The 57,671-nt window shown below is 41.0% G+C and carries 54 protein-coding genes and 1 riboswitch (2 of these 55 cut by a window edge); of the genes, 15 read left to right on the top strand and 39 right to left on the bottom strand.

Features of this window, described 5'->3' with window-relative positions:
- The 9 genes from CDH51_RS01855 to pdeM form a co-directional block, all read right to left on the bottom strand.
- A protein-coding gene (locus CDH51_RS01855; RefSeq protein WP_100626988.1) for a TonB-dependent receptor crosses the window boundary here: on the bottom strand, positions 1–2,962 show its 5' portion. The gene continues 5 nt to the left of window position 1, outside the view; only the first 2,962 of its 2,967 coding nucleotides appear in the window; it begins with the start codon at positions 2,960–2,962; its stop codon lies off the left edge, out of view.
- Between the two features lie 293 nt (positions 2,963–3,255).
- The gene (gene gldC / locus CDH51_RS01850) at positions 3,256–3,597 is read right to left on the bottom strand and encodes a gliding motility protein GldC (protein WP_026945653.1); all 342 of its coding nucleotides are present in this window, start codon (positions 3,595–3,597) and stop codon (positions 3,256–3,258) included.
- 316 nt (positions 3,598–3,913) lie between these two features.
- Positions 3,914–4,570, bottom strand: a complete 657-nt coding sequence (locus tag CDH51_RS01845; RefSeq protein ID WP_100626987.1) for a CoA transferase subunit B — start codon at positions 4,568–4,570, stop codon at positions 3,914–3,916.
- A gap of 26 nt (positions 4,571–4,596) precedes the next feature.
- Positions 4,597–5,292, bottom strand: a complete 696-nt coding sequence (locus CDH51_RS01840; protein ID WP_100626986.1) for a CoA transferase subunit A — start codon at positions 5,290–5,292, stop codon at positions 4,597–4,599.
- Between the two features lie 10 nt (positions 5,293–5,302).
- A complete protein-coding gene (locus CDH51_RS01835) occupies positions 5,303–6,226 on the bottom strand; it encodes a bifunctional riboflavin kinase/FAD synthetase (protein WP_100626985.1) in 924 nt (307 codons plus the stop codon).
- Positions 6,213–6,899, bottom strand: a complete 687-nt coding sequence (gene truB / locus CDH51_RS01830; protein WP_100627781.1) for a tRNA pseudouridine(55) synthase TruB — start codon at positions 6,897–6,899, stop codon at positions 6,213–6,215. The genes CDH51_RS01835 and truB overlap by 14 nt, the downstream gene beginning before the upstream one ends.
- 10 nt (positions 6,900–6,909) lie before the next feature.
- Complete coding sequence (locus CDH51_RS01825; RefSeq protein WP_100626984.1) at positions 6,910–7,128, bottom strand: DUF3098 domain-containing protein; 219 nt, start codon at positions 7,126–7,128, stop codon at positions 6,910–6,912.
- A 1-nt stretch (position 7,129) separates the two neighbouring features.
- Complete coding sequence (locus CDH51_RS01820; protein ID WP_100626983.1) at positions 7,130–8,020, bottom strand: cell division protein FtsX; 891 nt, start codon at positions 8,018–8,020, stop codon at positions 7,130–7,132.
- Between the two features lie 54 nt (positions 8,021–8,074).
- Positions 8,075–8,719: a ligase-associated DNA damage response endonuclease PdeM gene (gene pdeM, locus CDH51_RS01815; protein ID WP_100626982.1), complete on the bottom strand. Its 645-nt coding sequence runs from the start codon at positions 8,717–8,719 to the stop codon at positions 8,075–8,077.
- A 107-nt stretch (positions 8,720–8,826) separates the two neighbouring features.
- Here pdeM and CDH51_RS01810 point away from each other — a divergent pair, with 107 nt between their 5' ends.
- On the top strand, positions 8,827–9,267 hold the full coding sequence (locus tag CDH51_RS01810) for a DUF2147 domain-containing protein (protein ID WP_100627780.1): 441 nt from the start codon (positions 8,827–8,829) through the stop codon (positions 9,265–9,267).
- Between the two features lies 1 nt (position 9,268).
- On the opposite strand, the gene CDH51_RS01805 is transcribed toward CDH51_RS01810, so the two are convergent.
- From CDH51_RS01805 to CDH51_RS20005, 13 genes are all read right to left on the bottom strand, one after another.
- Positions 9,269–10,321, bottom strand: coding sequence for a homoserine O-acetyltransferase family protein (locus CDH51_RS01805; protein ID WP_394335561.1), 1,053 nt, complete (start codon positions 10,319–10,321; stop codon positions 9,269–9,271).
- 1 nt (position 10,322) lies between these two features.
- Positions 10,323–11,627, bottom strand: a complete 1,305-nt coding sequence (locus tag CDH51_RS01800; protein ID WP_100626981.1) for an O-acetylhomoserine aminocarboxypropyltransferase/cysteine synthase family protein — start codon at positions 11,625–11,627, stop codon at positions 10,323–10,325.
- A 133-nt stretch (positions 11,628–11,760) separates the two neighbouring features.
- Positions 11,761–11,871, bottom strand: a riboswitch (SAM riboswitch).
- A 141-nt stretch (positions 11,872–12,012) separates the two neighbouring features.
- Positions 12,013–13,548 (bottom strand): SulP family inorganic anion transporter, encoded by a 1,536-nt coding sequence (locus tag CDH51_RS01795; RefSeq protein WP_100626980.1) that lies wholly within the window; start codon positions 13,546–13,548, stop codon positions 12,013–12,015.
- Between the two features lie 43 nt (positions 13,549–13,591).
- A complete protein-coding gene (argH, locus tag CDH51_RS01790; protein ID WP_100626979.1) occupies positions 13,592–14,932 on the bottom strand; it encodes an argininosuccinate lyase in 1,341 nt (446 codons plus the stop codon).
- Between the two features lie 8 nt (positions 14,933–14,940).
- A complete protein-coding gene (locus CDH51_RS01785; RefSeq protein ID WP_100626978.1) occupies positions 14,941–16,014 on the bottom strand; it encodes a M20 family metallo-hydrolase in 1,074 nt (357 codons plus the stop codon).
- A gap of 5 nt (positions 16,015–16,019) precedes the next feature.
- Positions 16,020–16,820 (bottom strand): acetylglutamate kinase, encoded by an 801-nt coding sequence (argB, locus tag CDH51_RS01780; protein WP_100626977.1) that lies wholly within the window; start codon positions 16,818–16,820, stop codon positions 16,020–16,022.
- An 18-nt stretch (positions 16,821–16,838) separates the two neighbouring features.
- Positions 16,839–17,783, bottom strand: a complete 945-nt coding sequence (locus CDH51_RS01775) for a Rossmann-fold NAD(P)-binding domain-containing protein (RefSeq protein WP_100626976.1) — start codon at positions 17,781–17,783, stop codon at positions 16,839–16,841.
- 13 nt (positions 17,784–17,796) lie between these two features.
- Positions 17,797–18,930, bottom strand: a complete 1,134-nt coding sequence (locus tag CDH51_RS01770) for an aspartate aminotransferase family protein (protein WP_100626975.1) — start codon at positions 18,928–18,930, stop codon at positions 17,797–17,799.
- 58 nt (positions 18,931–18,988) lie between these two features.
- A complete protein-coding gene (gene argC / locus CDH51_RS01765; RefSeq protein WP_100626974.1) occupies positions 18,989–19,951 on the bottom strand; it encodes an N-acetyl-gamma-glutamyl-phosphate reductase in 963 nt (320 codons plus the stop codon).
- Positions 19,944–21,140 carry an argininosuccinate synthase gene (locus CDH51_RS01760; RefSeq protein ID WP_100626973.1) on the bottom strand — a complete coding sequence of 399 codons (1,197 nt, stop codon included), beginning with the start codon at positions 21,138–21,140 and terminating at the stop codon, positions 19,944–19,946. The genes argC and CDH51_RS01760 overlap by 8 nt, the downstream gene beginning before the upstream one ends.
- 12 nt (positions 21,141–21,152) lie before the next feature.
- Positions 21,153–21,836, bottom strand: coding sequence for a GNAT family N-acetyltransferase (locus CDH51_RS01755; protein WP_100626972.1), 684 nt, complete (start codon positions 21,834–21,836; stop codon positions 21,153–21,155).
- A 373-nt stretch (positions 21,837–22,209) separates the two neighbouring features.
- Complete coding sequence (locus CDH51_RS01745) at positions 22,210–23,466, bottom strand: aminotransferase class V-fold PLP-dependent enzyme (RefSeq protein ID WP_100626970.1); 1,257 nt, start codon at positions 23,464–23,466, stop codon at positions 22,210–22,212.
- Positions 23,467–23,470: 4 nt separating this feature from the next.
- Positions 23,471–23,626 (bottom strand): hypothetical protein, encoded by a 156-nt coding sequence (locus tag CDH51_RS20005; protein ID WP_155850820.1) that lies wholly within the window; start codon positions 23,624–23,626, stop codon positions 23,471–23,473.
- Between the two features lie 58 nt (positions 23,627–23,684).
- Between CDH51_RS20005 and CDH51_RS01740 the strand changes: the two genes are divergently transcribed.
- Positions 23,685–24,392 (top strand): DsbA family oxidoreductase, encoded by a 708-nt coding sequence (locus tag CDH51_RS01740; RefSeq protein WP_100626969.1) that lies wholly within the window; start codon positions 23,685–23,687, stop codon positions 24,390–24,392.
- Between the two features lie 71 nt (positions 24,393–24,463).
- On the opposite strand, the gene CDH51_RS01735 is transcribed toward CDH51_RS01740, so the two are convergent.
- Entirely contained in the window at positions 24,464–25,378 is a 915-nt protein-coding gene (locus tag CDH51_RS01735) for an SMP-30/gluconolactonase/LRE family protein (RefSeq protein ID WP_100626968.1), read from the bottom strand.
- Between the two features lie 4 nt (positions 25,379–25,382).
- Positions 25,383–26,279 carry a TolB-like translocation protein gene (locus CDH51_RS01730; protein WP_100626967.1) on the bottom strand — a complete coding sequence of 299 codons (897 nt, stop codon included), beginning with the start codon at positions 26,277–26,279 and terminating at the stop codon, positions 25,383–25,385.
- A gap of 48 nt (positions 26,280–26,327) precedes the next feature.
- On the opposite strand from CDH51_RS01730, the gene CDH51_RS01725 reads away from it, so the two are divergent.
- The 3 genes from CDH51_RS01725 to CDH51_RS01715 all read left to right on the top strand — a co-directional run bounded on the left by CDH51_RS01725 (position 26,328) and on the right by CDH51_RS01715 (position 28,203).
- A complete protein-coding gene (locus CDH51_RS01725; protein ID WP_100626966.1) occupies positions 26,328–27,410 on the top strand; it encodes an oxygenase MpaB family protein in 1,083 nt (360 codons plus the stop codon).
- Positions 27,411–27,518: 108 nt separating this feature from the next.
- A complete protein-coding gene (locus tag CDH51_RS01720) occupies positions 27,519–27,824 on the top strand; it encodes a DUF2752 domain-containing protein (protein ID WP_024282441.1) in 306 nt (101 codons plus the stop codon).
- Entirely contained in the window at positions 27,817–28,203 is a 387-nt protein-coding gene (locus tag CDH51_RS01715; RefSeq protein ID WP_100626965.1) for a TM2 domain-containing protein, read from the top strand. Before CDH51_RS01720 ends, CDH51_RS01715 begins: the two co-directional genes overlap by 8 nt.
- A 52-nt stretch (positions 28,204–28,255) precedes the next feature.
- On the opposite strand, the gene CDH51_RS01710 is transcribed toward CDH51_RS01715, so the two are convergent.
- Together CDH51_RS01710 and CDH51_RS20000 are read right to left on the bottom strand one after the other, a co-directional pair.
- Positions 28,256–28,750 (bottom strand): hypothetical protein, encoded by a 495-nt coding sequence (locus CDH51_RS01710; protein WP_100626964.1) that lies wholly within the window; start codon positions 28,748–28,750, stop codon positions 28,256–28,258.
- Between the two features lie 54 nt (positions 28,751–28,804).
- Positions 28,805–28,963, bottom strand: coding sequence for a hypothetical protein (locus tag CDH51_RS20000; RefSeq protein ID WP_157807020.1), 159 nt, complete (start codon positions 28,961–28,963; stop codon positions 28,805–28,807).
- Between the two features lie 44 nt (positions 28,964–29,007).
- Between CDH51_RS20000 and CDH51_RS01705 the strand changes: the two genes are divergently transcribed.
- Positions 29,008–29,532: a HEAT repeat domain-containing protein gene (locus CDH51_RS01705; RefSeq protein WP_100626963.1), complete on the top strand. Its 525-nt coding sequence runs from the start codon at positions 29,008–29,010 to the stop codon at positions 29,530–29,532.
- A 36-nt stretch (positions 29,533–29,568) separates the two neighbouring features.
- Positions 29,569–30,192 carry a hypothetical protein gene (locus CDH51_RS01700; protein ID WP_100626962.1) on the top strand — a complete coding sequence of 208 codons (624 nt, stop codon included), beginning with the start codon at positions 29,569–29,571 and terminating at the stop codon, positions 30,190–30,192.
- Here CDH51_RS01700 and hrpB read toward each other — a convergent pair.
- Positions 30,189–32,678 carry an ATP-dependent helicase HrpB gene (gene hrpB / locus CDH51_RS01695; RefSeq protein ID WP_100626961.1) on the bottom strand — a complete coding sequence of 830 codons (2,490 nt, stop codon included), beginning with the start codon at positions 32,676–32,678 and terminating at the stop codon, positions 30,189–30,191. The two genes, CDH51_RS01700 and hrpB, sit on opposite strands and share 4 nt — an antisense overlap.
- Before the next feature lie 122 nt (positions 32,679–32,800).
- Here hrpB and CDH51_RS01690 point away from each other — a divergent pair, with 122 nt between their 5' ends.
- Together CDH51_RS01690 and CDH51_RS01685 are read left to right on the top strand one after the other, a co-directional pair.
- On the top strand, positions 32,801–33,277 hold the full coding sequence (locus tag CDH51_RS01690; RefSeq protein WP_100626960.1) for a nucleotidyltransferase substrate binding protein: 477 nt from the start codon (positions 32,801–32,803) through the stop codon (positions 33,275–33,277).
- A 1-nt stretch (position 33,278) separates the two neighbouring features.
- The gene (locus CDH51_RS01685) at positions 33,279–33,599 is read left to right on the top strand and encodes a nucleotidyltransferase domain-containing protein (RefSeq protein WP_100626959.1); all 321 of its coding nucleotides are present in this window, start codon (positions 33,279–33,281) and stop codon (positions 33,597–33,599) included.
- A gap of 31 nt (positions 33,600–33,630) precedes the next feature.
- Here CDH51_RS01685 and CDH51_RS01680 read toward each other — a convergent pair whose 3' ends face one another.
- From CDH51_RS01680 to CDH51_RS01670, 3 genes are all read right to left on the bottom strand, one after another.
- Complete coding sequence (locus tag CDH51_RS01680; RefSeq protein WP_100626958.1) at positions 33,631–34,140, bottom strand: DUF2911 domain-containing protein; 510 nt, start codon at positions 34,138–34,140, stop codon at positions 33,631–33,633.
- Positions 34,141–34,255: 115 nt separating this feature from the next.
- Entirely contained in the window at positions 34,256–35,404 is a 1,149-nt protein-coding gene (locus tag CDH51_RS01675) for a Gfo/Idh/MocA family protein (RefSeq protein WP_100626957.1), read from the bottom strand.
- 141 nt (positions 35,405–35,545) lie between these two features.
- Positions 35,546–36,667 carry an MBL fold metallo-hydrolase gene (locus CDH51_RS01670; RefSeq protein WP_232724724.1) on the bottom strand — a complete coding sequence of 374 codons (1,122 nt, stop codon included), beginning with the start codon at positions 36,665–36,667 and terminating at the stop codon, positions 35,546–35,548.
- Between the two features lie 195 nt (positions 36,668–36,862).
- On the opposite strand from CDH51_RS01670, the gene CDH51_RS01665 reads away from it, so the two are divergent.
- Together CDH51_RS01665 and CDH51_RS01660 are read left to right on the top strand one after the other, a co-directional pair.
- The gene (locus CDH51_RS01665; RefSeq protein ID WP_024282453.1) at positions 36,863–37,321 is read left to right on the top strand and encodes a (2Fe-2S)-binding protein; all 459 of its coding nucleotides are present in this window, start codon (positions 36,863–36,865) and stop codon (positions 37,319–37,321) included.
- Between the two features lie 2 nt (positions 37,322–37,323).
- Positions 37,324–39,486, top strand: coding sequence for a xanthine dehydrogenase family protein molybdopterin-binding subunit (locus CDH51_RS01660; RefSeq protein WP_100626956.1), 2,163 nt, complete (start codon positions 37,324–37,326; stop codon positions 39,484–39,486).
- A gap of 121 nt (positions 39,487–39,607) precedes the next feature.
- Here CDH51_RS01660 and CDH51_RS01655 read toward each other — a convergent pair whose 3' ends face one another.
- Positions 39,608–41,644 carry a glutamine--tRNA ligase/YqeY domain fusion protein gene (locus CDH51_RS01655; protein WP_100627777.1) on the bottom strand — a complete coding sequence of 679 codons (2,037 nt, stop codon included), beginning with the start codon at positions 41,642–41,644 and terminating at the stop codon, positions 39,608–39,610.
- 172 nt (positions 41,645–41,816) lie between these two features.
- Between CDH51_RS01655 and CDH51_RS01650 the strand changes: the two genes are divergently transcribed.
- The 3 genes from CDH51_RS01650 to CDH51_RS01640 are packed head-to-tail and all read left to right on the top strand — an operon-like array spanning position 41,817 to position 44,857.
- Positions 41,817–43,007: a Gfo/Idh/MocA family protein gene (locus tag CDH51_RS01650; RefSeq protein ID WP_100626955.1), complete on the top strand. Its 1,191-nt coding sequence runs from the start codon at positions 41,817–41,819 to the stop codon at positions 43,005–43,007.
- A 55-nt stretch (positions 43,008–43,062) separates the two neighbouring features.
- The gene (locus CDH51_RS01645; protein ID WP_100626954.1) at positions 43,063–44,217 is read left to right on the top strand and encodes a cysteine desulfurase family protein; all 1,155 of its coding nucleotides are present in this window, start codon (positions 43,063–43,065) and stop codon (positions 44,215–44,217) included.
- A 31-nt stretch (positions 44,218–44,248) separates the two neighbouring features.
- Positions 44,249–44,857, top strand: a complete 609-nt coding sequence (locus CDH51_RS01640) for a Uma2 family endonuclease (RefSeq protein ID WP_100626953.1) — start codon at positions 44,249–44,251, stop codon at positions 44,855–44,857.
- 26 nt (positions 44,858–44,883) lie between these two features.
- Here CDH51_RS01640 and CDH51_RS01635 read toward each other — a convergent pair whose 3' ends face one another.
- Genes CDH51_RS01635 through CDH51_RS01625 form a run of 3 tightly spaced genes read right to left on the bottom strand, consistent with a single transcriptional unit; the run spans position 44,884 to position 47,830 of the window.
- Positions 44,884–45,474 carry a nucleotidyltransferase family protein gene (locus CDH51_RS01635; protein WP_100626952.1) on the bottom strand — a complete coding sequence of 197 codons (591 nt, stop codon included), beginning with the start codon at positions 45,472–45,474 and terminating at the stop codon, positions 44,884–44,886.
- Positions 45,474–46,589, bottom strand: a complete 1,116-nt coding sequence (locus CDH51_RS01630; RefSeq protein ID WP_100626951.1) for an XdhC family protein — start codon at positions 46,587–46,589, stop codon at positions 45,474–45,476. The genes CDH51_RS01635 and CDH51_RS01630 overlap by 1 nt, the downstream gene beginning before the upstream one ends.
- A gap of 14 nt (positions 46,590–46,603) precedes the next feature.
- Positions 46,604–47,830 carry a sterol desaturase family protein gene (locus CDH51_RS01625; RefSeq protein ID WP_232724723.1) on the bottom strand — a complete coding sequence of 409 codons (1,227 nt, stop codon included), beginning with the start codon at positions 47,828–47,830 and terminating at the stop codon, positions 46,604–46,606.
- 172 nt (positions 47,831–48,002) lie between these two features.
- Between CDH51_RS01625 and CDH51_RS01620 the strand changes: the two genes are divergently transcribed.
- A complete protein-coding gene (locus CDH51_RS01620) occupies positions 48,003–48,476 on the top strand; it encodes a hypothetical protein (protein WP_100626949.1) in 474 nt (157 codons plus the stop codon).
- A 121-nt stretch (positions 48,477–48,597) separates the two neighbouring features.
- On the opposite strand, the gene CDH51_RS01615 is transcribed toward CDH51_RS01620, so the two are convergent.
- The 5 genes in view from CDH51_RS01615 to CDH51_RS01595 are tightly spaced (at most 59 nt apart) and all read right to left on the bottom strand, a layout consistent with a single transcriptional unit that may run on beyond the window.
- Complete coding sequence (locus CDH51_RS01615; protein ID WP_100626948.1) at positions 48,598–49,482, bottom strand: glycoside hydrolase family 17 protein; 885 nt, start codon at positions 49,480–49,482, stop codon at positions 48,598–48,600.
- Positions 49,483–49,487: 5 nt separating this feature from the next.
- On the bottom strand, positions 49,488–51,833 hold the full coding sequence (locus CDH51_RS01610) for an MFS transporter (protein WP_232724722.1): 2,346 nt from the start codon (positions 51,831–51,833) through the stop codon (positions 49,488–49,490).
- A gap of 59 nt (positions 51,834–51,892) precedes the next feature.
- Positions 51,893–53,158 (bottom strand): glycosyl hydrolase family 17 protein, encoded by a 1,266-nt coding sequence (locus CDH51_RS01605; protein ID WP_100626947.1) that lies wholly within the window; start codon positions 53,156–53,158, stop codon positions 51,893–51,895.
- A 36-nt stretch (positions 53,159–53,194) separates the two neighbouring features.
- On the bottom strand, positions 53,195–54,934 hold the full coding sequence (locus tag CDH51_RS01600; protein WP_100626946.1) for a glycoside hydrolase family 3 protein: 1,740 nt from the start codon (positions 54,932–54,934) through the stop codon (positions 53,195–53,197).
- A 21-nt stretch (positions 54,935–54,955) separates the two neighbouring features.
- Positions 54,956–57,671, bottom strand: the 3' portion of a protein-coding gene (locus CDH51_RS01595; protein WP_100626945.1) for a hypothetical protein. The gene runs 737 nt beyond the window's last position; the window shows 2,716 of its 3,453 coding nt (coding positions 738–3,453); the start codon falls outside the window, past its right edge — the gene reads right to left on this strand; its stop codon occupies positions 54,956–54,958.

Genomic DNA, 57,671 nt, shown 5'->3' with positions numbered 1-57,671 from the left:
TCAAGAACTCATCGAAGGTCAAGCTTACGAAGTACATGGTTCCAACTGTTGGGTTACCCCAAGCTTGGCGATAGCCATTGCTGAATAGGTTGGATCCACCCACTTTCAAGATTGACTTCAAGCTTTTCAACTTATAGCTGATCTGTGCATCGAAAGTACCAAACGCAGGCATCACTGAAAGCTGCTGAGAAGAAACTGCAGGTCCTACGAAAGAAGACTGCCATACAAATTCTCCTTGCCATCTGTAAGCCAAAGCAAAGCCTAGATTATCGATCACTTCTCTATTTGCAAAGTTTAATACATATCGATATTCAGGAGTATTGAATGAAGGCTGGAAACCAGTCTCCGCAAGTTCTTCAAGATTTGAAAGGGTATTGTAAGACACGTTACCTCCTAGGCTATAGCCTTTAGGAAGTTTATAATCAAGTCCCAATGCCCATCCCCAAGAATTGATGGTCTCGGATCTATTTACTGGTATAGAATAAACGTTTCTGGTATTGGCACTTAATAAATTAATCCCTAAATCTGACGCCGGATTCCCGGGTTCAGGATTTGCATCCTGAACCAAGACTTGGCCTCCAATGAAGTTTTCGAAGCGATTGAAGTATGCATAAGTATCAACTAGCAATCTATTACCGAATAGGCCTTTGTAACCAACTTCAAATGATTTCACTCTTTCAGGCTGGAATTGGGTCAAATTAAACTCCTGTAAGAGATCTTGGTTAGTATCAGCAGCAATTCCAATTGCAATTTGTGTAGCAAGTGAACGAACGAGGTCTGGAGTCGGTGTAACTCCTTGGGCGACAAGTTGTTGGATTGCTAACTGGGTTGCTTGGTCAATAACAGGTTGACTACTTGCTGTCTGTTGAACAGCACCTCCAAATTGAGTCACTGTAGCTAGAGAGTAAACTGGGTTAGTATTGAAGTTATAGCGGTCTCTGAATAAAGGAAGACCACCCAATAGTCTCGCTTGTGGAGTCAAAAGATCAATGTACTGATCCTGAGTAGTTGGAATTCGGAAACCAGTCTGATAAGATGCTCTGAAATTGTGATTTCCTACAGAATAAACTCCTGAAACTCTTGGAGACCACTGACCATTGAAATTCTCATTCTTATCATATCGAAGGGATGCAGTCAATTTGAATCGATCGTCAAATAGGCTCTTAGACCCTTGGATGTATCCACCAAATTCACGGATGTTAAACTCATTACCATTTTCGTCAGTTGCGAAAAGCGTTCCTTCAGAGTTAAGCTGATACACTCTATAGTTGGCACCTACCACAAACTCAGCGAATTTGATGTCTTCAGAAAGGTTGTAAGACCCTTCCACATGGTAAAGGTTAGTCTTGTCTACGAATCGAGCACCGACTCCAGAAGCATTTCCAGGAATAGGACGAGATGTCACATCAGCCAAAGCTTGTCTAAACTCAGTAGAACCAGGCATAAATCTACCCTGATCAGCAAACGCTCTTGCTGCTCCATGAGCCTGCTCTGGAGAAAGCCCACCTTGAATCGCCTGTGCATAGGCTCCTACATATTGAGGGAACCATAATGTAGATGGCTTCCAAGCCTCGTTGATACCTTGAGCAGCAATACCTACTGCATAAGAATCACCGGAACGCTCTTGAGTGGTATAAGCACGCAAGTACCAGTTAGATCCACGAAGCTCTGCTTTGTACTGGCCCAAGTTGAAATTAGCAATTGAATAACGGTCCGCGCCGGTGTATACCGTAGTACCGAAACCATAATTACCTTGCAAAATTGCTTCAACTCTATCATTGATTCTCCAGTGTAAAGCAGCATTCAATTTAAGTGAAGTGGTTCCATAATCAGCAACCTCACGCTCTAGATAGCCAGTTCGAGAAACAGCAACATCAGTCGGTATGATTCCCAAAGCTGCTTCAGGTAATGCACCAGCAGCTACCATTCCTTGGGCTACTGAGAACATATTGACATTGGTTTCGTCACCGTAAGCGTTTACCCCATTATAACCTGGGTTATTTGCACGAGTACCATTTTCGATACCGAATCCATTCAATAAAGATTGATCTCTGAAGTCATTTGCCTGCCAGTCATCAGCTTTAAGGTATTGTACGTTTACTTTGAAAGCCACCTTATCGTTGAATGCTTTTGCATATCTCGCTGAGAAATCATAAAAACCAGTAGTAGGATTGGAACGATTTCCTTCATCCATAATACCGGTACGAACACTCGCAGAAAGCCCCTGATACTGGAATGGATTTTTTGAATTCATCAATAAAATACCGTTGATAGCATTCGGTCCGTAAAGGGCTGAAGATGCACCTGGAAGTAGTTCGACACTTTCCAAATCCAATTCTGAAATACCTACAATGTTACCAACAGCGAAATTCAAGCCTGGAGCCTGATTGTCCATTCCGTCGATCATTTGTACGGTTCTGACGTTACCATTGGCGTTGAAGCCACGGGTATTGAATGATTTAAAGGTAAGAGACTGGGTACTCATCTCTACGCCTTTAAGATTATTCAATGCATCATAGAAACTAGCTTGTGGTGCTTCTCTAATTGCGATGATATCCATTTTTTCTACTGAAACAGGAGACTTCATCACGCTTTCCTCAACCCTAGAGGCCGAGATTACTACTTCCTGTCCAAGTACTGTGGATTCAGCAAGTTCAATTTCTAAATTACTGATACCTCCCGTAATTTCTACTTCTTGGCTACTGTAGCCAACCATAGAAAATATGAGGGTAAATGGAGGTTCTTGGTTCACATTTAGCGTAAAATTACCATCCAAGTCAGAGATCGTACCGATCACTTTTCCTTTGACGATAATGTTTACCCCTACAAGGGTTTCTTTTGTATCTGCATCAACGACCGTTCCTGAGATGGTCGTCTGGGCAAAAACTGACCCTACCCCTAGGGAAACCAATAAGAAACATGTCAGCATGCTTCTACCGAGATTTTTGGTAAAATTGCTCATAGGCGATTTTGGATTTAGTGAATAAAGCTTACAGCCTTTGGGTGATAGCTGCTTTTCTACTCGAAATTTATAGTAAAAAGTGAATATTCAATCAAATTGAAAAGAAAAACATTTGCCTCTTAAGTGGAAAATATATTGGATGATTAGGAAACTTGTAAGCTAATTCAATAATCAGTTAACTAATCGAATTAAAAATTAGTGATTTGAAAAAAAGAGTCGTTTTTTATTAGAAAATCTTAAATTCCAATAGGCACAAAAAAAAGTCTGATTTATTTCAGACTTTCTAAATTTCATCACTTGTTTTTGGCATTTTCTTCATTGACATGCCTGACAAGTCTATCGCAGAGATCTTTCATCTCCTCGGACATATACTCATCACCTGTACTGTTAAGTATAGTCTGGGCCATTCCTCCAATGACGTCTATATAAAATCTCTTCATTTCAACTACCGACATTTCATCAGTCCATAAGTCAATTCTAAGGGTACTTTGATTTAGATTATCCCAAACATTGACACTGATGCTTTTGGTGGATTCCATTCCTTCATCCTCTTTATCTGTAGCACTCCAGAGAATTTCTTTCGGAAGGTTTTGATCGTCTAGATTGACTTGAAAATTGATTTCTGATTTTTTCATATGATTATAATTTTTTCATAAAGGCCATATGGAATCTCGCTTGCTTCCTCAAATCATTGGGGCATATTAGTGTATGTTGATTTAGACATGCCTGTCTGCTTCAGGCAGGCTCGATTTCATGTGATTTTAATTTGATTATCAGTTGCCACAACCTGTCCCGTACAGAAAGTCGGGATGGAATCCCTGCCTGGCGTCAGACAGGTCGCATGTTCTCCCCGATATCTAGAAGCATAACAGGGTATGAAGAATCTGCTATGCTCGATTTCATATCTCTAATTTTGGGCAACAACCGACTTTGACCTTTGCAGGTTCCATTTTAAAACTCCATTTCTGGAATTTCTCCTTTTACAATTAATTTCCCCTCGGTTTTGGACTTAATTTCTTCCACGCTTACTCCTGGAGCTCGCTCTTTCAAAATAAATCCTCCCTCAGGATCAACTTCTAATACAGCCAAATCCGTCACGATCTTTTTCACACAGCGAATTCCTGTAATTGGTAGGGAGCAAGACTTTAAAAGTTTAGATTCACCACTTTTTGAGCAGTGTTGCATCGCGACAATGATATTTTCGGCAGAAGCCACCAAATCCATTGCTCCACCCATTCCTTTTACCATTTTCCCGGGAATCTTCCAGTTGGCGATATCCCCATTCTCAGAGACTTCCATCGCTCCTAGGATAGTCAAATGTACATGTCCTCCTCGGATCATCGCAAAGGACTCGGCCGAATTGAAAAGTACAGAGCCTTTCACCATGGTGATGGTTTGCTTTCCTGCATTTATTAAATCCGGGTCAATTTGCTCTTCAGTAGGGAAGGGGCCTATCCCCAAAAGTCCATTTTCGGACTGAAGTACTATCTCCAAATCTTCAGGGATATAATTGGCAACCAAGGTAGGAATACCTATTCCTAGGTTAATGTATTGGCCATTTTTGACCTCTTTGGCTATTCTTTGGGCTATTTGTTGTTTTTTAAGCATTTTTCAGGTCTTTGGGTATATAAAAATCAGGATCTCACAGTTCGCTGTTCGATACGCTTTTCGTAGTTCTTTCCTTCGAAAATACGTTGCACATAAATACCGGGTGTATGAATTTGATTGGGATCCAATTCACCGGCAGGTACTAATTCTTCCACTTCAGCAATCGTGATTTTGCCAGCTGCAGCCATCATTGGATTAAAGTTTCTGGCAGTTCCTTTGAAAATCAAATTTCCAGCTGTGTCACCTTTCCAAGCCTTTACCAATGAAAAATCTGAACGCAACCAACGCTCCATCAAATAAAGCTTTCCATCAAATTCGCGTATTTCCTTTCCTTCTGCTACTTCAGTTCCCACTCCAGCAGGAGTAAAGAATGCCGGGATTCCTGCACCGCCTGCTCGGACGCGTTCTGCCAGCGTTCCTTGTGGGATCAGATCAACCTCTAGTTCTCCACTGAGCAACTGACGCTCAAACTCGGCATTTTCTCCCACGTAGCTGGAGATCATTTTTTTCACCATACGCTTTTGCAAAAGCAAACCGATCCCGAAGTCATCCACTCCGGCATTATTGGATACAATGGTGAGGTCTTTGATATCACGTTGGAGTAGGGCAGAGATACAGTTTTCGGGTATTCCGCTCAATCCAAATCCTCCCATCATCAAAAAAGCACCGCTGGGGATATCCTGCACGGCTTCATTCGCATCTTTTACAGTTTTATTTATCATGATTTTGGGTTTATAGTATCATTTTGGCTCTTTGCTGATCGATCAGCAACTGTGACTTTAAGGCTTCCAAGCTTTCGAATTTTTGCTCCTCTCGTAGATAATCTCTCAAGTAAATAGTGATCTGTTTATCGTAAAGATCGCCTTCAAAATCAAATAAATGCGTCTCCACACTTTTACTGCTCCCATCTACTGTGGGACGGTTTCCAATATTGAGCATGGCTTTATACAAACTTCCATTTACTGAGGCTTCTACTGCATAAACGCCATCTTTTGGAATCAGTTTGTAACTGTTTGGAATATGAACATTGGCTGTTGGGAATCCAATAGACCTACCAATCTGTTGCCCTTTGATTACCAGACCATTCAATTCATAAGGTCTTCCGAGGAAATTATTGGCAGTGATAATGTCACCTGACTCGAGCGCATTCCGAATTTTGGTGCTGGATACGCCAATTTCATCCACATCTTGTCGGCTGATTTCTTCTAAGTCAAAACCGAATTCACCTGAATGCTGCTGAAGGTATTCAAATGAACCTTCTCGATTTTTACCAAATCTGTGGTCATATCCGATCACCAGTTTTTTGGTCTTGATCTTATCTACCAAAATGTTTTGAATAAACTCCTGAGATGTCAGCTGCGAAAATTCCTTGGTGAATGGAATGCTGATCAAGTGATCTATTCCAAACTGACGCAGAAGCTTAGCCTTTTCTTCGAAAGTGGAAAGTAATCGAAGATTGTGTTCTTTTGGATAAAGTACCAACCGGGGATGTGGCCAAAAAGTAAGTAAAATAGTTTCCCCTTTGATGGATTTGGCGATTTCTCTGATCCTCTGTAAAATTTTTTGATGACCGAGATGCACCCCATCGAAGGTCCCGCTTGTGACCACGGGATTAGGCACATTTTCAAATTGGCTCAGTCCCTCATAGATTTTCATTTTCTCTTCGGGCTTTGATTTTTGCTACAAGTTCCAAAAGATTTTCGGCATTTTCTATCCGGTGGTCTCCGATTCGCGTTCTCCTGAGATTTTTGAGATAAGCGCCGACATCAAGTAGTTCACCAAGGTCTCTAGCAAGACTTCGGATATAGGTGCCTTTGGAGCAGGAGATTCGAAAATCTACTTCAGGATTATCAAAGCGGGTTATCTCAAATTCCCGAACTTCCACCGTCCTGGCTTTGATTTCAACTGTTTTTCCGGCGCGTGCAGCTTCATATACTCGCTTTCCATCTACTTTTATTGCGGAATGCATCGGAGGGATTTGCTCTATACTTCCTGTGAGTTTTTTTACAGCTTCAAGAAGTTCTTCTTTGCTAATGTTTGAGGGATCTTTTACCTCTTCGATAGGCTTTTCGAGATCAAAAGATTCAGTGGTCTTTCCCAAAACAAAAGTTCCGGTGTACTCTTTTTCCTGCCCCATGAAACTTTCGATTTGCTTGGTCATTTTCCCCGCACAAATTATCAAAAGTCCAGTTGCCAATGGATCTAATGTCCCCGCATGGCCTACTTTTTTGATTTTAAGGGCATTCCTGATTTTTTTGACAGCGTCAAAAGAGGTCCATTCCAGAGGTTTGTCCACCAAAAAAACTTCACCATAAGGTGCTTCTTGCATGATTTTTTGATTAACTGGCTTTGTTGGATTCCGACTTGGCCAGGATTGCATAGATCTCAAAAATGAATCCGGCTAAAGTTACAATTGGTCCGATGGTCAATCCTAAAACCCCATTTCCATGTGGCTCAGGATCAAGCCCAATCAGTACAAAACCTAAAATAATTAGACCGATGCCGATAAACATCAACTTGTAATTTTTTCTGGAAAAGGGAAAAGCTGCTTTGCTCATATTAGTACAATTCGTCCAAAGACATGTTTAAGTATTTATTGACAGCACGAAGGGTGCTGAAAAACGAAAGAATACCTCCTGAAACGATCAAGACTCCAAAAAGGATCAAGAGAAGCTCTTCATTTTGCAGAAGGGCAAAGCCCTCTATCGCAGTTCGTGTGTAGGAGATCAATCCAAATAGTATCAAGGAAGCTACCAATCCGGCAATCATTCCGAATACCCATGCTCGGATGAGGAAAGGCTTTCGGATAAAGCCACGAGTCGCGCCAACCAATTGCATGGATCGGATCAAGAATCGCTGGGAGAAAAGCGCCAGGCGGATGGTATTATTAATCAACATCACTACAGTGATTACCAATATGAGGATGAAACCTCCCATTACCAGACTGATTTTCAATAGATTCTTGTTGATCGAATCGACTAGGTCGGTCATGTAAGAAACCTCGAAAACACCCGGTGCAGACTGAATTTCTTGGCTGATTTGTTCGATTTGTTCGGAAGTCTGAAACTCCTCTGCCAAGGTGAAAACGAAGCTATCTCTCAGGGGATTATCTTCTAGAAATTGAGTGAAATCTTCACCGGTACTTTCTATGAAAGTTTGTGCTGCTTCTTCATCTGATATAAAGCGAAAGACTACAGAATCAGCCTTTCTAAGCACAAAGGGTCGATTTTTAAGATTGGTTTCAAGCGATTCCAATTCGGCTTCACTCAGATTTTTATCTAAAAAAACCTGCATTTCTATGTTCTCACGAATCATGCTGGTCAGACCTTTGGCCTGAATCAAGATCACTCCAAAAAGACCGACTATAAATAAAGAAAGTGTGGTACTGAACAGCACACTTCCAAATTTAAACTGTCCGAGTCTCTTCTTTTTCCTAGGGTAAGTTGCCATCTACGATGAATTTCTGATCAAAGCTAAACATCCCCAAGGATTTTGCCAATCATTTTAAGAAAGGATAGGAATTACCTTGCTGGGAGTTACTCCATAGATTTCGGTGCCACTTTGACTTTGCATGAGAGCAAGCCCGGTAAATTCTCCAAATGCCGGGAGGATTAATTGATTTTCCATTTTGTAGAAACAAGGTACGCGAAGGGATTGACGACCCATTCCTCTAAGTCTTACACCCGGATGAATGTGCCCGCAGAGATTCAAAAAGCCTTCTTCTATGGATTCTAAAGGCTCATGCGATAGAACTAGGGAATCGATGAAAACGGGTTGATGATCCAATTGAATGGGGGAGTTTTCATACCGAAAACTTGGCAACACATCATGATTTCCTTTCACCAGGTGAAAATTGATGGAAGGATATCCTTTCAAAAAATTCATCAATTCATCCCAACTCAAATTCCAATCGCTATGAAAAAGATCACCTAAAAAATAAACCTCTTGAGGAAGATACTTTGAGAAAAGCTGATCCAATCTCAGAAGATCTTTCTCGTGAATGGGTTCTGGTATCGGAATCCCGGACTTTCTAAAGTGAGCAGCTTTGCCATAGTGGAGATCTGAAATAAATAGCATTCGCTTTTGCTCCCACCAAATAGCACGTTCTTTCAAAAGCTCTAAAACACAATGATTATGTATTATCTGCATCGATTAGGAATTCCTTTTACCTCAAACCACCTAAAATTCGTGGAAATAGTTATTTTTACTTAGCTGTCAAAGCTAAAATGATTTTTATTAACGATCTGTTCAATTTTATGAGAGTCCGTCAATTTGCTTCAATTCTTATTTTATTCTTGCTTTCCTCACAAGTTTGGGCTCAAAGCGAAAATGATATTCTTGGAGTTTGGTACAATACAGAAAAAACTGCCAAGGTGATCATTACGAAAAGCGGCGATAAGTTTATGGGGAAAATCTCTTGGCTCCTCGAACCGGAAAAAAATGGAGTTCCGGCCATGGATGAGCAAAATGACAATGATAAATTGAAAAATAGACCCCTTATGGGTTTGACAATTTTAGAGGGGCTAAGCTACAAGAATGGGCTCTGGAAAGGTGGGAAAATTTACGATCCGAAATCCGGTAATACCTATTCATGCGAACTCAAGCTGCTTTCTATGGATACTTTGGAAGTAACTGGCTTTATGGGGTTCTCATGGATCGGTCGCACAGTCGAGTGGACCCGTGCAGAAAAGCCCTAATTCAATCAGCATTCAGGTAAAAGGAGCGCAGAATATATTGCAGCTGTTCAAACTCAATCAGGAAGGCATCATGACCTGCTGTGGATTTGATTTCGCGATAACTTCCTTTTGGAATGTGATTGGCGATAAATTGTGATTCTTGAGGTAAAAAAAGCAAATCCGAATCAACACCAACTGCCAATGTGCGGGCTTTTATTTTTTTCAGTGCTTTCTCTAGACTTTCCCTTCCTCTTCCCAAATCATGACTATCCATGGCTTTGCTCAGCACCCAATAGGAGAGCGCGGTAAATCTTTTCCCTAGTTTTTGTCCTTGATACCTTAAATAAGTGGCAGCTCGAAATCCATCGACAGTTCCCTCAGGACTCTGCTGTTTTCGCTCAAAATCTGAAGGATGCCGATAGCTAAGCATCGCAATCGCTCTTGCAGTTTCCAGTCCAGCCCTTCCTGCTTCAGGAGATTTCTCACCCCAGGTACAATCCGACTCGATAGCCATCCGTTGTGTTTCATTGAATCCTACCACCCAAGGAGAGGACTTAGCAGTGGATGCCAAAATGACTAGATTTTTCAAGTTCTCTCTTAGCAAATAGGCCCATTCCAATGCTACCTGACCTCCAAGTGAGCCGCCTAAAAGCGTGTGGATTGACCTAATTCCTAATCCTTCCCTGACCAAATCTAAAGCTCGAGCCATATCCCTTGTAGATAGGAAAGGAAAATCATAATAGTAGGCATCACCTGTGTTTGAGTTGATGGAAAGGGGACTGGTTGAACCATAGCAAGAACCCGGTAAATTGACACAAATGATAAAGTAATTTGAAGGATCATAAAATTGATCTTCTCCCACCATACCATTCCACCATTCGCCTACCTTAGAATCTCCAGTCAAGGCATGAACTACCCAAACTACATTGTTTTGCTCGGCATTCAGACTCCCGTAGGTGGTGTAGGTCAGTTCGAGCTCAGGGAGAACTTTCCCAGACTCCAATTCAAATGGAGTCTGGGATATAAAGGATTCCGTACGCATTTCAATAGAAGGTATTGTTAACTTTTCAGTCATTTTATACTTGGTCAAAAGCCTGCTGCAAATCTGCTTTCAGATCTTCAATGTGTTCAAAACCAACGGATAATCTCAACAAGCTTGGTGTTACTCCGGCAGCTAGTTGCTCTTCATCGCTGAGCTGCTGATGCGTAGTAGCTGATGGTTGAATGATGAGAGTTTTAGCATCGCCTACATTGGCTAGGTGGGAGATCAGTTGCAAGGAATCAATGACTTTGGTAGCTTTTTCCTTATCACCTGCTACTTCAAAACTTAGCACTCCACCAAATCCATTTCTCAAGTATTTTTTCGCCAGGTCATTATAAGGAGATGATTTCAGGCCAGGGTAATTCACTTTCTTCACCTTGGGATGGTTTTCAAGCCATTCTGCGAGTGCAAGGGCATTTTGAGTAGTTCGCTCGACACGCAAAGACAAAGTTTCCAGTCCTTGCAAGAGCAAGAAAGAATTGAATGGGCTCTGAGAAGGTCCAAAATCCCGAAGACCTTCAACTCTAGCGCGAATAGCAAAAGCTATATTGGGTAAGCCAAGTGGATTTCCCTCACCAAACACTTCCCAGAAATTGAGTCCATGATAGCCCTCAGAAGGCTCAGAAAATTGCGGAAACTTACCATTTCCCCAATTGAAATTACCACCATCCACTATGACGCCACCGACTGACGTGCCATGTCCACCAATCCACTTGGTAGCCGAAGCGGTGACGATATTTGCTCCATGGTCGAGTGGTCTGCACAGAAAGCCTCCAGCTCCGAAGGTGTTGTCAACAATCAAAGGAATGTCACGCTTCTTTGCCACCTGGGCAATGGCTTCAAAATCTGGAATGTTAAATTCCGGGTTACCAATTGTCTCTAGATAAATCGCCTTCGTTTTTTCATCGATCAATGCCTCGAAGTTTTCAGGAGCATTTCCTTTGGCAAATCGAGCTTCAATACCAATACGCTTAAAAGCAACTTTAAATTGATTGTAAGTGCCACCGTAGAGGTAAGATGTGGATACGAAATTGTCCCCTGCTTGAAGAATGTTGTTTAAAGCCAAAAACTGAGCTGCTTGACCAGAGGATGTAGCCAAAGCAGCTACTCCTCCTTCAAGTGCTGCTACGCGCTTCTCGAAGACATCGTTGGTCGGGTTCATGATTCGGGTATAGATATTCCCAAATTCTTTCAACCCAAAAAGATTGGCTCCGTGCTCAGCGGAATTGAAGGTGTAGGAGGTAGTTTGATAAATGGGTACAGCCCTTGAATTGGTTGTTGGGTCAGGTTCTTGACCAGCATGTAACTGAAGAGTTTCAAAATGATAGTTAGCAGACATAATTTATAGGGTTTAAAGGATTAAGATTTACAAATTATTCAGCATTGCTAATAGCAATCCTGTTCGCGAAAAGCGATTTCAGAAGAAAGTGATAAAATGAGAGAGAAGGTGTTGTGTGTAATCATTTGCGAAGAATTTATATTTCCGAATGAGAATACCTCAATCGGCAGGAATTGGCACCTTTCCACTTTGGAAGGTTGCCAGAGGGTCAATGAGCCTGTCTCTCGCCTCTTCTTTATAAATCCTCACACTCAAAAAGTATAAGGATGTAGCAAATTAAACGCTGAGTTTTAAGATTTCAAAGCGTTTCGGATAATTTAATGCTAAATTTTTAAAAGTGATAGTTCACTTCTTTATGTCGGAAGGACATAAGTGGCTTAACTATTTAATGAAACTCCTTCAGGTTGTATTTGAAACCTTTGGTTTTTACATCAATTGATTTTTGAGCAGAAGAGCTAATAAAATCATTCAGGATTTCTTCGATATCCTTATCGATAAACTTAGCTTTGGTAGCATTGATTAGGACCTCACTTCCATCCGGAATAGACTCTAAAGCTTTCATCAGTGGAGCTTTGTTTAAATAGGACACTTGTTTCTGAAGCTTAAGTACATAAACTCCTTTATCCTCTGACAGGGTGACCGTTTTATGGTAGTTAGCCTGAATGATGAAGAAAAATCCAACCACCAAACCTATACCGATTCCCACTAGCAGATTTGTCAGTAAAATAGCGATGACGGTGACTATAAATGGAATAAACTGACTTTTTCCTTTAAGGTACTCGTCGATAAATACAGAAGGCTTTGCCAATTTATAGCCGACCATAATTAGGATGGCAGCAAGACAACTTAAGGGGATTTGGTTCAAGATTTCTGGTATAGTTAGTACCAAAATAAATATCAGGACTCCATGAAAAATTGCTGATAGTTTGGTTTTAGCCCCAGCTCCAATATTAGCAGATGTCCGAACAATCACAGCAGTAACGGGGAGCCCTCCAATTAATCCCGAAATAGAATTCCCAACTCCCTGTGCTACAAGCTCTCGTGAGGTGGGAGTAATTCGCTTTTCCGGATCCATCTTATCTCCGGCTTCGATACTAAGGAGCGTTTCAATGCTGGCAATCACAGCTATTGTCACAGCGATAATCCAGAAATTAGAGGTGTTGATAGCTGAAAAATCAGGAAAAGTTAATAAGCTCGCCATTTCGGCTAAGTTTCCAGCAATCGGAATATTTACCAAAAGTCTACCGCTTTGAATCCAATCGGGAAGAAAGATTTGGTATAATTTATTCATCAAAACTCCCAAAACTACCACCCAAAGTGCGCCAGGAATTAAACCTATCAGTTTATGACCTTTTATTTTGGGTCTATCAAAAAAGTATAGTATGAGGAGTGAAATCAGAGTGATTGGGATAGCTCCAATGCTAAAATTTTGAATGGCAAGCCAGGTTTCCACAAAGGAGCTGCTACTCTCCATAGTTGCAGGATTCATTGCTTCCTTATCCCAGCCGAGGCCATGGGGTATTTGCTTGATGATCAGGATGAGGCCGATGGCAGTAAGCATTCCTTTGATCACAGAATGAGGAAAATAATATCCCAAAACCCCAGCCTTGGCAAAACCTAGAATCATCTGGATAAGTCCTGCGATCACAACTGTGCCTAGAAAAAGCTCGAAACTTCCCAAACTGGAAATCGAATCCAAAACAACCACCGTAAGCCCTGCAGCGGGTCCACTGACACTTACATGGGAGCCTGAAATACTTCCGATGACAATCCCTCCGATTATTCCGGCAATCAAACCTGCCAAGGGCGGAGCACCACTTGCCACTGCAATCCCCAAACATAAAGGCAATGCCACCAAAAAGACCACAAGCGAGGCCTTCAAGTCATTCTTTATGATGTTTTTGGTGATGGTCTGAGCCATATGAGCCGTGTGGGTTGAAAAGTTTATTATATCAAATAGACGTTCAACTAGGGCTCAAAAGTTCTCCAAAGGCAGTGTCAATTGCGGTAAAGTCAAAGGAATCTAGGGCAGTTTTGAATTTGGTTTGAATGGCAGGCAAGCAAAGATTGCCAATGCTTCCCTCATGGGTATGGGAAACAGTACTTTGATCAGGTGCAAAATCACCGGATTCTATATCCAAACCTACCTTTTTATAGGCATCTCTAAATGGCATTCCACTTAATACTAAATCATTGACAACCTCCACGGAGAATACATGCTGATAAAACTTGTCATTCAGGACATCCTTTTTGATTTGAATATCCTTAAGCATGAAAGTGGACATTTCTACGCAGCTTTTAAGACTCTCGAGTCCAGGGAAAATTTCCTCCTTCAAAAGTTGTAAATCACGATGATAGCCAGTCGTGGAATTGGTCAAAATCATCGAAATAGTCTGAGGAATGGATTGAATTTGGTTTGTTTTGGCACGAATCAGTTCAAATACATCAGGATTTTTCTTGTGAGGCATGATACTCGAACCAGTGGTGAGTTCATCCGGAAAACTTATAAACCCAAAATGCTGATTCATAAACAGACAAACATCGTCTGCAAGACGATTCAGTGTTGCTGCAATTCCTGCCAGGGCAAAAGAAAGGGTTCTTTCCGTCTTTCCACGGCTATTTTGTGCGTTGATCACATTGTGATGTAAGTCTGAGAATCCCAATAATCGGGTAGTGTAAGTTCTGTCTAAAGGAAAGCTTGAACCATATCCAGCCGCGGATCCCAATGGATTTTTATCGGATAAATCAAAAGCTGCTTTTAAAAGCGCTAGGTCTTCACTTAGCCCTTCCAAAACAGAGGAAAACCAAAGCCCAAAGCTAGAAGGCATGGCCAATTGGGTATGAGTGTATCCCGGCATTAGGTCTTCCTGATGTTTCTCCGAAAGATGGGCTAGGAGTTCGCCCAACTCCTCAATTGATTCAACCAATTCACGGATTGCAGATCGGTAATACAGCTTCAAATCAACGAGAACCTGGTCATTTCGGCTTCGGCCAGAATGAAGCTTTTTTCCAACATCTCCAAGTCGCTGAGTCAATAGAAACTCCACCTGAGAATGAACATCTTCGATTCCTGGATCTATGGAAAATTTGCCTTGCTCAATTTCCAAATAGATCGTTTTCAGGCCGTCTTGCAACTGCTTATTTTCTTCTTCTGTAAGCAAGCCGATTTTGAAAAGCATTTTGGCGTGAGCCATGGATCCAAGCACATCAAAAGGAGCCAAAATCAAATCAAATTCCGGATCTCTTCCTATCGTGAATTCTTCTACTTCCTTCTTATTGCCACTGGCTTTCTGCCAAATCTTCATATTGCGGGTTATTTTATAAGCTGTACGTATTTTTCTAAAAGGAGCAAGTAACCTAACACTCCTTTTTCTATCTCCTCGATGTAAATGAACTCGTCTGCAGAGTGAGATCTTGCAGAATCACCGGGGCCGATTTTGATGGATGGATAGGGGATAAGTGCCTGATCCGAAAGGGTAGGACTTCCAAAAGTCTCTATACCACATTTAATAGCTGCTTTCATAATCGGATGACCGTCCAAAGGACGTGTGCTATTCAATCGAAGTGATCGGGGTGTGAGTTTGGCATGCAATCCCACTTGAAGCTCCTCTATGGCTTCCTCCAAAGTGTAAGCGTCAGTCACCCGCACATCGAGCGTATAGGTACACTTATCTGGGACGACATTATGTTGTTTTCCTGCGGAAATAATCGTAGCAGAAACTTTGGTATTTCCTAAGTATTGAGATTGCCTTTTAAATTTGAAATCTCTGATTTTCAGAATATCTTCCATCGCGAGATAAATGGCATTAACCCCTTCGTCTCGGGCAGCATGACCTGATTTACCGGTTACTTCTGCATCTATCACGACCAATCCTTTTTCTGCCAAAGCCATTTTCATCTGGGTAGGTTCTCCCACTATAGCGAGATCGGCAGGTTTTAGATTTTTGACCACTAGTTCCATCCCCTTTTTTCCTGAAATCTCCTCTTCAGCAGAAGCAATAAAAACCAAATTGAACGGCAGTTCCTCTTTCCAGAGATGGAGAAAGGTTGCTAATAAGCTTACTAAGCAGCCACCTGCATCATTTGATCCCAGACCATAAAGTTTTCCGTCTTCTATATCTGGAGAAAATGGCTTTCGGGTATATCCATTATTTGGATATACGGTATCATGGTGAGAATTCAGCCAAATATCAGGTTTTTGGGGATCGTAATTTTTCTGATACACCACGATATTATTTCCAAAACGGTTGATATCTGCTCCATTTTGAATTAAAAATCGGCTCAAAATAGTTGCCGTTTCTTCTTCCTGCTTGGAAATGGAAGGGGTAGCAATTAGCTCCTTCAACAGATCAATGCAGTCGGAAAAAATCTCTTCATTGTACTTCATAAACTTTAGTATAAGTCGTAGCGATGCTTTTCAATTATGGTCCCGGAGAGCTTTCCTTTGGTAGAAAGGATAAGATTTTCAGCCTTTCCTATCCAGACATGGTGAACTCCTTTTTGTAGCGCTTCGAAAGCATTGTCAAGTTTGGGAATCATACCTGAATGGATGACATTCTCTTTCCTGAGTTCAGCATAAATATCCTCATTGATCAGCGGTATGATTGAATTTTCATTTCGCTCATCGACCAAAACCCCGCTTTTGTTGAAGCAGTAATACAGGTTGACTTGATGCTTTTTAGCCAAATTTGTAGCGATGGCAGAAGCAATGCTATCCGCGTTTGTATTTAATAATTGTCCTGTTTTATCATGTGTAATGGCACAGAAAACGGGTACGATATCTTCCTGAAGTAGATAAGAAAGCAGGTGAGAGTTTACTTCTTTTATGTCTCCTACGAAGCCATAATCTATCTCTTTGACAGGTCGTTTTTCTGACTGAATTGCATTACCGTCAGCCCCGGTCATTCCCATCGAGTTAACACCTCGAGCTTGAAGCTTGGCGACAATATTTTTATTGATTAGCCCGGCGTAGACCATGGTCACAATGTCCAATGTATCTTGGTCGGTGATTCTACGTCCGTCAACCATTTCCGGCATGACTCCAAGTGACTCACCAAATTTAGAAGCCATCACACCACCTCCGTGAACGAGGATTTTTTTACCAGGGAATTTGGCAAATTGGTCCAAAAATTCTTCCAGTTTTTCAGGGTGGTCAATGACATTTCCCCCGATTTTGATCACGGAAATTTTCATAGTTTTTGATTTTAAAAATTATCCAATGATTTTGCTTAAAACAGCTTGTGCTGCATAGATTCTGTTTTCTGCTTGCCGCTGAACTAGCGATCGATCACTATCTAGGATTTCGTCTGATAATTCTAAGTTCCTTCGCACTGGCAAGCAATGCATTACTTTCGCATCAGGTGCTTTGCTGAGGTGCGCTTCAGTTAGCATCCAACTGGGATCTGTAGAGTGGATTTTTCCGTAATCATTAAAAGATGACCAGTTTTTAACATACACAAAATCAGCGTCTTGAAGTGCCTTGCTTTGATCATATTCTAAAGTGGCTCCTTTTGTAAATTTCTCATCCAACTCATAGCCCTCTGGATGGGTAATCGTCAAGTCATACTCCATTCCCAAAGCCCATTCGGAGAAGCTATTTGCAACTGCATGAGGAATGGCTTTGATATGGGGAGCCCAGGTCAAAACGACTTTTGGTCTTTTACCGGATGGGGTATTTTCCTTCATGGTAATCATATCTGCCAGACTTTGAAGAGGATGGCGGATTGCTGATTCCAAGCTAACGATTGGAATGCCGGAATGACGGATGAATTGATTCAATACAAAGTCCTCAGTATCCTCATTTTTTTGGGTTAGAGTAGGGAAAGCCCTGATAGCCAAAACATCAAAATAAGTACCCAACACACCGGCAGCATCTTTAATGTGCTCGACGGTGCCTTTATTCATCACTTCGCCATCTTTCATTTCCAATGCCCAACCTTCCTTGTCCATATTCAAGACAATTGGCTCCATACCGAGATTTTGAGCAGCGATTTGGGTACTGACCCGAGTACGGAGAGATGGGTTTAGAAAAATGCAGCCTACACGCTTGCCTATCCCTTTACTTATATCCTTTCGGGAATCATTTTTATAGGATTTTGCAAGATCAATAAGTTCTTGTCCAAGTGCTAAAGACTCAAATTGAGTAAAATTCTTCATAGTCTGAAAGGCCTTATTTGGCCAAAATTTCTCGAATTGCTGTGATAAACGAATTTAATTGATTCCATTCAACAGACAAGGGAGGAAGCAAACGAATCGTCTGCTTTTTTGCTGCAGAACCTGTGAATATTTGGTATTTGTTTACTAATTCCGAACGAACTGGTCCCGCTTCTCGGTCAAGATCTATCCCGATCATAAGCCCTTTTCCACGTACTTCCTGAATTTGTGGAATAGTTCGAAGCTCTGAAATTAGGCGTTCCCCAAGTTCATTTGCACGCTCTTGAAGCTTCTCTTTTTCAAGTACTTCCAAAACAGCTAATCCAGCTGCGCAAGCCAAGTGATTACCTCCAAAAGTGGTCCCCAAAAGGCCATAACTAGCTTCAAAATCGGGAGATATCAAAAGTCCCCCAATTGGGAAACCATTGCCCATTCCTTTGGCCATGGTAATCAAATCGGGCATCAAGCCATCTACCCATTGATGTGCAAAAAACCTTCCCGTCCGGCTAAAGCCTGATTGTACTTCATCAAGGATAAGCTTGGCACCGTATTTTTTACAGAGTTTTTCTAAGCCTAATAGAAATTCAGCATCCGGCACCTGAATGCCTCCCACACCTTGAATCCCTTCGATAATGACTCCGGCTATTTGTCCATGCGAAAGTGCTTTTTCTGTTTCTTCCAAATCTCCGAAAGGCAGGATATGGAAATCTGAACGGGCATTAGATGGGGCAATGATTTTTGGATTATCTGTCAAGGCAACTGCACCTGATGTTCTTCCATGAAATGCTCCCTTAAAGGCAATGAAACCAGGTTTTCCAGTTGCAAATGATGCCATTTTGATGGCGTTTTCATTTGCTTCAGCTCCCGAATTGCAAAAGAAGAGCTGGTAATTATGCAGACAGGAAAGTTCACCCAGTTTATTTGCGTATTCTTTTTGTATGGGAATTTGAACCGAGTTGGAGTAAAATGCAATAGAATCAAGCTGATCTTTGATTCGCTCGACAAAATGCGGATGAGTATGCCCAATTGAAATCACCGCATGACCTCCGTAGAGATCCAAGTATTCCCGACCTTGATCATCCCAAAGTTTACACCCTTCTGCCTTCTGAATAGTGATGGGAATCAAGGGATATACGTCAAATAGCTTCATTTTTATTTCAAAATTTTAAAGGGTGATGAGATCGGTTTTTGAAATTCCACTCAAGAAGTTAAAATGCAATTGACTTAAGATTCAACCCAGTCTTTTCATCCAAACCAAAAGCTAGATTATAGTTTTGAACCGCTTGTCCTGAGGCACCTTTCAGGAGGTTGTCGATTGCTGAATAAATCACCAATTGTCCGGCCTCTTTTTGTAAATAAACCAGACATTTATTCGTATTGACCACTTGCTTTAGGTCAATGTCATGGTCTGCGACATGGGTGAAAGCAGCATTTTTGTAAAATTCCTGATACAAGGCTTTTGCTTCTTCCAAACTACCCTCAAAAGGGAAATAGGCAGTAATCCAGATTCCCCGGGCAAAATTGCCGCGATAGGGGACAAACAGCAGATCTGAATCGAAATCAGCATTTGTTTGAATGAAGGTTTGCTTGATCTCTTTCAGGTGTTGATGTGTGAAGAGTTTGTAAACCGAAATATTGCTTAACCTGTAGCTGAAATGGGAGGTATCTGCCAGTTTCTTTCCTGCACCAGTACTCCCGGTAATTCCACTGATATGAATGAAATCCTTCACCAAGCCATTTAATACGGCTGGCAAAAGCGCCAATTGAATCCCAGTCGCAAAGCAACCGGGGTTGGCAATTCTTTTAGCGTTTTTGATCTTCTCTCGATTGACCTCAGGAAGCCCATAAATGAATCCATCTGATTCATCCCTGAAATCCGTGGAAAGGTCAATAATGACAGTATTGGGATCAAAAGAATGCTGATCTAAAAAAGAGCGTGTTTGTCCATGAGGCAAGCCTAAAAAAACTGCATCTAAACCGGAAGTTTCTACCTGATCGGTAAAATACAAGTCACAATCTCCGATCAAGTCCGGATGTACCTCGCTTACATGCTTTCCTACTTGACTGTTGGAATGGATATAGACCAGTTCACAGTTTGGGTGATGAACCAAAAGACGGATTAATTCACCTCCTGTGTAGCCTGCCGCACCAATGATAGCTGTTTTAATCATTTTCTTGTTGATTAACCTGATGGAAAATGGCTGTTTGATTTCCTAAAATTCGAGTAAAGCCCTTGACATCTTCGGCCGTGTAGCCTTTGTTCATTTCGCCATAGCTTCCAAATTTAGATGCCATCAAATCATGCTCTGAAGCAATTCCCAAAAGGGTAAAGTGCTTAACATCCAGTCTCACGAAGACATCACCTGATACATACTCCTGAGTGGATTGTAAGAAAGCTTCTAGATTTCGCATCACTGGATCTAGGTAATGCCCTTCATGGAGGTGATTTCCGTAGAATTCAGCTTGTTGGTTTTTCCAGAATAACTGCCACTTGGTAAGCGTATGCTTTTCGAGTAGTTGATGGGCTTTGATGATGATGATGGGTGCCGCCGCTTCAAAACCCACTCGTCCTTTGATACCGATGATCGTATCTCCGACGTGAATATCCCGACCGATTCCAAACGGGCCGGCTATCTCCTGAAGCTTTTGAATGGCATCTACCGGATTATCAAAAACTTCATTATCAATACCTTTCAATTCTCCTTGAACAAAGGTCAATTTTACCTCTTTAGCATCTTTCTCAGTGATCTGAGTAGGCCAAGCTTCTTCTGGAAGGTAACCCAATGAAGAAAGTGTCTCTTTTCCACCCACGGAAGTACCCCAGATTCCTTTGTTAATGGAATATGCGGCCTTTTCGAAATTCATTTCTACCCCATGCTTTTTGAGATACTCGATCTCCTCCTGTCGGGAGAGCTTCAAATCACGAATAGGAGTGATGATTTCAATATCCGGGATGATGGTCTGAAAGATCATATCAAATCGAACCTGATCATTCCCTGCACCGGTAGAACCGTGGGCAACCGCTTTGGCACCGATGGATTTGGCATAGTCAGCCAGGGATTTTGCCTGAAGGATACGCTCAGCAGATACCGATAGTGGATAAGTCCCGTTTTTCAAGACGTTACCAAAAGTCAGATATTTCAAAACCTGTTGATAGTAAGTATCAACCACATCCAAGATGGTAAAAGATGCGATTCCGAGACTTTTTGCTCGGGACTCGATGGACTTTAATTCTTCTTCGGAAAAACCGCCTGTATTGACCAACACAGCATGCACCTCATAACCCAAATCTTTGGATAAATGGAGCGCACAAAAGGTGGTATCTAGGCCGCCACTATAGGCTAAAACAACTTTTTGCATCTATTCTTGAATTTAAATGAAGAAACTGAGAAAGGATTTGGCTGATTTGCCAAGTTTAAGAAAGACGAATTTTTTCAATCGAACCCATCGATCAAACAGCTTGATACGCTTATCAAAGTCTTTTCGAAGGGCCATTTCTGACAATTTGTTTTTTGGGGCATTTGGATCATAAAGCATAGCCGTGCAAAGACAATTTTGTCTGCCTTTCGACATCAAAATTTCATAATTGACACAGCTTTGGCAACCTTTCCAAAACTCATTGTCATCTGTCAAGTCCGCATAAGAAACTGGGATATAACCCAGTTCGGAGTTGATTTTCATCACAGCAGGACCTGTGGTTAAGCCAAATATTTTCGAATCAGGATATTTAAGCCTACTGAGTTTGAATATTTCCTGCTTGATTTTTCTTGCCAAACCATACTTCCGGAATTCTGGGGAAACGATCAAACCAGAATTGGCCACATATTTTCCATGTCCCCAAGCTTCAATGTAGCAAAAGCCTGCCCAGCGACCATCTCCTGTCAAGGCGATGATGGCCTTTCCCTCTTCTATTTTGGTTTGGACGTATTCGATGCTACGTTTGGCAATACCTGTGCCGCGAGCTTTGGCCGAGTTGGCCATCTCATCGGTGATTTGCTGAGCAAATGATTTGTGACTGGCATCAGCCACTAATATTTTAAAGGTGATTTCTTCCATAATAGGTGGAGAAATGAATAACTGCGTTGCAGAAATGAATAAATCAGGAAAGGAAAGGACAAAAGGAAATCTCCCGCGTAGGGAAATTGAAAATATGGCAGGGTCAAACCCTAAAAAAGTACCTTCGCCTCCTAACTGGAGAAAAATTAACAGCAGGACATCCTACCACAACAAAAACTGTCGCGTTGGCTTCGGATATCAATATGTTATTGAAGGAATTCATTTGAGCGGGTAAAATTGTAACGTTGAAAAAGATATTCCAAAATAAATTCACAAAAATTAATCATTTCAGGCTTTTCGCTGAAAAGAATTTAACCAAACAGTTCAAAAAATTAGAATTCGAAAAATAAACCGAATTTTATTTTGAGCTATATCAAGCCTTTTTACTCATTTTTTTCAAAGCATTGACAAATTGATCCAATTCATCCGTGGTGGTGTAGATGTTTGGAGTGATTCTGCAGCCATGAACACCATTTCCATCGATTGCAACGGTGAAGATTTTAAATTCATCCATCAAGCGTTTGGCCATTTCACCGGGTTTTACTTTTTCCAAACCAACATTGGCGATGGCACAGGATCGAAAAGGCTCGATGGGTGTATTGACGTTGATTCCTTCGATTTCTCTGACCTGATCTGACCAATAACGCTGAATAAACCGCAACCGGTCTTCTTTCCGCTTTGCACCGATTTTTTCATGAAATTCAATGGCATTCATCACTGCTAGGTCTGTAGCTACCGGATGGGTTCCTGTATGGTTGAGATTGTAAATACCAGGCCGGTCTAATTGATAAGGCGCGAGTAGGGGACGAATTTGATCTGCTTTTCCCTTTTTGACATACAATAATCCAGCGCCAAGCGGTACACTCAGCCACTTGTGAAGACTTGATCCATAATAATCACAATCCAATTCTTTCATATCGAAGGTGAAATGTCCCACCGCATGCGCACCATCCACCATGACTTCTACTCCATACTGATGAGCCATATCACAGATTTTCCGAACTGGAAGAATGTGGCCAGTGATATTGACAATATGAGGTACCATGATCAGCCTAGTTTTGCTAGTTATAGCGTTTTCGTAGACTGATACAATCTCCTCATCTGACTGTGGATGCATTGGAATATCTATCTTTTTGAGATGGACACCATGTCTTCGATGAGCCAGCTCAAACATGGTCAGCATGCTGCCATAATCTTGATTTGACATGATAGCCTCATCTCCACGATTCCACGGATAGCCGGCAATAATAAGATCTAATGATTCGGTGGTATTCCGAGTGATCGCTATTTCCTCAGGATCTGCCCCAACCAATTCGGCCAGTTTGGCTGCTGATTTTGCCTTATTATCCCATTGTACCGTCCGCATGTAATAAGAACCTTGATAATTCACTTCACGGATGTGTTCGATGTATTTCTCGAGGGTTTCCTGGGGCAAGAAACAATAGTATCCATTTTCTAAATTGATGTAATCTGGTTTGAGTTTGTATCCCTTTCGAATTTGGTCCCAAATATCATCTGAGTCAAAGTCAATACCTGATAAATAATCGGCTTCAGCTTGACTTTTGAGCGGTGCTGCTAAGGTTCCAAAGCCAAGGCTTGCGAGTGCTTTGATAAATGTTCTTTTGTTCATGGCATCAAAGGATATAGGTTAAAACCCAAACGATCAAAAGCAAAATAGCCACCCAAGTGATCCAAGGTGAGCGTTTCGGAAATTCATATTTGCAAATGGGGCAAATAGCTGCCTTGGCATCAATTTCCATGGCACAGGATGGACATTCTTTAGTTTTCAAAATTCTGTGAACTCTTTTTATGATTTGATCATTTCTCCCATAAGTAAATCAAAAGTCTATGAAAATTGAAATTTGGTCGGATGTAGTTTGTCCTTTTTGCTACATCGGCAAGCGAAAACTTGAAAAAGCATTGGATAAATTTCCCTTGAAAGATCAGGTAGAAATTGAATGGAAGAGTTTCCAACTGAATCCGGAAGAGAAAACCAATCCATCGATCAATACTTTAGAGCATTTGGCGCAGTCAAAGGGATGGTCCATAGATCAAACCAGAGAAATCACTTCAAATGTGGTGGAAATGGCCAAAGAGCAGGGATTGGAATTTGACTTTGAGAAGGCAAAGGTGGCCAATACCAAAAATGCTCACCGACTCATTCATTTTGCAAAAAAGCATAGGAAAGGTGGAGAAATGAAGGAACGCTTACTAAAAGCCTACTTCAGTGATGGAGAAAATGTGGATGATCCGAATACGCTGATAAAGCTTGGAGCAGAAATCGGGTTGAATGAATCCGAAATTAAATCTATGCTAGCGTCCAATCAATTTGATGATGCTGTGGATCAGGATATTTATGAATCCCGATTGATCGGTGTTAGAGGAGTTCCTTTTTTCGTTTTAGATCGAAAATACGGGATTTCTGGAGCACAGCCTGACGAAGTATTTGAGGAAACCCTTGAAAAAGCATGGTCTGAGTTCGCGAAAAATAACTCGGTCTTAGAAATCAAAACAGCTGAAAACGGGGAAAGCTGTGATATAGACGGGAATTGCTAAATAGAGATGAAAGTAGGAAGCTTGGAGTAGGAAGATTTCTCCCGTCTCCTAGCTTCCAACTCCCCACTTTTTTACCAGACTCCACGAGTTTTCATCTGAAGCGTATACACCGCATCCATTGCGGTGATAAACAAAGTTTTTCTATCCAAGGCGGCAAAGGTGACATTGGCTGTCCATTTTGCAGGAACAGGGATGTGAGCGATTTTTTCGCCTTTCGAACTAAAAACAGTCACTCCGTCTCCGGTGAGGTAAACATTTCCTCGATTATCTATCGTCATTCCATCTGATCCCATTTCGCAGAAAAGCTCCTTGTTGATCAAATAACCGTCTTCTCTGATTTCATAGCGATAAGTTTTGCTATCTCCGATATCTGCTACATAGAGGTATTTACCATCAGGTGTACCAATGATACCATTTGGCTTAACTAAGTCCTCAGCTACTCGGAAAAACTCCGCTCCATCCTCAGACAAGAAATAGACATGCTCTCCATCTTGTTCCAATTCATTGCCTCGGATTCCTTCCCAATAAGGGCGTACATATAAAGGATCCGTAAAATACATTCCTCCCTTTGGTCGCACCCAGACATCATTTGGACCATTTAATTTTTTGCCTCTGAAGTTTTCGACCAAAAACGTTTCATTTCCCTTTGAATCCAAAGCCCAAAGCTGGTTTTGCTCATCTGCACAAGAGATGAGTGTCCCATCTAGCTTGAAATACATGCCATTGGATCGCCCAGCATTTTCTTTAAAAACTGACACTTCTCCTGAAATCGCGTTCCAGACATGGATACGATCATTGGGTTGGTCTGTGAAATACACATCGCCCACGCGACTGACTGCGGGGCCTTCGGTAAAGGAAAATCCATCTTGGACTTTTACCAGTTCGGCACCTTTGACGATGATTCCTTTTTTATCTTCAATTTGCGACATAGCTGTTTGGGATAAAATACCCGCTACCAGAGCGAGTAGTAATTTTTTATTGATCATAGATTTATTGGTTTCTCTCCATTACTAAAATTAGCACTTCTAGGTCTTCACTGTAAGCCATCCGTGAAATATTTTGATGGGATGAAAGGCTGATTTCAGCTAGCTTGGACCAAGTATTTTCATTTATTCTCGTAATGAAAATCTCATTTCCTCGTGCCATCAAAATAGATTTTTTATCCACCCAGATGAAATCTTCTGATCCAGCCAGACCTAGCCCCAGTTCGGATTTTCGATTGGTTTTTAAGTCAAAAGCCCGTAATTCCAAGGCAACACCATCGGGTTTTGTCTGCACTTCCTCTTTGGAAAGATAGGTGATTTCTGAGGTTTTTGGCCTTCGCTTTATTGATCTTCCGATATTCTGATCCATTGATACGAGATCTCCTCGACCTCTAGCATAAATCAATGAATTTGGCTCCCCCAAAACAAACATCGCCGCCTTGTTGTCATACCAGTCATAATAGCCCACAGGCTCGATATCATCATAGAGTAACTCCGGCTCGCTAAGGTTGATAGGGTAAAGCCAAAGCCGTTGAGCACCCCCGGGTTCAACTACGACCGCAGCTATGTATTGCTTGCAGTCAGTAATGGATGGGGAATATTCGCTTCGATCAGCAGTTTTGGTAAGATTGGTGAAGTTCTTTGTTGAAAAATTATAGAGAATTATGTCGTGATTTCCTTGATCATCAGCTGCCGAAAAAACTAATTCCTGATCATTGATGAAATTTGGTTGATTGTCATAGCCAACTCTATCTGTCAATGGTTTAGCTGTTTTTGCGAGAATTTCAAGGTTTTTACCCTTTCCTTTGGTATCCACTCGAATCAAATCAAAGCTTCCCTGCGCAAATAGCGGCAAAGAAAATAGGAACAGAAAGCAGAGATTGGCAGTAATCTTCTTCAGCATAAATGATTGGTTTGTGCAACCAAAATACAAAATCAAGGTTAGATTGCTGTGGACAAATTGAAGCTTTACACCAATCAGAATTTTGATCAACTCCGACAAAGACAAGATCCCCTTGCAGATCAGGCAGTTGAGGACTTGATAGCAAATCCAAGCTTTATTGATGTAATCAATTCTTGGGATATAATTCCTGATCAATTAAGCCCTGATTTCATTCCGAGAGTGAGAAATTTCTTTCAGTTTTATTTTGATAAACAATCACTTCAAGAAACTTCAGTTCTTCAAAATGGGCAGGATTTTTTTGCTAAAAACGGGGATATCTACTTAGGGCTATTGGGTTTTTATTCCTTGCCCTACTGCTATGCTTTTGGAGATGGTGCAGAAGTGCTAGTCAGGTCAAAACGGATCGTACAGGATATCGGAAAGCGGCTGGCAGAGACAGGTGTTTTTGTGATGGATATTTTCCGGCCTAATGCATTTATTTCTGATTCTCGGGCCTTCCTAACTTGCGCAAAAGTTCGGTTGATTCATGCTTTTAGCAGGTATTTTATCCAAAAATATGCACGGGACTGGGACCCAAAGTTTGGCAAAGCCATCAACCAAGAGGATATGCTAGGTACAAATTTGGCATTTAGTATGATCGTGCTTCGTGGAATGATCAAAATGGGCAGGAATATCTCAGAATCCGATTTTGAGGTTGTTTTGCAGTATTGGAAATGGATAGGGGAGTTGATCGGAGTGGATACTAGTTTTTGGCCTGAAAATTCCAAGGAAGCGTTTGAGTTGGATCGATTGATCAGGAAAAGACATCTAAAAAGCACAGAAGCAGGAAAAACCTTGATAGGTGCTCTCGGTGGCTACTATAAGGGAAACATTCCTGATTCCCTCATCCGGCAGCAAGTTGATGGATTATTTTATTTTTTCTTGGGAAAGGAAGCCTCCAATGCACTTGGAATTAAAAGCACAAATTCACTTCCTGGAAATTTGGTTGATCTTGTTTTTCGCTTTTCGGGATGGAAAAATTACGGCTCCAAGAAAAGCTATGAAGGTTTTCGCAGAATGATGGAAATTCAACAAAAAGAACAATTTGGAGAGGTCATAAAACTGAACTTACCTCAAGTTATCCGTTCGTAATCGGACACATTTTTGTACGTTTATCAATCATTTTAATCGTCCAACCCCTTCTTTTTGCCGAAAAACATGCATTTTGGGCATTGGCACCCTTTTCGTATTCTTACTGGCATGAAAGCAATCATCCTGAAACTTCAGAAGCTTCCATTGGAACTGATCTTTTGGATCGGAAGTTTGCTTGCAATTCTCACGATTGACCCTTGGGCAGCGAATCACTTTTCGCTCTGTCCGCTGGAAAATCTCGGGTTCAGTTGGTGTCCTGGTTGCGGTTTAGGCCGAGCCATGAACCTACTGGCACGAGGAGAATTTCAGGCATCTTGGGAAATGCATCCCTTGGCAGCTTTGGCGTATCTGGTGATTATTTCTAGAATTTGGAATTTGATAAGCAACCTAAAAACAACACACAACTATGGCTAATGTATTAAGACACCTGCCCGAACTCGAAGGAATGGAATTGGGCTACATTCAAGGACTGATGAAAAATATGGATGACGATCAAGCATCTCTCTTTGCACAGGTTTACCGTGCGAGAAGAAAAGACGCTCAAATGATCCTAATCTTGACCTTGATCGGTTTCTTTGGATTTGCAGGTTTGCATCGATTCATCTTGGGACAAATCGGCTTAGGTATTCTATATATTTTGACTGTCGGATTGTGCTTTATCGGTACGATCGTGGATTTGGTCAATTACAAGAGCCTAGCCTATGAATACAACGTCAAGATGGCACATGAAACCTTGGCAATGCTTTCCAATCAATATCCTTCTCCTATGGATGGAAATGGCGGAAACGCATAAATTGAAAATCACTAACCACTAGCAAGAGCCCCGATTTTTTGGGGCTTTTTTGTTACCAGTCATCTTCGGTACTTAAATCATCTTTGGGTTTTTGAAGAATTTCTTCAAAAAAGTCTTCCCCTTCATCGGAAAGTAAAAGGTGAAAACCCATCAATAGTTCTGAAATTGCTTGTAATTCCTCAAATGATGCTTGCTGCACATGGAAGGGAAGCTGAACAAGGTTTGGATCTTTTTTTGAAAATGGGGGAGGAACCTCCGCATCAAAGAGATAGGGCCAAAGGGTTTTTCCACAGGCTATTCCCCATCGATCTACGGCTACCTGCTCTGCATAGACTTCTAGCCTTTCATTAATTTCATTGAAAAAACGCTCTGTTTCAGCTAATCTGATTCTTGATCCTGCTCTAGACTTACCCTTGGTTTTCAAATGTTTAACCTGTGATTTACCTTGTTTTTTCCGAACCATGTAGGCTCGAAATATTTTGTGATCAATCAATTGGCGATTTTCAATGAGCCCTGTAAATGCTTGCCCGGCTCTAATTCCAACCAATGCTATGGCTGATTTGGATTGAAGAACGAGTTGATCATTTTGCCAATTGTGGTCCTAAGGAAGAAATATCTTGGCAAACCATTTATTTTGCATCCCCAACTCGAGTTGGTGCTTTTTTTGATTGTATTGAAGATCCAGATTTTCCTTTTTGGACTTTTTCAATAGCTCCTCAAAAGTCGTAAAATCAATATTTTGGGTATTGGGAATATGCATACAATTAGATCCAGAAAAGGATTTCTGCAAATAAACAAATAACTATGGACGAAGAAATAGAAAAACTCTTTCAGCGAATGCTTGACCCCGAGGAAGCAGAGGCTTACAATTTTGCTGATAAACTTGGGCTTAAAGCTACCGAAGAAGTCAAAGATAAGTTGATCGAATTAGTGCTTTCTGATGATTGGGAAGCTGCCTATCTGGCTTGTAGAGCCTTGTCTAAAACGCATTGGAATGAGGAATCACTGGATGCGATTTTTAAGGCTATCCATGATCGAAAAAATAAGCAGCAGCAGGGAGCTTTTGTGCAGATTTTAGAAGAATTCGACCTGAGCCAGCGTTTTGTTGATGTTTTCCGAGTGTACTTATTTGGAAATTTCAAGGCTTCCAGTTTGGCAAAGGAATATTTGGATAGCGTGGAATTCGATATTTCGCCAAGAACCATTCGAAAAGCAGAGAAGCACTGGAATCACTACCTCCACAACCCGGAAGATCCTGATAGTCTTTCCATTAAAAAATCTGAGGTTGAGCCTATGTTATTGGAAATGAGAGAATTATTTTCTGATTGAGTACAACTTTTGAGACTTTTTGAAGTTAATATTCATATGAGAAAGCTAGACGTCATTGGATTTCATAATCAATTTCTGAGCGATTTTGGCTTTAAATTTCATCCAAACCACTTGCTGTTTTTCAAAGATTTTGATCATGGGCAGCAAGTGGTTTTTATTCATTATTCTGAATATCCAGATGTGAGCTATTTAGAATATAATTTGGGGGTAAGAATTCATCAGGTTGAGGAAATCATCCATAAATTTCTCCCGAGCTTAAGTGATTATTCCCGTCGATCCATTACTCTTATCCAAAGTCCTGACAAAATAGGGAAAGAGCTTCCTAAGCGTTTTGTCTTAAACTCAAATTCACAGCTGGCTCAATCAATTATGGCTGCAGAGAAGTTTTTTGTGGGTCATGGATTTCATTGGATGGACGAAATGATCATTCCGGAAAACCTTGAGAAAGCTTTTGCAGATCGAAAAGAAAAAGTGTTTAGGACACAAAACTTTGTGTATTACGTTTTTCGTGGGGTAACCTTAGCCAGAATTTATAATCCCGATGATTATCCGGTTTTACGGGATATTTATTTAGAGGAAATTAAAAAGACGGGCATGACTCCATTTACTATCGCTTCATTCCTGCAGCTTTTAGATTTCCTGGACCATTTAGAGGATTAATCTCTTTTCTTTTTCACACCCCTAACAGCCTCAGCTTCTAATGGATTTTCAGGCCACTCGTGTTTGGGATACCTTCTTTTCAGTTCTTTTCTCACTTCAAAATAGCCGTTTGACCAAAAGCTTTTTAAATCTTGAGTCAATTGCACTGGCTTAAAGCCCGGTGAAAGCATTTCAAGAAGTAAAGCATTTTTCCCCTGATTTATCCTTGGAGTATCTATCAAACCAAAAAGCTCCTGCAATCTTACGGATAGTCGGGGTTGCAAACCTTCTTCTTGGTATTCAATTTTAATCTTGCTTCCTGAGGGCACTTCTATTTTTTCTGGAGCAAGTTGTGCTAGCATTTGCTGCTGCTCGAAGGAAAGAGAATGAAGTAGTATATCTTTTAAATTAAGCTTTTTGAGATCTTCATTTTTCGAAATATCTATCAAATAGGGAGATAGCCAATCAGTTGCATTTTTACAGAGGTTTTGAACCGACCAATCTGGCCAGGATGGATCATTATTCCAATTTCTAATCGATTGTACCCGGTAAATTAGCTGTAGGGTTTCCTCATTCCAATCCAATAAATACTGGCCATCTTCCTGAATAGCCCTAACAATGGCTTCCTTGGCTAATTCTGGATTGAATGATTTGAGTGGTCTTTTTCCCAAAATAATCGCCCCAATTCGCACTTCGGTCTCCGCTATAAGTCCACCCTTTTTTCGGTCCCATTCTAAAACTTCTCGAGTCTTAAGCATGGGTGCAAGATCCTTCGGATTCAAGGGGGCGGCTAACCATATTTTGCCCATTCCTTCTCTCGCATCCACCTGGGCCACGGCCAGCCAAGATTCATGAGCCAAATCATCTCGGTGACCGATTTGAGCAATTTTACCATTCGCCAATTGAAACTGAGCATTGTTTCCAGGACGTGCTGCGGCGATCCGTTCCGGGTAGGCATACGCTAGCAAAAGTCCGGTTGCCCAAGGATCAACTGGCGAATTTTCTGGCGTAACCTGAAAGATTTTCCTGTATTGTGCAGCTACCTTTTCTATTTTTTTGATTCTGGATATGCTTACTCCACGATCTCTATACCTCCTCAGGGCTTCTACGCGCAAATTGATATCTACTCCCGCATCAGCTCCCAAAGGATCTCGCTCCTCCAGGATAGCAGCCACATCAGTGGCTAATTCCAACTGTCCATTTTCTTTCGCATAGAGCAGCATATGTGCTATTCTTGGCTGTAGGGGTAAAGTTTGAATGGCTTTTCCATGGGCTGTAATCTGACCATTTTCAATCGCTTCGATCGCCTCCAACACCTTTTCAGATTGTGCTATGCTAGCTTTTGGTGGGGGAGTAAGCCAAGCCATTTCTTGAATATTATCCTTGCCCCAGGCTATCATGTCCAATACCATTCCGGTCAGGTCAGCCTCCAACAGCTCAGGAGTTCTAAAATCTGCCAATTGACTCTGAATGCCTTTATTCCAAAGCCGGTAGGAGTGGCCTGAAGAAAGCCTTCCGGCTCTTCCACTTCTTTGATCAGCTGAATCCTTACTGATTCGATGCAAAACCAAACGAGAAAGGCCTGAACGCGGGTCAAATTTATTTGATTTGGCAAATCCTGAATCTACTACCACCCGAATCCCTTCTATGGTAAGTGAGGTTTCGGCTATATCGGTTGATAAAACTATTTTTCTTTTTCCTTGTGGATTGGGTAAAATAGCTCTTTGCTGATCGGCAGGAGGGAGCTGTCCATAAAGTGGTAAAATAAGGTCATTGGGCAAAGCCTGTCTAAGAATGGTTTGGGCCTTTCTTATTTCCCCTTGTCCAGGTAAGAAAACTAAAAAATCTCCTTCATGCTTCTCAGTCAAAGGAATGATTTGTCGAGCGGTATCCTCCCCAATTGCATATTCATCGATTGGGTTCAAGTAATTAACTTCCACAGGAAACTGCCTTCCCTTACTTTCAAGTACATTCGCATGGAGTAAAGAGGAAAGTTCCATCGTGTCGATGGTCGCAGACATCAGGAGAATCCTCAAATCCGGTCTAAGTATCTCTTGAATCTCTCTTGCTAGCGCAAGTCCTACTTCAGAAAAGAGATTCCGCTCATGGAATTCATCAAATATCAACAAGCCGATTTCCTCCAATGCATTGTCTTGATGCATCATTCTGGTTAGAATTCCCTCTGTGATGACTTCCAAACGTGTTTTTTCCGAAATCGCTGATTCAAATCTAATTCGATAGCCCACCGTTTCACCCACTTTTTCACCAATCATATCAGCCATTCTAGTTGCAATGGACTTGGTGGCTAGACGTCTAGGTTCGAGCATCAAGATTTTCTTTCCTTTGAGCCACTCTTCTTCAAGCAGGGCTAATGGTAAAAGCGTACTCTTTCCCGCACCAGGAGGAGCTTGAATGATCAGGGAATTGGCTTTGGATAGATGATTTTTGACCTCAGGGATGATTTCAGATACAGGAAGGTCGAAGGAATCGGGATTAAGAATAATCATGCATCAAAGATATTGAATGACTACTTTTCATGTAAATCAGCATCAAAAAAGAGGAAAATAATTTCAGGTTTTTAAAATTCTTTAGATTAAAATCAGAACTTTAACCGGTAGAATCTCAGACTATGAATGCTAATAAAGATATTCGTTGGGTCCAGCGTTTTTCAAATTATGTGAAAGCTTTTGAGAAACTAGACCAAGCGATCGAAAAAATAAAATCCGAATATAGGCTGAAGGAAGATGGGAAAATTAGCTCAGATGAGTTTTTAGATGATATCATCAAAGAAGGGATTATTCAACGTTTCGAATATACCCATGAGCTTGCCTGGAATGTGATGAAGGATTACATGAAAGAAGTTGGTGGCATTACAACTATGGGGTCTAAAGATGCAACAAAAGAAGCATTTTCGGCTGGTTTAATTTCGAAAGGAGAAACATGGATGGACATGATCAAGAGTAGGAATAAAACCTCCCATTCCTACAATGAAGAAACGGCTGACAGTATTTTTTTGAGTATCATACATGATTATCACTCGCTTTTCGAACACTTCCGGGACAACATGGAAGAAATCAGGAGTGGATCAAAAGGAAAACTGTTTTAAAATGGATTTTGGATTGTCTTCATCGGTTATAAAAAAGCTTCAAGAAGTGTTTGAGTCATTTCGTGAAGTAAATAAAGTAGTTATTTATGGGTCCCGAGCAAAAGGTAATTTCAGAGAAGGTTCTGATATTGATTTGACTCTTTTTGGAGAAAATCTGGACCTTAAAAAGCTACAAAAAATTGAACTTGAAATTGATGAGCTTTATTTACCTTACAAACTAGATTTGCCTTTGTTCCATCAAATTTCAAACTTAGACCTAATCGAACATATAAATCGAGTGGGAAAAATTTTTTACCAAAAAGAAAAAACCACTTCAAATTGATCTGAAGTGGTTTTGACTTTTTAGATTTGGATTATTGAGCAGAAAGTTTTGCTTCAGCTTTTCCGTATTCCCAACGAATCTCAAATCCTTCTCCGGTCACTTCATAGACCAATCGCTCCTCCATTGAGGAGGTTTGCTGTGAAGGTACATTTACTCGAAGCGCGTCTTTTGAGGAATCATAATTGAAGGCTCCCCATTGCTTAGCTTCGGTATTGAAAATGAATGTAGACTCGTACTCACCTGGGATAATAAAGAAAGCATAGGTTCCAGCAGGAAGCTTTTGGCCTTCTACCATGATATCTTTATCCGTGGTGAAAGTGGTCGCCTCATTGGCTCCCGCTCTCCAAACTTGGCCTAGAGGAACCAAATCTCCCCAGATCATACGGCCTTTTACAGCAGGAGAGGAATAGTTGATAGTGATTTTTGCATCTCCTACAGTTCCTTCAGCGGTACGGGCAGGACTAGGTTTTTCTTGTGCTTGGGCAGCAAAAACAAATGCACCAAGCATCAGTGCAGAGAAAAGGATTTTTTTAAAGTTCATGGTTATGTGATTTAGTGATAGTGAAATTAAAGGGTTAAAATAATTATATAAAGGTTTGTACTGACAATTATTAAAAAGGTTTAGGGAATACGCTAATTCCCTAAACCTAAGTAAATTAAACTTTAACCCATGATTGGGATTTATTACTATCGATAATTCGCTCACCGATAATTAGCTCCCTCAATCCATCAGCGAAGGTCGGGAATGATGGCGAATCAGGCTGTTTTCCTTTTCGGACTGCCGCATACACTTCCTTAAACATTTGTTTAGATGTATCAGGAAAGCCTTCATTATGGCCTCCAGGGAAAGAAATAAGGGCTGAAGCTTCTGGGTGAAACAATGCCGGATCTTTCATCAGATGACCATTTGCTGTCTCTCTTTTGCCTATCCAAAGCTCATTAGGCCGCTCTGAATTGAATTCGAAATTTGACTTAGAGCCAGCAATTTCGATGTTTAAACGGTTCTTTCGTCCTGCATTGACCTGGGATACAGTGATAGAGCCTTTCGATCCATTATCAAAACGCAATAAGACAGTAGCATGGTCCTCAGTGTTGATTGGAACTTCTTCATAATCATCCATGGTAAGCATTTTGCCAGAATAGGTTTCGATGGCTTTCAGAGGCTTCAATCGGGTTTTATGAACCGTAGAGAAGTCAGCTAATACTTCTGTGATTTTCAGTCCGGTCACGTATTCAGTGATATCCAATAAGTGGGAACCGATGTCGGCAATAGCACGAGAATCACCGGATTTGTCAGGTTCCAATCTCCAGTTATAGTCTGTCTTTAAAAATAGCCAATCCTGCAAATAGGAGCCCATAATACTGTAGACCTCACCCAGTTCTCCTTTCTCTCGCATGGTCTTCATTTGTCTGACCATAGGGTAGTAGCGGAGGTTGAAATGCACGGCATTAACCAGTCCTTTCTCAGCAGCAAGTGCTACCAACTCTTCTGCTTCATCAATTTTTACAGCCAAAGGCTTTTCGCAAATCACATGCTTGCCTGCTTCTAATACAGCCTTGGTTTGTGGATAATGAAGAAAATTAGGAGTACAGATATGAACTACGTCGATATCCGAATCTTTCAGCATCTCTTCAAAAGTGTAAGCTTTAGGAATTCCCAATAAAGCTGCTTTTTCATCGGCTAACTCTTGAGTCACCTCAACCAGGCCAATTACTTCAATATTTGGAATTCTTCTTAGTGCCTCTAAGTGGGCCGGACCGATAAATCCTGTTCCGACGATGGCTGTATTGATTTTTTGAGACATAGGTTTTTAGGTTTTATTTGATGTTAAACAAAGTTTCAAATTAGGAAAAATGCTTAATAATCGAACAAAGAAGTGTATTCATTTATCTTCAAGCTTGGTCTTGGCTTTTGTTAGCTGATAATGAAATAAGTCGAATATCTTTTACTCAGAAGGCTTTAGCCACCATTTGCTGTTTTGAGATTGTTCTTCATTGAAATAAAGGAATGAGCCGATCATTGGCGTTCGGACTTTTACTTTTAGCTCTTCAGCTTTTGGTAATAGACGGTCGATAGGATCCGTCCAACTGTGCATAGCTAGTCGAAATGCTCCCCAGTGAATTGGCATGATTTGTTTGGCTCGCAAATCCAGACCAGCCTGTGCGGTCTCCTCAGGCATCATGTGGATTTCTTTCCAGTTTTCATTGTATTGGCCACATTCTAAAAGTGCCAAATCAAAAGGTCCATATTTATCACCGATTTCTTGAAAATGAGGTCCATAGCCACCGTCTCCACTGAAATAAATGCTTTCTGAAGTGGTAGAAATCACCCAAGAACCCCATAGCGTACTAAACCGATTGGACAAGCCCCGGCCTGAAAAGTGTCTACTTGGAGTAAATGCTACTGAAACTCCTTCATAGGAATCCTCCTCCCACCAATCCATTTCTTGGATGTTTTCACGAGACACACCCCATCGCTCCAGATGCGCGCCAACGCCCAAGGGGACATAAAACATTTTTGTTTTAGGGATCAGGAGTTGTACAGATTCATAATCCAAATGATCGTAATGATCATGAGAAAAAAACACCATGTCGATAATCGGCAATTGCTCTACCTCAATGGGTAATTCATCATAAAACCGCTCATTCCCAAGCCAAGGATGTGGAGCTGGAACATCTCCAAACATCGGATCTAACAAAATATTTTTACCGGCTAGCTGAAGCAAGAAGGCTGAATGTCCAAACCAAATAAGTCGAGATTGTTGGGAGTTTATTAAATCCAAAGAATCTACCTTTTGAACAGGTAATTCAAAATCCGGTTGACGAGAAGGATCTGACTTGAAGAATTCAGGTAAGAGTTTGATGGCTTTGGCAAAGCCCATACTCATTTCTGTAGGAATCAGATTTTGAAATTTCCCATCACTATAATGCGGAAGCTTTTCGAATTCTTGGACTTGTTCTTTGCTTGGATTAGCTCCAAACTGGGGATTAAGATTTAGAAAAAGCGCTACAAAAAGAATTAGGCTAAAAACAAAGCCTGCGGGAATTAGAATAATATTTCGAATCACTTTTCTTTTGAATTGAAGAGATTTAATTGACGGGCAAATAGTAAACCAATTTTACCTAAAAATAAATCCCACATAGATTAGTCTCATAAACCGAAATTGAGGAAAGAAGTTTTTACCGATCTTTTTCAGCGTATAATTCCATCAATGGCATTTTCAGCTACTTGATTTTTTGTAACTTACCTAAAAAAAAGAACCATGGCCAGTTTCAATCTTAAAGTAAATGGAAAGAGTCATCAGGTGGACGTAGAAGATGACACTCCTTTGTTGTGGGTGCTTCGTGATCACCTGGGACTAGTAGGTACAAAATTTTCATGTGGAATCGCTCAGTGTGGTGCTTGCACTGTTCATCTCAATGGCAATCCTACTTTTTCATGTGTGACACCCATCTCAAGTGTGGGTAACTCCGAGGTAACGACCATTGAGGGGCTATCAGAAAACGGTGATCATCCTGTACAAAAAGCATGGGAGGAAGTAGATGTGGCACAATGTGGCTACTGTCAAGGAGGACAAATTATGCAAGCGGCGGCTTTTTTGAAGCAAAATCCTAATCCCAGTATGGAGGAAATTGACAATGCGATGAACAGAAATATTTGTCGCTGTGGTACCTATCACAAGATTCGCGAAGCAGTAGCAGAGGCAGCCAAAAACATGTAATTATGAAAACTGTAAAAAGAGAAAGTAGAAGAGACTTCTTAAAAGCTGCTGGCTTAACTGCTGGTGGATTATTTATAGGATTCAACTGGTCTAGCTGTGATAGCCCGAAAGTCGAGGTTTTGAGTACCGAGCAGGTACTGGCCAATGCCAAAAACTTCAATGCATATCTTTCGATAGCTCCATCCGGAGATGTCGTGATTTATTCCCCTAATCCTGAATTGGGACAAAATATAAAAACCTCTTTTCCCATGGTTGTAGCCGAGGAGCTCGATGCAGACTGGTCAAAAGTCAGAGTCTTGCAGGCCAACCTGGATACGGAAAAGTACGATCGCCAACTCACCGGGGGATCAGGAGCCATGCCTCATAGCTGGGAAAGGCTTAGAAAAGCAGGGGCTACAGCCAAGTATGTCTTGGTAGCGGCTGCTGCAAAAGCCTGGAATGTATCCGCTGAGGAAATTAGTGTCGAGAATGGAATCATTTCGCATAAGGGTTCAGGAAAATCTGGCCATTTCGGTGAGTTTGTAGGAGAGGCTGCTCAGATGGAGACACCTGAAGAGGTGATTTTAAAGGATAAAAAGGATTTTAAAATCATAGGCACTCCAGTGAAAAACGTGGATGCCCGTGAAATTTATACAGGAAAACCACTCTTTGGATTGGATTTCTATCGAGAGGGAATGAAGAACGCCATGGTTCAGCGCGCACCTTTTGGAATGAAAATCAAATCTGTTGAAGATGGCGCTGCTAGAGCAGTGGCAGGAGTGACTGATGTCGTCAGATTCAATAATTCGGTAGCAGTAGTTGGAGATTCTACTTGGCCACTTTTAAAAGCTAAAAAATTATTGCGAGTGGAGTATGAGCCTGATGGAACTGTAGAAAGCACTGCTGACCATGATCGAATATTCCAAGATTTAATTGCCAATGGCAAAGCGGAAGTAAGGAGAGAAGATGGTAATGTTAAATCAGCATTTGCCAATGCTGCTAAAGTGGTGAGTGCAGAATATCAATGTCCTTTTCTTGCGCATTCGCCTATGGAGCCGGAAAACTTCTTTGCGCATGTGCAAGGAGATCGCTGCGAGCTGATTGGCCCCACGCAAACTCCTGATCGAGCTAGACAAACTGCTGCCCAAATCCTTGGAATTCCTGCCGAAAATGTAACGGTAGAAATTACCCGTTTGGGAGGTGGATTTGGCCGAAGACTTCGTGCAGACTTTGTGGAAGAGGCGGTACATATATCTAAAGCCATCAATGCTCCAGTGAAACTTACATGGAGTAGAGAAGATGAACTCACTGGAGGAGCTTACAGACCAGCTGTTAGATATCGATTCGAGGCAGCATTGGATGAAGGCGGCACCATGATTGGGTACAAGCTCCGTGGAGTAGGGATGAATGCGGGTAATTCTACTCGAGAGAATAACTTCCCTTCTGGTGCAGTGGATAATTTATTGATCGAAAATATCAATTACGACTCTAGCATCACTACGAATGCATGGCGAGCTCCTATCACCAACTTTCTGGCATATGCAGAGCAAAGCTTCTTAGATGAAGTGGCTTTGGAAGCAGGAAAGGATCCAGTTGCATTTAGATTAGAACTACTAGATCGAGCCAAAAATAATCCAGTAGGAAGGCTTGGCTATGATGTTGACAGAATGATAGGAGTGGTTAAAACTGCTGCTGAAAAATCAAATTGGGGTCAAAATCCAAATGTCAAGCAAGGGTTTAGCGTGTATTTTTCTCACCGATCTTATGTAGCTCAAGTGGCAGATATTGAGATGGAGGGTGGTTCGCCTGTTTTGAAGAAGATTACGGCTGTGACGGATTGTGGAATGGTTGTAAATCCTACGGGTGCAAATCATCAGGTCCGAGGTGGAATCGTAGATGGAATGGGCCATGCCATGTATACGAATTTAACCTTCGAAAATGGTGTTCCAAAGCAAAGAAACTACGATTTATACAGATTGATCCGAATGAAAGAAGTTCCGGAGATTGAAACTCACTTCGTTGATTCCGGTTATGATCCTACTGGTCTGGGAGAGCCTGCTCTTCCGCCTACAGGTGGTGCCATTGCCAATGCCATATTTGCAGCGACAGGCAGAAGACTTCGAAGTCAGCCATTCATCGAGCAAAAGGAATTTTCTGATGTGAAACTGGAAATTCGAAGATCTTAAAATTGATTTAATCATAATAAATAGAACACGAAAAAGCCTCTAAATTCATTTTAGGGGCTTTTTGTTTTTGTGAATGCCAAACCGGCATTTTACAATCTAGCTAAACTAATTTTCAATTTTTTTAATTAATCTTCTCCGCTTCTGCCCGCAAAATCTCATTATCATCAGCCTTTCCATTTGCAATGAATTCAGCAGCTGCTGAAGTTTTTTCTTCACCCTTTTCAAGTAGTACTCGTAAGGCAACCATCACTCCAATTCGAGTACCAACCTTCTTAGCTGCAGTATTGAATAATGGTTCTAATTCATCATAAGAGATTTCCTTTGCAAGGGTAGCGATAGAGGATAAGGCCGTTTCCAACTTATCTCCAGAGAAGTTGGTCAACTTTTTACTGATTTGTTGAATCTCGTTCAATGGCTTTTTCTGACCTTGAGGAGAAGACTTTTGATTTTGTTTAGGCTGATTAGCAGGAGTAGGAGGAGTATTTTGCTTTGCCCAGGTATCCTTCAGTCCTACTGTTTTATTGAAAACCAGTTTACCTTCCTTGGAGTCTGAGTCTAAGGTGAAATAGCCTAAACGTTGGAATTGATATTTATCTTCCATCGTGGCATTGGCCAAGTGAGGTTCCAGATACGCATTGGATATAACCTTTAATGACTCAGGATTGATGAAATCCAAGAAACCTTTATCCTCATGGCTATCCGGTGCTTCGTCTAGAAATAAACGATCATATTCGCGAACTTCAGCCTGAATAGCATGCTCGATAGAAACCCAATGCAAGGTTCCTTTCACTTTTCGTTGGCTAGCTTCTGTACCGCTCCCTGATCTTGATTCCGGATCGTAAGTACAATGAATCTCCTGAATAACTCCTGATTCATCTTTTACAACTGATTCAGCCTTAATGATATATGCACTTTTTAAGCGAACCTCATTTCCCAAAGAAAGCCTAAAGAACTTCTTTCCTCCATCTTCTTTGAAATCTTCCCGCTCAATGTATAATTCTCTGGAGAAAGGCACATCATGCGTACCAGAATCAACCTGCTCTGGATTATTTTCCATCTGAAGAATCTCTGACTTTCCTTCAGGATAATTGGTAATCACCAGTTTTACTGGATTCAAAACACCCATTACCCGGGTAGCCGTTTTATTCAAATCTTCCCGGATGCAAAACTCAAGCAATGACACATCTGTGACATTATCCCGCTTTGAAATGCCAGCTAAATCACTGAATTTCCGAATAGAATCAGGGGTGTATCCTCGTCTTCTTAGACCGGAAATGGTAGGCATTCTAGGGTCATCCCAGCCAGCCACAATATTTTTTTGAACCAGCTCCAGAAGCTTGCGCTTGCTCATCACAGTATAGCTTAAGTTGCGACGTGCAAATTCGCGCTGCTTGGGTCTCAATAAGCTTGCGTCATAAATCTGATCCAAGTACCAATCATAGAGCTCTCTATGCGCCTTAAATTCCAAGGTACAAAGTGAGTGGGAGACCTGCTCGACATAATCCGACTGGCCATGTGCCCAATCGTACATGGGATAAATACACCAATCCGAGCCTGTGCGATGATGGGCTTTGTTGATTATTCGATACAAAATCGGATCACGCATGTGCATATTGGGGGAAGCCATATCGATTTTTGCTCGGAGTAGGTAAGATCCTGCCGGAAATTCCCCATTCTTCATCCGCTCAAACAAATCTAGGCTTTCAGCAACCGGCCTATTCCGGAAAGGAGAATCGGTTCCTGCAGTAGAAGGAGTACCTTTTTGCGCAGCAATTTCCTCAGAAGTTTGTTGATCTACGTAGGCTTTTCCTTCCTTGATCAGTTGGATTGCCCAATCATACAACTGCTGAAAGTAATCGGATGAATAGCACTCATTGGCCCACTGAAATCCCAACCAAGCAATATCCCGCTTGATAGCATCGACATACTCCTGCTCTTCTTTTGCTGGGTTGGTGTCGTCAAACCGAAGGTTTACCGGAGCATTGTATTTTTCTCCCAAACCAAAATTCAGGCAAATTGAAGCTGCATGGCCAATATGCAAGTAGCCATTAGGTTCTGGAGGAAAGCGAAATCGAAGTTTATCCTTAGGAAAACCGTTTTTCAAGTCTTCCTCGATAATATGTTCTATAAAATTGAGTGATTCTGCTGTTTCTTTCATCATAGAAAATTGAAAGTCAAAATTACTTTAAAAGAAGTGAATTGCAACTGAATGAAAGCCTCTTCTATTGAATGTTTAGAAAAATCGATTTCGTGATTTATTTAACCAATAGTCATTATTTCCTTACTTTTTTACGGATAAAAACTTAATATGATCCCAAAATTTAATTGAATTGAAACGAAGAGATTTTATCCAAAAAGCCGGAGTTGCAGCAGCAGTTTCTAGTCTTCCTCTAGGAGTCGGCGCTAGCATTTTAAACCAAAAGCGAAAGAAAATCTATCATGTAGGAATCATAGGCTATGGTGACCGAGGTTCAGGATTACATCGTGTCATGAATAGAATGCCCGACAAATTTTCGGTCAAAGCCATCTCCGAAGTGCTTCCCTTTCGTGCCCAACCAGCAGCAAAACAATACCCTGACTTGAAAGTGTATCAAGATTACAGAAATCTTTTGGATAGTGCTGAAATTGATACTGTAGTAGTTTCTACCCCTTTAAATGCTCATTTTGAACATGCAAAAGCAGTCTTAGAAGCAGGGAAAAACCTTTATCTCGAAAAGACCATGCTTTTTACTTTGGAAGAAATTCAGGCCTTTCAGGAATTGGTTAGAAATTATCCAAATCAAACTATTCAAGTTGGTCATCAGTATCGCTACTCTCCGCTTTATTTTAAAGTCAAAGATTATATCCAAAAAGGCTGGCTAGGTAAAATCACTCAGGTTTCTGCACGATGGGATCGGAATGCCAGCTGGAGAAGACCTGTTCCTTCCCCAGAATATGAGCGTCAAGTCAATTGGAGGATGTATAAGGAGTACTCTGGTGGATTAGTAGCTGAGCTCCTGTCTCACCAAATGGATTTCATTAATTGGGCTTTTGATACCGTACCAGATCGCATTTATGGCACGGGAGGTATTGATTATTACAAAGATGGGAGAGAGACTTTTGACAATGTACAGGTAACACTACGTTACGATCAAGCAGGAATGATTGGAAATTTTGGAGCTACCTGTGGCAATCAATACGAAGGCTATGCATTCAAAATCAAAGGGACACAAGGAACGATCTCTTTACTCACCAATGATGGAGGTTTTTATCCTGAGCCTGAAGCAAAAGCAAAACTCCAAGAAGTAGATGGTGTTTCCGGTGCTACCCCCATCACTTGGACGGAAAATCGCAACGGGATCAAATTAGTGGATGAACCGACCAAGGATGGGACTATTTATGCCTTGGAGGATTATTATCGATGTTTGGAAGAAAAGGCTACTCCGCTTTGTAATGTTGAAAATGCCGGAAATACAGCCAAATTGGTAGCCTTAGCCAATCAATCTCTTTATCAAGGAGAATTAAAAACCTGGAAAGGATAAAGACTTGTTTTGGTGTAGGTATTTATTAGCGAATGGAATTTTTTAATTTCAGGCAATGAACTACCCAATTTACCTTGATTATAATGCTACCACTCCTTGTGCGCCTGAGGTTGTGGGAGCCATGCTTCCATATTTTCAGGATCACTTTGGAAATGCAGCAAGCAAAAGCCATCCCTATGGCTGGGTCGCTGAGAATGCGGTCGAAGAAGCACGGGAAAAAGTGGCAAATTTGATAGGTGCTCGGGCAAAGGAAATCATTTTTACCTCAGGAGCTACCGAAGCAATTAACCTTGGAATTAAAGGGGTTTTCGAAACTTATTTAGGGGAAAAGCAACATTTTATCACAGCTCAGACAGAGCATAAAGCAGTCTTGGACACCTTTGCTGAAATTGAGAAAAGGGGAGGAGAGGTCACTTATTTATCCGTTGATTCTCAGGGAAATATTGACCTGGAGGAATTGGAAAAATCCATTCTCCCTCATACCAAAATGATCTGTCTGATGTGGGCCAATAATGAGACGGGAGTAATTCATCCCATGGATAAAATCGCCCACTTAGCGGCTTCAAAGGGTATTATTTTGATGAGTGATGCTGTTCAGGCTGCAGGGAAAATTCCTGTTTTCACAAAAGGTATTCACTTGATGGCTATTTCAGCGCACAAGCTTTACGGACCCAAAGGGGTTGGGGCTTTGTATGTACGTCATAATCATGAATTACCTAAACCTCTGGCTCAAATTCATGGAGGAGGTCATGAAAAAGGGCTAAGAAGCGGAACGTTGAATGTGCCTGGAATTGTAGGCTTTGGAAAAGCAGCAGAACTTCGAATGAAAGAAATGGAATCGGAAAGAAATAGACTTAAAATCCTACGTGATCAATTGGAAAAGGATCTTTTGGAGATTTCTAACAATTATTTGAACGGAAGTCAAGATAACCGCTTGCCGCATGTAAGTAATATTGCATTTGGTGGAGTGGAAGGAGAGGAGTTGCTCAAAAGGCTCAATCAAAAAATTGCGGTGAGTTCTGGTTCTGCCTGTACCTCTATTTCTCCTAAGCCAAGTCATGTATTAGCTGCGATGGGATTAGATTCGGATTTAGGGAGGGCTTCGATTCGTTTTAGTCTAGGGAAAAATACTACTGAAACAGACATTGATCAGACACTTAATTGGGTAAAATCCGTTATCCATGACTTGAGGACAGTCATTTCATCTTAAGTAAAATGCTTGAAATCAGTATCTTTAGAGTATGGAGAATAAGAAACAACTTATAGCAAAAGAACCTGATGTCGAATACGGTCGCTATTCTTATGCAGATTATTTGACCTGGCAATTTGATGAGGTAGTTGAACTGATCAAAGGAAAGATCTTCAAAAAAGCTGCGGCTGCTCCAAAGAGAATTCATCAAAGGATCTCAGGAGAATTATTCTTACAAATTGGTAATTTTTTAAAAAGTCAAAAATGTCAGGTTTATTCTGCTCCCTTTGATGTTCGATTTCCAAAAAAATCTAAGGAAGACAGTCAAATATTCGACGTCGTTCAACCTGATATCTGCGTGATTTGGGATTTGGATAAGTTGGACGATAGAGGTTGTTTGGGTGCTCCAGATTTGATTGTGGAAATCCTATCGCCTAGCAATAATGAAACAGAATTACGATACAAATTCGATCTTTACGAGTCTCAGGGAGTGAAAGAGTATTGGATCGTTTCACCTGAAAATCAAACTTTTACTATCAATACTCTCATAGATCAAAAGTATGTGACCTCTAGAATGATGACATCAGGAGATGAGGTAGAATCTGCCGTAATCAAGGGGTTTTCTTTGGATTTAAAGGCCTTTTTTGAGGGTGTCGATTAGATAAATTTATTGGGATAATGAAATCTTCAAATCTTAAAATCATTTAATTTTTCAATATCAGCCTCCGTATCCAAATCGATTTCCCCAAGCGGAAAATCCACCTTAAAAACATCTTTTCTATTCTTCAAAATCACCTTTTTAGCTCCTTCTGAACCTTTTAAGGCAAGCATTTCTTCGAAGTACTTTTGATCAAAAAGAGCAGGTACTCCCAAGGTGTCAGAATAAGCACAGGCTACAATACCTTTACCGCTCTTTTTCTTGGCTAAAATCAACTGATCCAAAAGTTTGGTATCTACAAAAGGCTGATCGCATAACATGAGGATTACTTGGTCTAGTTGTTCCTTTTCCATCAAAAAATGAAGTCCAACCTGCATACTGGAAGCCATTCCTTCTTCCCAATTTTCATTGAATACACTAGGTATTTGAGTTGAATCAAAACCACTTTGAATCAGTTCAGGATTCCATCCCAATACTACAATCAATTGGTCAGCTTTACTTTTAACAGCGAATTCTACAGCTCTTTGAATTAATGTTTTTCCTTGAAATTCAATTAATTGCTTTGGTCTACCTAAACGAGAAGATGAACCTGCTGCCAAGATAATCAATCCCGTCTTCATCAGCTTTTTTCATGAATGGGGCCTTGCTTATCCCGTAAAAAAATCGGTTGCTTTTTATTCAAGACAGCCTTGATTTCCGCAAAAATGGAAAGAGCGATTTCCTCTGAGGTTTCTGCACCTATCTCCAAACCAATCGGAGCATAAATGTTATCTCGATTGACATTCATTCCTTGGTTTTGGAGTCTGTCGATTAGCTTTTCGGTCTTTTTCTTAGGCCCTAAAATGCCAATATATGGAATCATATATTTCTGTAGATCCGCCAAAACAGAGACCTCATATTCAAAATTATGAGTCATCAAAAGGGCTACAGTATTCAAATCACAATCAATTTTCCCATCCAGTTCATCAGCAGGAGAGACGATAATTTCTTTAGCTGAAGGAAAGCGGGCAGGGGTTGCCATGTTCTTACGACCATCAATCAGAATCAATTCAAAACCTAGTAGGTCTGCCAATCTAGCGACTGGAATCGTATCGTTACCTGCACCAAAAAGTAATACACGAACCGAGGGCCTTACCAACTCGAAGAAAACAGACAAATCCTCAAACTCTGGATAGGCATGGATTTGACTTGTATTTTGGTCAAAAGCCTGAATCTCATGCTTCAATTTGAGCCAAAGCTGCGAATGGATTTTCTCTATATTGCCGTATTGATGATTCCCTTTTTGTAGAAAAACCGTCCCAATTTGCTCTGAGCGCGAGTTTGGAACCGAAAAAAGTGTCAACAAGAGGGAAGTTTCTCTTCCTTTGACAGCTTCTTTGATCAGCTCCACAGGATTCGATTGATCCAGAAAATCCAAAGGCTCAATCAGAACATGAATAATCCCATTGCAACCTAAACCTACACCAAACTTTTGATCATCTTCATCCGTGGTATCGTAAGTCACTAGCATGGACTTTTGCTGGAAAATGACCATCTGAGCTTTTCGCAGAGCGTCACCTTCCAGACAACCACCACTGATGGCTCCTGTTAGGGTTCCGTCCTCAGTAACCAGCATTCTCGCGCCAGGACGACGATAAGCAGAGCCGATAACCTGTACCACAGTAGCTAGGGCGGCCTTTTTGCCTAATTCTTTACAATTTTCGTATGCTTCAACTATTTGTTTGAATTCTTTCATATGTACCCTTCGGGTCAGTTAGCGAGTTGAAGACTTTCCTTTTTGAAGGAAAACCAAATCGAAAATAAGCTGGAAACTACTAAGTAGGCGGCAAAAACATAAAGCGAGCCAGGTAAGAACTGATTCAATCCAAACCAATCTCCGGTCGTGAAAATGAAGTAAAAGGCATAAGCAGACTTTAACAGCTCCCAAGCCCAAGCGTTTGGATTGCGATCCATTAACTCGGTGTAGGCGAAGACAGTTAAGAATACAAAACCACCATAAAAGAATATGTCAGGTGTACCAATTGAAGAAATATTTCCAAATAAATAACTTAATAAAAGCAGCAAAACAATCAGTTGTGCAAAGCTCCAAACCAACATGCCCTTGGATAGAAAGGGATTGTACTTTTCAAAGTTATAGACGTCACTGATTTTGTTGACAGGGTACTTTTCAGCTACGTCTTCAGGACGCCATCCCAAGGGCATAAACCAAATTTTGAATTTATCAGCCCAGTTTTTGGTGCGCCAGGCGTCTTTGATCAGAAGCCAAAGGTGCATGAAGTTAATTTTAATAGGATTCCAGGTTCTTACAGGTCTGGTAACCCCGTAAACGGCAGGAATATCATCTTGCTCTTCCTGATAAGTACCAAACCATCTGTCCCAAAAAATAAATATCTGTCCGTAGTTCTTATCCAAATACTCGGGATTGATGGCATGATGAACACGGTGGTGGGAGGGGGTTACAATGATTTTTTCCAAGAAACCCATTTTGCCGATATGGCGGGTATGATACCAAAACTGAGCAAATAAATGAAGGGGTGCTACAATGGCAATGACTTGAGGAGGAACTCCAAAAAAGGCAGCTGGAATCAAGAAAACAGCAAAAATCTTTACGATGGAAGAAATACTTTGTCGGAGAGCACATGCCAAGTTGAATTCCTCCGAGCTGTGATGGATGATGTGATTGTTCCAAAACAAATTATACTCATGGGCAATTCTATGCGTCCAATAACCTGCAAAATCCAAAGCAAAAAAGGCGATTACATAGACTAGCCAAGTTGCTTCGATTTGAAATATGGCAAACTTGGAAAACAACCAATCATAGGAAATGATAACGATGCTAAGCCCAAGGACATCTTTGGTCACATTAGTGATGCCAGAGCTTAGGCTGGAAATCATGTCATTTACAGGAACTGTGTCATTGCCTTTCCAAACTCCCCAGAATTTTTCAAACAATACCAGTACAAAAAAAGCTGGCATTGCGATTAATAATATTTTACCGTAGGACTCCATACTTTTACTATTGTATTTTAAAAATAGCTATTTCCTGAAGTTTGTTCAACAAGACTTGATCAAATGGACTTATTAATTGATCTAGGACAATACTCGATTTACGTTTTATTGTTCTTTCAACAGTTTATAAACCAAGAAAATGAAATTTCCATCCTTATCACAATTGAAGAAAGAACTAGCTTATCACTCTGAAAAAGAGCTTATTGAGCTGATCGTTGAGCTTAGTAAATTCAGTAGAGACAATAAAGCTTACCTGTTTTTTAAACTTCATGAAAAAGATCATCCCGGACTATTCCTAGAAATGGCAAAAGAAGAGTTGGAATTGGAATTTCAAAAAGCAAATACTCAACATGGCTACTATGCCAAAAAATCGGCTCAGGCTATTCGTAGAAAAATGAACAAGCTTTTGAAATTGAATAAGAAGAAGGAAGATCAGGCAGAGTTGATTTTATTCTTTTGCGAGCGATTAAAAGCGAATGGATATCTTGCTCATCGCCATCCTGTGATCCAAAATCTCTATGAAATTCAAATCAGAAAAGCTGAGAAGTTGATATCAGGACTTCATGAAGACTTGCAATATGACTTTCAAGAAAAGATGAGAGAATTAGAGTAATTGAGCTTTCTCCTGAAAATCAAATGATGCTTTGGATCCTGTGGTAAGCATATTTCAGGTTTTAGAGATGCTACAACTTATTCAAAAAAAGCTACCCGGAAATCGAGTAGCTCTTTGAGTTTTAGTATTTCAACTTTTCATCTTTGTCCCAGATACCCCAATAGGCTCCTACATCCCCTTCAGTTCCAACCTTCCAAGACTCATCAAAGGAAGAGAAATAGAAGACTGGAATATTATCCAACTTTGACCAGGTTTGGATGTTGATAAAGTATTTCAAAAAGTTTTCATCGGAGGGAATGGCTCCATAGAGTGGGCTGCCTTGACTTGGCCAACCCGTCTCCGTGATGAGTACTGGCTTTCCATTTCCTGCTTTTTTGGCACGATTGTACATATCCTTTATGTAAAGTAGGGAATAGTCCAATGCACATCCTTCCCAGTATGGATAGCAATTCGCAAGAATGACATCGCATAAATCAGTGATTCTTGGTTTGAGCTCAAATTCATAATAAGCATCTACATAGCCTACCGGAATTTTCGGAATTTCGGCTTTCACTTTCCTAATAAAAGCTAGTAGTTGATCTTCTGTCAAATCTTTACGATACATAACCTCATTTCCTACCGCAGCAATATCCACATAGCCTTCTTTTGCCAATCTGATCAAGCCATCGACTTCGGCTTGATTGATTTGGTCATCTGTTCCTAACCACGCACCGACCAAAGTCTTCATTCCCATTTCTTTTGCGATAACGGGAATGAGCTCGTTTCCTTCTGTACAAGAAAAAGTTCGGATCCATTTTGTGTAAGGTTGCAGGATTTCTAATCTTCTTCTTATCTGCTTCTCAGTTAAGGTGTCACCGGGTTGTTGACCTTCTTCATATGGGCTGATACAAAAACCATAAAGCCCATCTTGAAGCAATTCTCTGAATGATTTAGCCAATTCTTCTTTTGATAATCCCTGCAGATCTCTTCCTGCAAGTGCCAATACTTTCTCAGCATTAAATGACATAATTATTAGTATTTTAATTTTTCGTTTTTATCCCAAATTCCCCAGCTTTGGCCGACTTCTCCCTCATGATGTACCTTCCATGGTTCGTCAAATGATGAGAAGTTAAATAAGGCTATTCCCTCATTTTGTGCCCATTCATTAGTCGCAATAAGGTACTTCATAGCATTTTCAGAGGATGGAATAGCATCGTTTAGACTCTCACCGGAATCCGGCCACCCTGTTTCTGTGATCATAACCTCTTTTCCATTAGCAATACTTTTGGCCGTCTCATACATTTTTTGAAGATATACCGGAGCATGATCGATACTGCAACCCTCCCAGAATGGATAACAATTTGCCAAAATCACATCACATGCTGCCACGATCGTTGGCCGCTGAAATAGCTCATAATAGGTGTCTACGTAGCTTACCGGAATTTCAGGAAGTGATTTTTTGACTAGTTTCAAATGCTGAAGTACTTCCTCTTCTGAAAGTTCTTTTCGAAGGAGTGCCTCATTGCCTACGACAGCAATATCCACCAAGCCTTGTTTTCCTAATTTTATGAGCTGTGAAATCTCGGCTTCGTTTTTGGTTTTGTCTGTTCCTAGCCAAGCCCCGACCATGGTTTTAAGGCCTTTTTGCTTCGCTATTTTTGGTATCAATTCATTACCATCAGTACAAGAAAATGAGCGTATCCACTGTGTATGGGGAGCCACGATACTCATTCTGCGTGTGATCTGATCTTCGGATAATACGTCACCGATATTTTGGCCTTCCAAGTAGGGACTGAAGCAAAGCCCATGAAAACCCTTTTCTAAGGCTTGTGAGAAAAGCGACTTGATTTCTCCTGAGGATTTCCCCTCAAACTTATTTTGTAACTGGAGTGCAACAGCTTTTTCTTGCTCCGAAAGGCTTATGACAGTACCTGGCTGATAGGGGGTATAGATACTGGCAGGCTTGTTTTTTTCTATTTTTCTTAATTTTAATTGTTCCCGGATTTCATTTGCTCTTGCTTCATCCACGTCATAATCGTGCATGAGATACATAGCTACCATCGTACCTAGCATTGGTAGTCCAGAGAAGAAAAGTCGAAGTCCATCCACAGCTCCTTCAGGTTGTACAGCCGCATTCCCATCAAAACCTACTACGGTCAAAATCACTCCACTCAGACCACCTGCTATTGCGAAACCAAACTTCACCATGTACCAATAAATAGCTCCGAATACACCTTCCCGGCGAACCCCATAATTCAATTCGTCTAAATCGATTACATCCGCTGTCATGGACATCATTAGGACGAAAAGACTACCAATTCCAAAAGAATGGAAGGGGAGAGAAAAAATAAACATCCAAGGCTTACCAGGAACGAATAGGAACCACAAGGAAGCATAGCCTACTAATGCAATACTTTGAGATACCATGAATGCATTTTTTTTGCCTATTCTTTTTGACATAGCTGCCACGATAGGAATCACAATAAAGGTAGTCACCAATGCACCCACGCTTCCGAAAATCGGTGTCCAATACCCTGCGGCTCCTGCATCTCCGCTGAAGAGATGCCACACCACGATAAAAAACACAAAGCCAGCTACTGTATTGAATGCATTAAAAATAAAGAATGTCGAAATACAAAGCTTACGGAATGGTCTGGATGCAAATGCCTCTTTGAATCCTTGAATAATTTTCGAAAGGCTGTTTCCAATTGCATCAAAAGTCAGTGGTGAAAATTTTTCATTTAGCGTTGATTTACTTTTGATGAAAATAGCAGGAACCATTGCACAAATCGCAAATATCACTCCCACCCAAACGGCCAATTGACGGGTAGCAGCTTCTGGGCTCGGAAACCAAGAGGGATCGTACATAATTACCCAAAACCAAGGGGCAATTACCCAAGCCCACTGTCCAATCCACTGTGCAATAGCCATGATTTGTGTACGTTCATGGAAGTCCTCACTCATTTCGTAACCCATGGCCACATAGGGGACACTGAATATGGTCAGACCAATATAAAAGGCAAATGAGCCCAAGAGGAAATAGGTGAAGTTGTAATTCACCGTGTTTTCTCCGTAAAGCTGCCACATCACCGAAAAGGCAACTCCCATGACTATGGCGCCAAGGAAAACGTATTGCCGACGTCTTCCCCATACAGATTTCGTATTGTCTGAGATAAAGCCCATGATTGGGTCAGTCACCGCATCGAGTACACGAGGCAGAAAGTAGACAATTCCCCACATCCATCCGGGGAAGCCTAGGTTTTGGACCAGCACAACCATAAATATACCTAGGGAAGCTGGAAACATTTGATTTGCTAACATACCCACACCGAAGGCAATCTTTTGCCCCATCGGAACTGTTTTGGCTGTGGTTGACATGGTTATTTGGATTTAGTGGTCAGTAGTTTAAAGTGATAATTTCAAAAGTGGGTTATAATTTAATAGTTGGCAGGAGGAGCGGATACCTTCGAAAGAAGGCTGTCAATTTCTCCATTGTAAGTCTTAATGATTGGATTTCCGTCTCGGGTAAGTCCTTCAAAAATACCCTGATCGACTAATTCCCAAACAGGATATTTTGCTTCCCCTTTGAGACTAAAAAGGCCAAAGTGGTTTTCCGATCCAATGGGATTTGCAGCGTCTTTCCATTGCTCATTGAAAGCTTCGAAATAAAACATGGAAATACCAGCTTCATTAGTCCACTCACGCATGTGCCTGTAGTAAAGACCTTGTTTGTATTCGTCAGCAGCATGCGAACCCTCAGGACCGTAAAAGCCGTCAGAAACACTCGCCCAGCCTGTTTCTCCAATGTGAATGGGCTTATCGACTCCTATACTTTCCATGTAGGAGGCCACTGAATCATATTGAGATTTGGCAAAATCCCGGGCCCGAAGCATGGCTGCCTCTACTTTTTCAAGTTCAGATAGCTTGGATTCCTCAATAGGTACTCTCCAGAAAGCTGGATTATAATGCGAGTTGTGATAAGGGTAGGTATGGATGGAAATGTAATCGACTGCATTGGCCAACTTTTCCAAATCTTCTGTATGGTAACTGGCATCGCCACCTCCCCATGAAGAAAAATCATCCGAACTGGTAATCCATAGATCCTTAGGAAGTTTACCTTCTGCTTTGAGTTCTTGCAGGTGATTGACCCATTTCAAAATCACCCAAGGCTGTACAAAATAGCTGGTCGCCCATCTGACCATGGCTTCATTGCCTACGGCAAGGATTTTAACAATATCTGGATATTGATTAACCAAAGCTACCGCTCGCTCGATTTCACCTTCATTTTGCTCGCTTTCTACATTGTGGTCAGGTTCCAGGTCTGTCCAGGCATTTTTGCAATCAATCCATGCCCCAAGCATCACATACATTTCAAAATTCGGATCTTCTTTTTTTAATTCTCGAATGGCCTTCAATAAAGTAGTTGCATGTGGCAGCTGGACATTGTAGGTTCGAAGAATTTTGATTCCAATTGCTGATAGGATTTTCACGTCTTCTTTCAGTTGATTGACGGTTGGTTGTATATCTCTTGAACGCTCTCTGTATCCTCCGAATGAAATAGCTTGGTAAGCTGGATTTCCTAATATTTCTTTTGCTGTCACTTCTTTATTTTTAGTTGTTTCCACATCTGTTGTTTTTTCACTACACGAAAAGCTTGCTGCCAGGGCAGCACCTATTAAAAGTAATTTAACGCTTGATTTCATAGTCATTTGATTTTGAATTTCCTGTATAGCATTCGATTATTTTTCTTGATGATAACACTGTCCAAAACCTATCGGAAAAAGTGGTTCAATGGAGTGTTCCCAATAGTTAGGACCATATTTTCCATTGAAATCTTCCACTGATTTGGGCCAAGAGTGGGGGAGTTTACCCTTAAAATCAAAAAAGCCAAATAGAACTTCAGCTATTCCATCTCCTTCCGATCCAGGTAACCAAGCAGCCACAAAAGCATCACTAAGTTCCATTTGGGGTGTAATAACTATTGGTCTTCCAGATATCAATACAAGCACTATTTTGATGCCCTTTTGGGAATAAGACTGTACTAATTTCTGATGCTCCTCGGTTATGGTAAGTTGGAATAGATTCATTTCGCCACCTACATCCCCAAAGAATTCTGCGTATGGATTTTCTCCCACCACAATGACTGCCACATCTACATCCTCAATTGCAGCTGTGCCATCAGGATCATATTTCACCTCATGTAATGCAAACTTTCTTATGCCTTCCAAAATGGTGGTAGCACCTGAATAGTTTTCGGTCATTCCTTGCCAGTTGACCGTCCAACCTCCAGACTGTAAACCAGAATTGTCTGCAAATTTGCCAACAACCACAATTCTGGAAGTTCGCTTTAGAGGTAAAACCTGGTTTTGATTCTTCAATAAAACCAAGGACTCCCGAACTGCCTGTCGTGCAATAGCCCTATGCTCAGGAATTCCAATTTTTTGGATCAAACCTTTGTCAGGAAAGGGATTTTCAAAAAGTCCAAAACGGAATTTCTGACGCAAAATCCTTCTTACAGCATCATTGATTCGTTCTTCTGAAATAGAACCATTCAAAACCCCAGCTTTGACTCCTTCTTGAAATCCATCTAAGTCCCCATCAACTGCCATCACGATATCAATGCCTGCATTGATGATTTCATTTTGCCCAAATCGGGAGTAAGCCTTCCAATCGGAAACCACAATTCCGTCAAACTTTAGCTGATCCTTCAGTAAATCCGTAATCATAGCCTTGTGGGCATGCATTGGAATTTCATTCAAAGTATTGAAGGAAGCCATTACCGAGGCAACCCCCGAATCAACTGCTGCCTGATAGGGTGGGAGTAAGCGCTCGATTAGCTCTTCCTTTGTAAGCGAGGTATTTCCTCCTTCTACTCCAAAATCTGTAGCTCCATCTCCTATAAAGTGCTTAGCTGTCGCCAAAACCCCTTCATTACCATTTGATCCTTGATGTCCTTTGACAGAGGCTTGAGTCAATTTCGAAGTGAGCTCTGTGCTTTCGGAAAAAGCCTCATAGACCCGTCCCCATTTTTCATTAAAAGGAATGGCAACGCAAGGTGAAAAAACCCAGTGGAAGCCTGTAGCCTTACACTCGATGGCCGTAATCGCTGCTGCTTTCTCAACTATTTCAGGATTTCCTGCAGCTCCTAAACCAATATTATGAGGGAAAATGGTAGCTCCCTCGAAGGTGTTTTGGCCGTGTATGGCATCCACTCCAAATAACAGCGGAATTTTTAATCGTGTATCCAAGGCCTGCTTTTGGAATTCTGAAAATTTGTCCTGCCATTCTGCAGCTGTTGATCCTGGAACTGGTCCTTGGGTATGAATCACCGAACCAATAAACTTGGATTTAATATCCTCGGGAGTGACATCGTCAAAATGTCGAACCTGAGACATCTGTCCGATTTTTTCTTCCAAAGTCATCTGAGAAATCAAATCCTCAATTTTTTGCTCTTGGTCAGGTTTGAGTTTGAATGTCATCGATTTTAAAAAGTATCTTAATTAGTTAAATAAGGCTTCATTTACCCTTACAAGAATTTGTTTGATCTCTCCGGTCCGTTTGAATATCTTCTGGCTCAACTCTTCGTCTAATTGCAAACTATTCTCTGCAACTGTTTTGAATTCATTTCCAAAAGATATTTCAATGACGTCTTTGGAGTCCAATTGATAGACGATTGGAACCTGGCAAAAGGAAAAACAAAGTGATTTTTCTCCAACAAGGATTACAGTTTTCTCCCCATTTACGTCAATAAATGGCAAAGTTTGACTTTTGGTCAAAAACTCTGATTTCTTTAGCATAAATGGATTAAATGATAATTTACCCTCTCGAATAAATACTCCTAATTCTCCAAAACGGCAGATTATATCCTCCTTGACCTGTCCCGTCATTCCGGGCTGTTGAGCCCCTTTACCGGCGGGAGTATGGGAATAAGGATCAGTAGGAAAAGCTCCATATACGATTGGTGATTTATGCACCCCAATTCCTTCATTAATTTCGTAATAGTGGCGTATCAATTGATCTAGGAGTTCCTGTGGAGCTTTTTCCTCCTTGGCTCTAATGCAGCATTCCCATACAGCCAATTGAAGTTTAGAAACCATATGCCAATAGATGGATCCGAGACCTTCATATCCATAAAAAGTCCCAGAGCGTCCAGTGAAAGCCTTGTGATTAAAGACCTTTTCAAAAATTTGCAAGGTTTCTTTTTTAGCAGATTCAGTAAATTCAAACTGAGTAGGGTCTAAGTTTTCCAGCGCTTTGGACAAATCAGATGCATTTTTGAAGTTACCGTTGAAATGGTAGTTTCCATCCACATCCTGCTCAACGATCTTTTTATTGCCTTTTTTCAACAAACTGTTTAAAAGTTTCGATCTCTTTATTTCCTCCTTGGGTATGGTGTTTCTTTCCAAGAATCCAGGCAGCTCCTTATTTGGATAAAGTAAATAGCTGTGTTGATCTGCGCGGTAGAGCTTGCTTTTTCGAAGTGCATCCAATGTCTGCAAAGCCTCCTCCGAACTCAAGTAACCGGAACTTAAAGCAGCAACCTGGCCCTCCAGCATTTCGCTGAGGTATTCAATAGTGACTTCCTCTTCATTTTCGACACTCATCAGGTTGTATGCATGATACAAGTTGTCCTCACGTTTATTGGCTCTAATAGTATGCTCAAGGTAGCTTTGGCAAATGCTTGAGAACTCTAGAAGTTCATCGATCAAAAGGTTCTTTTTGACACCTCTAAAAGAATCAGCATAGATTTTCATTCTAAAATCACTCCCTGCTGTCCCCAAAGCATCCAATACATTTTTTCGGTCTTTGCCGCTAAAACTACCCAAAAGCAAATGCTGATGAGAATTGAGGGTAGATAAAGTTTCCTTGAAAAATGTCAGTAACTCTTCTGAAACAGGAATCTCCTGCTCAGTACTTTGCTTCAATAGCTGTGTGAAAAAATTTAGAAACCTTCTCAAATAATACAAGGTGACCATGGAAACACCATTTCCGACGAGCGCATTGTTGGCGTCGTTCCATTCAGGTCTTTGTGTATTCATCCAGATTCCTCCCTCTGGAATGAAATTGGAAACTTTCGCAAGAACTGTCGCGAGTATTTTCTCGATGAAATTCACCTGATAAATCCCACCAGATTGATCTTGAAGCAAGGCAGCATCTGAGCCGATTGAAGTCCATCGCTTTTGGATTTGCTGATCTAATTGATGATCAAAATCAATCGTGTCTTTAGGGTTTTTCAGGATCTCATTGTAAGCCTTGATTTTGTAGGGTACATTGGCATACACGAAAAAATCCTCCTTGAAAAATTTTACCAAGCTACCAGGTGCATAATTCTCTGCAAATTCCAGAAACTTCAACAAGTAAATGATCTGATGATCACCCCAATATCCGATGTAAGACCAGGGGTCATCTGCTTCAATTCTTTCCCAGTCTATTCCGTTTTTTGTGATTCGATATGGATTATAACCATCAAATGTAGAGGCATTTAAGAACTTCAGGATCATGCTTTCAATGAAGTCAGGATAGGCGAGGGCTAAGGCTTCCCAATTCTGAAAAATATCCCGCCAATTTCCTGCATAGTCCAAGACTTTTGATCCGTCTTCGTTTCTGGTGTTGATAGAAAAATTATTCCAAGGACGGCTTGGATCACCATGGCGTCGGCTAAATTTCAAAGGTAAATACTCCAAACAAAGACGCTCAAAATGGCTGTCTCCAGAATTTTCTGCCAATTCTTTGAGCTGAGTAAAGGAGAATTTTTCTGGAAGCGAATCAATTTTGCTTTTTTGCTTCAAGAAAACCTCTCGGTTCGCATTTTGAATAGAGTTCTTTAGGTCTTCCTTTTCGATTTGATAATTTTTATCAAAAATCCCACCCCGCATAATGTTAAACATCACATTGGCAAAATGTCGGGTGTCTTTTAAGGAATCTGCTGTAAGTTGTAATCCATCCGAGGCAGCATCAAGCTTAATTAGCTCTTCTGTTCCACGCTGAATATCTGCTTTAACTTTCTTGATTAAGTTCGACTCGGTTTTTATTTCTTTGGCAAGGGCGCGAATTTGGGAGACATTCTGATTGATATCAGCCAGAATCATCCAATCTTTACTATCTCCAGGGTGCAATTCTGAATCGAAATGAATAAAGTAAGCACCCCTTTGAGCTTTTATGTCATTTTCTTCCTGAATGGAAAAACCCTCTCTGAATGAATTTAATTGAGAAGAG

The organism is Algoriphagus formosus, assembly GCF_002807035.1.
Classification (GTDB): Bacteria; Bacteroidota; Bacteroidia; order Cytophagales; family Cyclobacteriaceae; genus Algoriphagus; species Algoriphagus formosus.
The sequence above is the reverse complement of the archived record's forward strand: the minus strand, read 5'-3'. Positions and strand labels throughout refer to the sequence as shown.

Coding starts and splice junctions, on each gene's coding strand:
- gldC (WP_026945653.1), bottom strand. CDS start 3,597: ATGAAAAAATCAGAAATCAATTTTCAAGTCAATCTAGACGATCAAAAC.
- CDH51_RS01845 (WP_100626987.1), bottom strand. CDS start 4,570: ATGCTTAAAAAACAACAAATAGCCCAAAGAATAGCCAAAGAGGTCAAA.
- CDH51_RS01840 (WP_100626986.1), bottom strand. CDS start 5,292: ATGATAAATAAAACTGTAAAAGATGCGAATGAAGCCGTGCAGGATATC.
- CDH51_RS01835 (WP_100626985.1), bottom strand. CDS start 6,226: ATGAAAATCTATGAGGGACTGAGCCAATTTGAAAATGTGCCTAATCCC.
- truB (WP_100627781.1), bottom strand. CDS start 6,899: ATGCAAGAAGCACCTTATGGTGAAGTTTTTTTGGTGGACAAACCTCTG.
- CDH51_RS01825 (WP_100626984.1), bottom strand. CDS start 7,128: ATGAGCAAAGCAGCTTTTCCCTTTTCCAGAAAAAATTACAAGTTGATG.
- CDH51_RS01820 (WP_100626983.1), bottom strand. CDS start 8,020: ATGGCAACTTACCCTAGGAAAAAGAAGAGACTCGGACAGTTTAAATTT.
- pdeM (WP_100626982.1), bottom strand. CDS start 8,719: ATGCAGATAATACATAATCATTGTGTTTTAGAGCTTTTGAAAGAACGT.
- CDH51_RS01810 (WP_100627780.1), top strand. CDS start 8,827: ATGAGAGTCCGTCAATTTGCTTCAATTCTTATTTTATTCTTGCTTTCC.
- CDH51_RS01805 (WP_394335561.1), bottom strand. CDS start 10,321: ATGACTGAAAAGTTAACAATACCTTCTATTGAAATGCGTACGGAATCC.
- CDH51_RS01800 (WP_100626981.1), bottom strand. CDS start 11,627: ATGTCTGCTAACTATCATTTTGAAACTCTTCAGTTACATGCTGGTCAA.
- CDH51_RS01795 (WP_100626980.1), bottom strand. CDS start 13,548: ATGGCTCAGACCATCACCAAAAACATCATAAAGAATGACTTGAAGGCC.
- argH (WP_100626979.1), bottom strand. CDS start 14,932: ATGAAGATTTGGCAGAAAGCCAGTGGCAATAAGAAGGAAGTAGAAGAA.
- CDH51_RS01785 (WP_100626978.1), bottom strand. CDS start 16,014: ATGAAGTACAATGAAGAGATTTTTTCCGACTGCATTGATCTGTTGAAG.
- argB (WP_100626977.1), bottom strand. CDS start 16,820: ATGAAAATTTCCGTGATCAAAATCGGGGGAAATGTCATTGACCACCCT.
- CDH51_RS01775 (WP_100626976.1), bottom strand. CDS start 17,783: ATGAAGAATTTTACTCAATTTGAGTCTTTAGCACTTGGACAAGAACTT.
- CDH51_RS01770 (WP_100626975.1), bottom strand. CDS start 18,930: ATGAAGCTATTTGACGTATATCCCTTGATTCCCATCACTATTCAGAAG.
- argC (WP_100626974.1), bottom strand. CDS start 19,951: ATGATTAAAACAGCTATCATTGGTGCGGCAGGCTACACAGGAGGTGAA.
- CDH51_RS01760 (WP_100626973.1), bottom strand. CDS start 21,140: ATGCAAAAAGTTGTTTTAGCCTATAGTGGCGGCCTAGATACCACCTTT.
- CDH51_RS01755 (WP_100626972.1), bottom strand. CDS start 21,836: ATGGAAGAAATCACCTTTAAAATATTAGTGGCTGATGCCAGTCACAAA.
- CDH51_RS01745 (WP_100626970.1), bottom strand. CDS start 23,466: ATGAACAAAAGAACATTTATCAAAGCACTCGCAAGCCTTGGCTTTGGA.
- CDH51_RS01740 (WP_100626969.1), top strand. CDS start 23,685: ATGAAAATTGAAATTTGGTCGGATGTAGTTTGTCCTTTTTGCTACATC.
- CDH51_RS01735 (WP_100626968.1), bottom strand. CDS start 25,378: ATGATCAATAAAAAATTACTACTCGCTCTGGTAGCGGGTATTTTATCC.
- CDH51_RS01730 (WP_100626967.1), bottom strand. CDS start 26,279: ATGCTGAAGAAGATTACTGCCAATCTCTGCTTTCTGTTCCTATTTTCT.
- CDH51_RS01720 (WP_024282441.1), top strand. CDS start 27,519: ATGAAAGCAATCATCCTGAAACTTCAGAAGCTTCCATTGGAACTGATC.
- CDH51_RS01715 (WP_100626965.1), top strand. CDS start 27,817: ATGGCTAATGTATTAAGACACCTGCCCGAACTCGAAGGAATGGAATTG.
- CDH51_RS20000 (WP_157807020.1), bottom strand. CDS start 28,963: ATGCATATTCCCAATACCCAAAATATTGATTTTACGACTTTTGAGGAG.
- CDH51_RS01705 (WP_100626963.1), top strand. CDS start 29,008: ATGGACGAAGAAATAGAAAAACTCTTTCAGCGAATGCTTGACCCCGAG.
- CDH51_RS01700 (WP_100626962.1), top strand. CDS start 29,569: ATGAGAAAGCTAGACGTCATTGGATTTCATAATCAATTTCTGAGCGAT.
- hrpB (WP_100626961.1), bottom strand. CDS start 32,678: ATGATTATTCTTAATCCCGATTCCTTCGACCTTCCTGTATCTGAAATC.
- CDH51_RS01690 (WP_100626960.1), top strand. CDS start 32,801: ATGAATGCTAATAAAGATATTCGTTGGGTCCAGCGTTTTTCAAATTAT.
- CDH51_RS01685 (WP_100626959.1), top strand. CDS start 33,279: ATGGATTTTGGATTGTCTTCATCGGTTATAAAAAAGCTTCAAGAAGTG.
- CDH51_RS01680 (WP_100626958.1), bottom strand. CDS start 34,140: ATGAACTTTAAAAAAATCCTTTTCTCTGCACTGATGCTTGGTGCATTT.
- CDH51_RS01675 (WP_100626957.1), bottom strand. CDS start 35,404: ATGTCTCAAAAAATCAATACAGCCATCGTCGGAACAGGATTTATCGGT.
- CDH51_RS01665 (WP_024282453.1), top strand. CDS start 36,863: ATGGCCAGTTTCAATCTTAAAGTAAATGGAAAGAGTCATCAGGTGGAC.
- CDH51_RS01660 (WP_100626956.1), top strand. CDS start 37,324: ATGAAAACTGTAAAAAGAGAAAGTAGAAGAGACTTCTTAAAAGCTGCT.
- CDH51_RS01655 (WP_100627777.1), bottom strand. CDS start 41,644: ATGAAAGAAACAGCAGAATCACTCAATTTTATAGAACATATTATCGAG.
- CDH51_RS01645 (WP_100626954.1), top strand. CDS start 43,063: ATGAACTACCCAATTTACCTTGATTATAATGCTACCACTCCTTGTGCG.
- CDH51_RS01640 (WP_100626953.1), top strand. CDS start 44,249: ATGGAGAATAAGAAACAACTTATAGCAAAAGAACCTGATGTCGAATAC.
- CDH51_RS01635 (WP_100626952.1), bottom strand. CDS start 45,474: ATGAAGACGGGATTGATTATCTTGGCAGCAGGTTCATCTTCTCGTTTA.
- CDH51_RS01630 (WP_100626951.1), bottom strand. CDS start 46,589: ATGAAAGAATTCAAACAAATAGTTGAAGCATACGAAAATTGTAAAGAA.
- CDH51_RS01625 (WP_232724723.1), bottom strand. CDS start 47,830: ATGCCAGCTTTTTTTGTACTGGTATTGTTTGAAAAATTCTGGGGAGTT.
- CDH51_RS01620 (WP_100626949.1), top strand. CDS start 48,003: ATGAAATTTCCATCCTTATCACAATTGAAGAAAGAACTAGCTTATCAC.
- CDH51_RS01615 (WP_100626948.1), bottom strand. CDS start 49,482: ATGTCATTTAATGCTGAGAAAGTATTGGCACTTGCAGGAAGAGATCTG.
- CDH51_RS01610 (WP_232724722.1), bottom strand. CDS start 51,833: ATGTCAACCACAGCCAAAACAGTTCCGATGGGGCAAAAGATTGCCTTC.
- CDH51_RS01605 (WP_100626947.1), bottom strand. CDS start 53,158: ATGAAATCAAGCGTTAAATTACTTTTAATAGGTGCTGCCCTGGCAGCA.
- CDH51_RS01600 (WP_100626946.1), bottom strand. CDS start 54,934: ATGACATTCAAACTCAAACCTGACCAAGAGCAAAAAATTGAGGATTTG.